This window comes from Mesorhizobium dulcispinae (assembly GCF_033977345.1).
GTDB lineage: Bacteria > Pseudomonadota > Alphaproteobacteria > Rhizobiales > Rhizobiaceae > Mesorhizobium > Mesorhizobium dulcispinae.
Window position 1 is genome coordinate 169,930 of the sequence record NZ_JAVIIY010000006.1, and the last position, 54,860, is coordinate 224,789.

Here is a 54,860-nt window from a genome sequence, read left to right on the forward strand (position 1 = left end):
GTGATCGCCCGCCATTCGACCTTCGCCTACAAGGGAAAGTCGATCGATATCCGGCTGATCGCCCGTGATCTTGGCGTCCGCTATTTGCTGGAAGGCAGCGCCCGCCGCGCCGCCGGTCGTGTGCGCATCAACGTTCAGTTGATCGATGCCATCACCGGAAATCATCTTTGGGCGGACCGTTTTGACCGCGATCTTGAAGATATTTTTGCTGTGCAGGACGAGGTGACCGCAAAGATCGTCGAGGCTCTGATCGGCCGCCTGGCGAAACAGCCGCCGCGTAATCGGCCAAACAGCTTGGAAGCCTATGATCTTTGCGTGCGTGGGCGGGCGCTGATCGGAATTTCGCCGGCGGCGTCGCGCGAATCGCGTCTTCTGTTGCAGCGGGCGATCACCCTCGACCCGGATTATGCGGAGGCGCATCGGCTCCTGGCATTTCATCTCTGGCAGGCTTGGGCGCAATGGGGCGAGCCAGAGGTGCCCAACCGGCTTGTGGCCGTTGCCACGGCAGAAAAAGCCGTGAAGCTCGACCCGAACGATGCCGGCTGCCGCTTCGTCCTTGGCCACTTGCTGGCATATGAACGGCGCTGGTCCGCGTCGGATGCCGAGTTCGCAGCCGCGCTCGAGATTGACCCGAATTACGCCGATGCCTGGGCGGACCTGTCGGACTTTTCGGTGTTGAGCGGTAAGCCGGCCACCGCGATTGAACAGGTCCAAAAGGCACTCCGCCTGAACCCGCACCCGCCAAAGTGGTACTATTGGGATTTGGGGTTCGCGCAATACGCCGCTTGCCAGTATGAGTTGGCAGTCGTCACGCTACGCGATGAGGCCACGTACCAAACAATTTCGCGGCGCTTGCTTGCAGCAAGCCTTGCACAACTGGGACGAACGGACGAGGCCCGCCAGGAAGGCGCGCTGTTCATGGCGAGCAATCCACATTTCACAATCAGCCATTGGGTCGCTTCACAGCCCTTTCGAGATCAGGCGACGTGTGACCATTTCGTCGACGGTTATCGCAAAGCAGGTCTGCCAGATTGAACGAGAAGTGACCTGCGCAGCAATGACATAGCGGTGCCTCGAGCAGGACGCGATCGACGCCGTGAACCCCTTTTGCGGCTACATCGTCGTTGAGGCTGAAACCATTGAGGCCGCCGCCCGCCTCTTCGAAAACCACCAGCATTTCTCCGTCTTTCCAGGAGACGGCGTGGACATCATGCCCTTCCTCACCGACCCCACGATCTAACCCTTCGTCCAAGTCGCGACGCGACGCGCGTTCCGACTCCTCTGTTTTGTTCGCTTTGCCTGGGCGAGGCGGCGACCCGCATGGCGGCTGCGCCCTCCCGAGCAGCCACCACTCCCTCCCTTGACTCCATCATCAGTCTTCACTAATCATAAGTCATGACTGTTGATAGTGCCCAGCTCGCAGCCCTTGGCGACACCACCCGCAGGCGGATTTTCGAGCTGATCGCGGAGCGGCCGCGGTCGGTGGTGGAAATCACGCGGCAGGTCGCCGTGTCGCAGTCGGCGGTGTCGCAGCATCTGAAGGTGCTCAAGGATTCGCGGCTGGTGCGCGCGGAGCCGAAGGGCGCCAGCAACGTCTACCACATCGACCCGCACGGGCTTGGCCAGATGCGCGCCTGGCTCGACCGGTTCTGGAGCCAGACGCTCGCGGCCTACAAGCTGGCCGTCGAGTCCCCACCAGAGGAGTCGTCATGAACACCCAAGTCCCAATCGCGTCCGTGAAAAAATCCGTCGTGGTCGAGGCGCCGATCGAGCGCGCCTTCAAGGTTTTCACCGAAGGCTTCGGCAGCTTCAAACCGGCCGAGCACAATCTGCTGCCGGTCAAGATCGCCGAGACGGTGTTCGAGCCTCGCGTCGGCGGCCATGTCTATGACCGCGGCGTCGACGGCAGCGAGTGCCGCTGGGCGCGGGTGCTGGCCTATGAGCCGCCCAACCGGGTGCTGCTCAGCTGGGACATCAGCCCGCAATGGCGGATCGAGACCGACCCGGCCAAGACCAGCGAATGGGAAGTGCGCTTCATCGCCGAAACCACGCAGCGCACCCGCGTCGAGCTCGAGCACCGCAATCTCGAGCGCCACGGCCAGGGCTGGGAAAGCGTGCGCGACGGCGTCGACGGGGAGCAGGGCTGGCCGCTGTATCTGCAGCGCTATGCGGAGGTGGTGCGGCGGCGGGCGTGAGGGCCGGAGGCGTGTAATCGCATAGGGTGCTCCCCCGCTCCGTCTCGGCTTCGCCGAGCCACCTCTCCCCCCACATTCGTGGGGGTGAGGAAGCCTGGGTTTGCACGGTCGAGTTCCTTCGCACCCCCCTCTGTCCTGCCGGACATCTCCCCCGCAAGGGGGGAGATCGGCAGCTTCGGCGCTTCGCCTATTCTTACACCGTCGGAGATTGGTATAGGCGGTCGAGCGCTCAATCTCCCCCCTTGCGGGGGAGATGTCCGGCAGGACAGGGGGGTGCTGTCCCGCCGACGATCGACGCTTGGGTCTCCCTCCAGCGGAGGTCGGATGAGGGAGGCAGCTCTCCCCTATGCGATTGGCCGCCAGGGCCGCCGTCATTCACCCAACGTCTCGCGTATCGCCGCCGCCAACCGCTCCACGCCATCCCGCATCTGCGCCGCGTCGCAGGCCGCGTAGCCGAGCACCAGGCCTTGGGTCGCCGCGGTGTTCTGGAAATATTTCGACAGCGGCGAGACGTTGATCGCCCTTCGCGCGGCGGCCTGGCTGACCTTGATGTCGTCGATGCCCTCCTTGAGATAGCCCACCACCTGGATGCCGGCTTCGGCGGGGGAGAGCGTGATCTCGTCGCGCAAGCGCTCGGCGACAATCTCGCGAAAAAGCTGGCGGCGCTGGGCGTAGATGCGGCGCATGCGTTTGAGGTGCCGGCTCATATGGCCTTCGGTGATGAAATCGGCCAAGGCGGCCTGCAGCAGCAGCGGCGCGAACTGGCCGGTGGTGGAGATCGCGTTGACGATGCGGCCGGCGAGCTCGATGGGCAGCACCATGAAGCCGATGCGCAGCGCCGGGAACAGGAGCTTGGCGAAGGTGCCGACATAGATGACGCGGCCGGAGCGGTCCATGCTCTGGATCGCCGGCACGGGCCGGCCCTGGAAGCGGTATTCGCCGTCGAAATCGTCCTCGATCACCCAGCTGTTGGCGGTCTCGGCGATGTCGAGCAGGCGCAGCCGCTCCTCCATGCGCATGGTGATGCCGAGCGGATGCTGGCAGGCCGGCGTCACATAGATGAGGCGGGGCGAAAAATCCGGCACGTCGAGCCACCAGCCGCGTTCCTGGTCGACCGGGATGGGCAGGATTTTGGCGCCGGCCACGGTGAAGGCGGCCTTGGCGCCGTAATAGCCGGGCTCCTCCATCCACACCGTGTCGCCGGGATCGAGCAAAAGGCGGGCGAGAAGATCGAAGGCGGCCTGCGCGCCGGTGGTGACGACGATCTGGCCGGGACGGCAGCGCACGCCGCGCGCGGAGAACAGATAGCCGGCGATCGCTTCTTTAAGCGCCGGATGGCCGGTGACGTCATAGGTGCCGAACAGGGTCTCGCCGCCATGGCTGGCGCGGCGCGCCACCAGCCGGCCCCAGACGCCGAAGGGAAAGCTCGTCGCGTCCGGCATGCCTGGGTGGAAGGCAACGTGCCCCGGCCTGCCGTGGTGGCAGGGCTGGCTGAGCAGCTCCTCGCCTCGCCGCGAGGGCGAACGCAGCGGCACGGGCGGCATTTCTGCCGGCGCCTCGCGCGGGCCGTCGGGCAGGTCGACGATCACCGGCCGCGCGCCCTGGCGGTTGGCGAGATAGCCTTCAGTGACGAGCTGGTCATAGGCCGAGACGATGGTGTTGCGGCCAAGGCCGAGCTCGGCGGCCAGAGCCCGCGTCGATGGCAGTTCCGTGCCCGGCGCCAGCGTGCGGTTGCGGATGATGGCGACCAGGCCGTGGTAGAGCTGGCGGGAGAGATGCTCGGGGCTGGCGCGGTTCACGGCGAGCATGTCGAGGGGGAAGGCTTGGGGTTTGGGGTGGGGGCGCATGTGGGTTAACCTCTGCGGCCTGCTGGCAACGGAAGCTTCCAAAGAGCTCGCTTTGCGGCGTCGAGTTCCCGCCCACCCCCCTCTGGCCTGCCGGCCATCTCCCCCGCAAGGGGGGAGATCAGCTGTCGCCGTCGCACTCGCCAATCACCGACGTCGCAGAAAAAGAGCCGGCGACGGAGCTGCCAATCTCCCCCCTTGCGGGGGAGATGTCCGGCAGGACAGAGGGGGGTGCCTCGCGCCAACGATGGACGCTTAGCTCCCCGATACTGCGTGGATGCTTTCAGATTTTCCATCTCGTCCCCATCCTGCCACAGCCGCCGGCGCGCTGAAACTGGTTCCTTCATTTTCCGCAAAACTGGACCTCGCGATGGAGACAGAGCGGCGTAGACTTCTCCCGCTGACGTTGGGGTAAGACGTCGAGGCAAGACAGGTTCGGGCAAGGCAACTGGGAGGGCGTCTGGCCAAACGAACAGGCAGGGCTTTGCATCCTGCCGCCAATACCTGCAACCATTTCCCTCCCGAAACGAACGCCCCGCGGCCCGCTACCGAGGGCAGAAAGCGCGCAATGACGACAGTTCGACTTGGCATCAATCCGATCACCTGGACCAATGACGACGTGCCGGAACTGGGCGGCGACACGCCGCTCGAGACTTGCCTGAGCGAAACCGCCGAGGCGGGCTATGCCGGCACCGAGCTCGGCGGCAAGTTCCCTCGTGAGGCCCGCACGCTTGGCCCCATCCTCGGCCGCTACCGGCTGGCGCTGGTCTCCGGCTGGTATGACGGCCGCATCTGCGAGAAGGAGGTGGAGGAAGAGTTCGAGGCGATCCTGCCGCATCTGACGCTGCTCAGGGACCTCGGCGCGAATCATGTCGTCTATGCCGACACCTCGCGCGGCCGCCATGGCGCGATCCACGATCCGATCTCGCAGCGGCCGAAGCTTTCCGCCGAGGAATGGAAGCCCTACGGCGAAAAGATCACGCGGCTGGCCGAACGTTTTGCTGATTTCGGCGTCGGCATGGCCTTTCATCATCACATGGGCACGATCGTCGAGACCGACGAAGAGATCGACAGGCTGATGCAGACCACCGGTCAGGCGGTCGGCCTGCTCTACGACACCGGCCATTGCGCCTTTTCCGGCGGCGACCCGGAACAGCTCTTGCGCCGCCATGTGAACCGTGTCGTCCATGTCCATTGCAAGGATGTGCGCCCGGCGGTGCTGAAGAAGGCACGTGACAACGACATGGGCTTCATGGGCGCTGTGATGGAAGGCATCTTCACCGTGCCCGGCGACGGCGCGATCGACTATTCGAGCCTGCTCAAGATCCTGGCCGACAAGGGCTATTCCGGCTGGCTGGTGGTGGAGGCCGAGCAGGATCCGGCCAAGGCGCATCCCTTGACCTATGCTAGCATGGGCTACCGCAACCTGAAGGCGCTGGCCGAAGAGGCCGGCTTCAGGGTCGACGAGCGGAAGGGCTGACGAACAGCGGGGCGCCGGGGAAGGCGATGAGTTCGGTCCTGTACAGAAACGTGGTCAAGAATTTCGGCGCGCTCAACGTGCTGCGATCGCTCGACCTCGCCGTGCCCGACCACAGATTCCTCGCGCTGCTTGGCCCGTCAGGCTGCGGCAAGACGACGGCGCTGCGCATCCTGGCGGGGCTCGACATGCCGACCGCCGGCAAGGTCTTCATCGGCGAGCGCGACGTCACTCGCCTGCAGCCGCGCGACCGCGACATCGCCATGGTCTTCCAGAGCTACGCGCTCTATCCGCAGATGACGGTCGCCGAAAACATCGGCTATCCGCTGTGGATCCGCGGCACGCCGGAGGCCGGGCGCAAGGCCAAGATCGGCGAGGTCGCCGCCATCCTCGAAATCGGCCATCTGCTCGACCGCAGGCCGCGCCAGCTCTCCGGCGGCCAGCGCCAGCGCGTTGCGCTGGCCCGCGCCATCGTGCGTGACCCGGCGGCCTTCCTCATGGACGAGCCGCTGTCCAATCTCGACGCGCGGCTGCGGCTCACCATGCGCGGCGAGATCAAGCGGCTCTGCCAGCGCCTGGGCGCCACCACCATCTACGTCACCCACGACCAGGTCGAGGCCCTGACGATGGCCGACCTCGTCGCCGTCATGCATGGCGGCGAGCTGCAGCAGATGGCACCGCCCATCGACATCTACGACCGTCCGGCAAACCGCTTCGTCGCCACCTTCGTCGGCAACCCGCCCATGAACATCCTGCCGGTCGCGCTCGCCGAGCAAGGCGTGATGGCGGGCGAAAAGATCGTTGCGCTGGAGCGGACGCGGCTGACCGCATGCCGCCTTGCCGAGATCGTCGAGATCGGGCTGCGCCCGGAAGACTGCAGCGTCGCCCAACCAGACGAAACCGGCGCGCTGCCCGGCGAGATCTATGTCGTCGAGCCGATGGGCAACGAAACGCTGGTCAATGTCCGCCTCGACGGCGGCAATGTCTCGGTCCGGGCCGGCCGCGATTTCAGGGGCGCGGTCGGCGAAAGCATCGGCGTCGCCTTCGACCCGGCGAACGCCTGTTTCTTCAATTCGGCCGGCCTCACCGCCGTCCACAGGGTCAACAACAATGGGAGAGTGAAATGATGCATTCCAGCAGACTTACTCGCCGCTCCGTCATCAAAGGCGGGCTTGGCCTCGCCCTCGCCACCACCGCCCTCACCACGCTCGGCCTGCCCATGCCCGCCCCTGCAGCCGGCAAGAAGGTCATCATCGGCGCCTTCGCCGATGGCGGGCTGACGCCGTTCAAGCAGAAGATCATCCCGCTGGCGAAGGAGCAGGGCTTCGACATCGAGTTCCTCGAGGATGAATATGGCGTGACGCTGGAGAAGTGGTTCGCCGACGCCCAGAGCGGCGCCGGCCAGTACGACCTCTATCTCCTCGACGATCCGTGGGTGCCGCAGTTCGGCGCCGCCAACGTGCTCGAGGATCTCGGCGCCGGCGGCATCGACGGCTCCGACAAGGACTGGATCGGCTCGATGATCGACATGGGCTATTGGCCGCCGCAGCAGGGGCCGCGCGTCAAGGGCTTCGAGAGCGCCAAGCCGATGCTGATCTGCGTGCCCTTCGTCGGCGACCTGCAGACGCTCACCTACCGCAACGACGTCTTCACCGGCGGCGCGCCCAAGACCTGGGACGAGGTGATCGCCAAGGGCAAGGAAGGCGTCGCGGCCGGCAAGATCAAATACCCGGTCGTCTTCCGCGGCGTCTCCGGCAATCCGATCGTCACCAGCTGGTATCCGGTCTTCCTGTCGTTCGGCGGCTCCTTCTTCGACGACAAGTGGAACCCGATCTTCAACTCGGCCGAAGGCAAGGCCTCCGCCGATTTCTTCGTCGGCACGATGAAGCAGAACGCGCCGAGCGGCGTGGTCGAGTTCGACTCCGATCAGGAAGGGGCGGCGATCCTCGGCGGCGAGGCCGGCGCCATCATCCAGTATTCGGGCAATGCGCTGAAGGCCGACGATCCCGCCCAGACCAAAGTGGCGGGCAAGCTCGATTTCGGCGTCGTTCCTAGCCAAGAAAAGGCGATCGCGCAGATGGGCATCTTCATCGCCGGCGTGCCGAAATCGGCACCCAACAAGGCGAACGCGGTCGCGTTCCTGAAGTGGTATGTCAGCGCCGAGACCCAGGCCAAGCTGTCGGAGGCCGGATCGATCCCGGTCAAGCGCAGCGCCTTCGGCATCGCCAAGCCCGGCAACCGGCTGATCCCGGTCGCCCTGCAGCAGCTCGACGCCGGCGCGCTGCCGAGGCCCCGCACGCCCGACTGGGCGAAGGTCGAGGAACTGCTCGGCATCGAGCTCAACAAGGCGCTGCAGGCCGGTTCCGGCGGCGGCGCGGCGTTGGACACGGCCGCCAAGCAGGTCAAGGATTATCTCACCACGGCCGGTTACTACTGATGCAAAGCGGCACGCAGGCACGCAAATATCGCCTGCAGGGGGCGGGGCTCGACCTCGCCCTCCCATATCTCATGCTGGCGCCGGGCCTGATGATCGTGCTCGGCGTGCTCGTCTATCCGCTCTGGGACGGCCTCAGGGCCAGCACCAGGGCCTATCGCTATGGCTCGCCGATCTCCGATGTCGGCCTGCAGAACTATGTGCGCCTGTGGAGCGACACGCAGTTCCTCAACGCCCTCTGGATCACCGTGAAGTTCGTCGCGCTGTCGGTATCCTTCGAGGCCGTGCTCGGCTTCGCGCTCGCGCTGTTCTGCCTGCGCGAATTTCGCGGCATCCGCCTGCTCAGGACAGTGCTCATTATCCCGATGGTAGTCACGCCGGTCGTCGTCGCCATCGTCTTCCGGCTGATCTACGCCAGCGACGCCGGCATGCTGACGGCACTGTCGGAGGCCATGGGCGGCGGCGCGGTGCAGATCCTCGGCAACCCGCTCAATGCCTTCATCGGCCTCGTCGTGCTCGACGTCTGGGAATGGACGCCGCTGATGTTCCTGATCCTGCTCGCCGGGCTGCAGTCGCTGCCGCACGAGCCGTTCGAGGCCGCGCGCGTCGACGGCGCCGGCGCCTGGCGCGTCTTTGCCGACCTCACCTTCCCGATGATGCGTCCGGTGCTGGCGGTGGCGATCGTGCTCAGGACCATCGATGCCTTCGGCACTTTCGACCAGGTCTTCGTGCTGACCCGTGGCGGGCCGGGCGAGGCGACGAGGCTGATCTCGATCTACGGCTACGACACCGCGTTCAAGTTCCAGCAGACCGGCTACGCGGCAGCGCTGTTCGTGACCATCGGCCTCGTCGTGCTCGCGCTCGCCTTCAGCGCCATCAGGCTTTTGCGCAGGATCGACGCGTCATGAGCACCCGTCTGGCACGCATCCTCACAACCATCTTCATCCTGGCCGTTGTCCTGCTGCCGATCTGCTGGCTCGTCTCCACCTCGCTCAAGTCCAACCGCGAGATCACACAGGAAGGCACGCTCTACCCGCACGTGCCGACGCTCGACAACTATGTCCGGCTGTTCACCGAAAAGCAGTTCGGTTCCTACCTGACGAACTCGCTGGTGGTGACCTTCTTCTCCGTCGCCATCGCGCTGGTGGTCGGCGCGATGGGCGCCTATGCGATCGTCAGGTTCCGCCTGCCTTTCGCCACGGAGCGCAAGGTCGGTCTGTTTCTTCTGACGCTGCGCATCATCCCGCCGGTCGTCATCCTGATCCCCGTCTATCTCTTGATGCTGAGCCTCGGCCTGCTCGACAGCTGGCTCGGCCTGATCGCCACCTACACCGCCTTCAACGTCACCTTCTGCGTCTGGATGATGGAAAGCTTCTTCCGCGAGATCCCCGTCGATCTCGAGGAAGCAGCGATGGTCGACGGGGATTCGCGCTTCGGCGCCTTCCGCCGCATCACGCTGCCGCTGGCGGCCCCCGGGCTCGCGGCGACCGCGATCTTTGCCGTGCTGGTCACCTTCAACGAATTCCTCTTCGCGCTGGCGCTGACGGCGACGCCGCGCGCCATGACCATGCCGCGCGGCACCGCGACGCTGATCGGGCGCATAGATACCGACTGGGCCTCGATGGCGGCGGCCGGCGTCATCGGCGCGCTGCCCATCGTCTTCTTCGCGCTCCTGGTGCAGCGGCACCTCGTTCGCGGCCTCACCATGGGTGCCGTCAAGTGAACGCCGGCGAAACGTGAACTTGGCCGTGCCGCGACAGGGCGGCCCTGACAGGAAAGTCGAAACGCATGATGGATGTTTGTCTGTTCGGGGTGGGGCTGATCGGCCGCGTGCACGCGGGCAATCTGGCGCGCCATCCAAGGGTGCGGCTGCGCTACATCGTCGATCCCAATCGCGAGGCGGCCGCCAGGGTCGCCGCCGCCACCGGCGCCGAGATCGCCGACACCGAGACGGTGATGAACGATCCGTCGGTGAAAATGGTGTTCATCGCTTCGGCGACGCGCACGCATGCCGACCTTGCCATGGCGGCGGCGGCGAAAGGCAAGGCGATCTTCTGCGAGAAGCCGATCGATCTCGATCTCAAGCGCACCGACGAGTGCCTGGCCGCGGTCGAGAAAGCCGGCGTGCCGTTCCAGATCGGCTTCAACCGCCGCTTCGATCCGAGCTTCCGGGCGCTGAAGGAGCGCCTTGCCGCCGGCGAGATCGGCGCCGTCGAGCAGGTCATCATCACCAGTCGCGACCCCGAACCCGAAACCGAGGAAGCGCTGGCCGGGGGCGGGGGCGTCTTTCGCGAAATGACGATCCACGACTTCGACATGGCGCGAAACCTGCTCGGCGAGGAGCCGGTCGAGCTTTTTGCGACCGGCTCCTCGCTGGTCGCGCCGCAATACAGGAAGCTCGGCGACTACGACACCGCGATGTTCATCCTGCGAACCGCGTCCGGCCGTCAGTGTCACATCAACAACAGCGTCAGGGCCGCCTATGGCTACGACCAGCGCATCGAGGTGCATGGCGCCGAGGGCATGCTGCAGGCCGGCAATCGGCTGCCGACCTCGGTCGAAATGTACAGCGGCAAAGGCATATCGCGCGACAAGCCCTACTACTTCTTCGTCGAACGCTACGCCGAGTCCTACGCCGCCGAGATCGATGATTTCATCACCTCCGTCGAAACCGGCAGGAAGCCCGCCGTCACCGCCGGCGACGGCCGCAAGGCCATGATCCTTTGCGAGGCGGCGCTTGCGTCCGCCAGATCCGGCAGGTTCGAACCTGTGAAGCTCTAAGCGGAAGGTCTCAAGTCAACCAGGAGTCCCGAAAATGAAGATTGGCATGATCACCGACAGCCTGGGCAATCTTTCCTTCGACGAGATGCTGCGCGCTTCGGCCGAACTCGGGCTGGAGACGCTGGAGTTCGCCTGCGGCAACTGGTCGTCCGCGCCGCACATCGATCTCGCAGCCATGCTGGACAATGCTGCGACCCGCAGCGAATTCATCGCCAAGGTCCGCGACCACGGGTTGACGATCGCGGCGCTCAACTGCTCGGGCAACCCGCTGCACCCCGGACCGCAGGGCAAGGAGCACCGGCAGGTGACGGAGGACACGATCAGGCTGGCGAGCCTGATGGAGATCGATCGCGTGGTGATGATGTCCGGCTTGCCCGGCGGTCCGGGCGATGCCAACCCCAACTGGATCATCACCGACTGGCCGCCCGAATGCGCCGACATCCAGCGCTACCAGTGGGACGAGTGCATCATTCCCTACTGGCGCGATCTCGTCAGCTTCGCGAACAATCTCGGCATAGAAAAATTGTGCCTGGAACTGCACGGCCATCAGGCTGTGTACAACGTCCAGACGCTGTTTAGGCTTCGCGATGTCGTTGGCGAAACGGTGGGCGCGAACTACGATCCGAGCCACCCGCTCTGGATGGGTGCCGACCCGATTGCCGCCGTGCGCAAGCTTGGCTCGGCGATCTACTATGTACACGCCAAGGATACGCGCATCGAACCGATAGCGGCGGCCATCGACGGCGTGCTCGATGCGCGTCCGCCAAACCACTATGCCGATCGGGCCTGGAACTACATCACGCTGGGCTACGGTCACGGCGAGACCTGGTGGCGGCAGTTCTGCGTCGCGCTGAAGCAGGTCGGCTATGACGACGTGCTCTCCATCGAGCACGAGGACATGATGCTGTCGCCGATGGAAGGGATGCGCAAATCGGTGGCGTTGCTGCGCAACGTCGCGATCAATCTGGCCTGATGCAGGCGGATCGACTCGGAAGGCCGATGCCGCCCCCGAGCCTTGTCGCGGCGCTGGCTTGCGAGCCCAAGCTCGTCTCCAAGCATCCGGCGATCGGCGATTTCCTGCGCTGGCGATGGCCAGAGGCCGCCTTCATGACGGCAGCCGGCATGGCCGCGGCGACCGGCCTTCCCGCCACGACGCTGATCAGGCTGCTTGCGCTGCTCGGCTATCCGAACTTCCGCAGTTTTCGCGATGCGGTGCGCGCGCAGCTCAGATCGCGGTGAAGGTCAGGCCACGGTCCCCCTGCAGGCCCAGGCGACATTGGCGAAGGATCTCGCCCCATCCGGCCGGCCGGCCTCATAGGCATCGCGGATGGCGGCTTCGACGCGCGTCCGCTCCGCTGCGTCGAGCGTCGTCATGTATTTGCCGAGTGGTCCTTCGCCGGCCGCGATCGGCGCCCAGTAGTCGTCGAAATTCTCATAATCCATGCGGATCATCAGCTCGGCCTCCGTGACGTCGGCCAGCCCCTGCTCGACAAAAGTCCGTTTCATCTCGCCGGGCTGCATCATCGGCTGGAAGCAGTAGCGGCTGCGCATCTGGCGCCCGCTTTCGCTGAGCGCCGCTACCGTGTCGATCATCATGCGCATGCCCGGCATGCCGCCGAGATGGTCCCACACCACGGCCGCGACCACTCCGCCCGGCCGCACCACACGGCGCATCTCGGCCACCGCCTTGCCGGTCTCCGGCACGAAGTGAAGCACCAGCAGCGCCAGCGCACGGTCGAACGCATTGTCCGCGAAAGGCAGGGCGGTGGCGTCCGCTTGGCTGAAGGCGATGCGCGGATCGGTGTTCCTCTCCTTAGCCGCCGCGACGAAGACCGGCGAGAAGTCGATGGCCTGGATCTCGGCGAGGTCGGCGGACTTCGCCAGCTCGAAGGTCAGGCTGCCGGTGCCGCAGCCGACGTCGAGAATCTTTTCGCCGCCGGCCAGACCGGCGAAGTCGATGAAGAGCGGAGCGAGCCTGCGGCTCCATCGCCCCATGAGCTGTTCATAGCCGGACGCCGCGTGAACGGTGAAAGTCGACGCCATCAGGACCTCCCCACTTATGAGCCCAAGCTAAACCTCGACGGAATTGCTGCCAAGGCGCAGAGCAATCTCCGGGTGCAAGAATAGCTCAGCGTACCGCGGTTTATATGGGCGACTTCACGGTCGCCACGCTCTCCTTCTCGCGGGCGCCGAATTCGCGATGGGTTCGTGGGAACGAGCGTTAACGTGCCGGCGACGCCGAGAGCATGCCGAATATCTCCTTCGCCTCGGCAACGAGCGTTCGCATCAGCTCTCCCGCCGGCAGCTCCCGGTTCAACGCGGCCGCCTGCCCGTAGAGATGAAAGGCAAAATCCGCCTTTGCATGATCGGCGTCGCCGAGCGGAGCGGTCAGCGCATACATTTGCGGGAAATCCGGAAGGGGCATCCGGCTCTCCTCCATCTCCAGGGCATAGCGCGTGCGTTTCGCCCGCGCGGCGCGGCCCGAGAAGGCATCGGTGACCATCGTGTCCATGTCTGTCGCGGCGCGGATCAGGGCGCGGCGCGGTGCGTCCGTGCCTGCTTCGTCGCAGGACAGAAAGCCGGTGCCGATCTGCACGCCACTGGCGCCAAGCGCGAAAGCGGCCGCTATTCCTCGGCCGTCGGCAATGCCGCCCGCGGCAATGACCGGGAGCTTGACGGCATCGACGATTTGGGGAACCAGCGCCATCGTTCCCACCCCGTCACCCGGACCGTTCGGGACGTGAGAGCCGCGGTGGCCTCCGGCCTCCCATCCCTGGGCAATGACGGCATCGGCGCCGCTGTCGGCAAGCTTCAACGCCTCGGTGACGTTCGTCGCAGTGCTGATGATCATGATCCCGGCCTGCTTCAGCCTGGCGACCTTGGCCGCGTCCGGTATGCCGAAATGGAAGCTCACGACCGGCGGGCGGATCTCGAGCACCAGGTCAAGCTTTTCGTCGTCGAAACCCGGTCCGATCGGCGGCAGCCTCTGCGATGGTTCGCCAAGCGACAGCTCCTGATAGTAGGGTCGCAACCTTTCGATCGTCCGCGCCAGTACGGCATCGCTGGTGCCGGGTTTGGGGAAGACAAAGAAGTTGAGGTTGAACGGATGGTCGGTCCAGGCGCGCAGCTGGCGCGCGACGTTGCGCACGCCGTCCGGCAGCATCGATGCGCAGCCAAGCGACCCCAACCCGCCGGCATTGCTCACCGCCGCGGCAAGTTCCAGCGTCGCCGAGCCGGCCATCGGCGCCTGGATGATGGGATGCTCGATCTTCAGCAGATCGCAGAGACGACGGTTCGGCCACATGAGCGTCTCTCCTGTGCCGGGGAAGGAACATGCGCCCACCCAGCATAGGCCTGTGCCGGGGTCCGGTCACCGCAATTATGCCTTCACGCTCCCCGGGGATGACCCTACCAGTAGGAATCAGCGCTTCCAGACGGGCTTACGTGTCATGCGCGCTCGAAGTTCTTCGGACGGCTTATTGGGGGCATCAAGCAGATCAAGAAATTGTTCATGCGCGTCGGCATCGAGAAAGAAGATGCGCTGATCGAGAATAGTTTCTTCGGCCTGCCTGCGGGCGCTGTCCAGCACGAACGCCGACAGTTTCTGCCCACGCAAGTTCGCGGCACGGGTAAGCATGGCCTTCGTTCCCGCCGGTGCCCGAATCTGAATCACATTATCTCTTCGTGTTGCATCCCTACGGTCTCTCATGGTGCCGCTCCCTTCACGCTCGCCACGCTTTCCCGCTCCACCAGCGGGCATTCCAGCTTGGTGATGGGGTAGCGGCCGTGGCCAGGTGTCGGCGGCGTCTCCAGCTGCTCGATCGCCCATTGGCCCATCGCCAGATGCGGCAGGATCGACGTGGTCAGCGGCGGGAACAGGTGACGGGCGATCTCCTCGTCGTCATAGCCGACGACGGAAATGTCCTGCGGGATATGCAGGCCGGCTTCCTTCAGCGCCTCGTAGCAGCCGATCGCCGTGCGGTCGTTCTGGCAGAAGATGGCGGTCGGACGGTCCTTCAGCGCAAGCAGCTTGACCGTAGCGGCATAGCCGGCGCTGGCCGACCAGTCGCCCTCGACCACCAGCTCCGGATCGAAGGGGATATCGGCTGTTGCGAGCGCGCGGCGATAGCCTTTCAGCCTATCCTGTGCCGCCTGCATCCAGGGCTCGCCGGTGATGGTGGCGATGCGTCGGTGGCCGTGGCTGATGAGATGCCGGGTGGAGCTTTGGCCGCCGGCGATCTCCGAGGGCACAACGGCCGGGAAGGCATAGTCGGCGGTGTAGCAGTTGAGCAGGATGACCGGGATGTCGAGACTATAGAGGAACTCGGGCGCCGTGATCTCGCGGGTGAAGATGGTCATGTAGATCAGCGCCGAGATGCCGCGCCGCGTCAGCGCCTGTATGGCACGCGGCTCCATGACGGCATCGCCCATGGTCTGCGCCACCAGCAGCACGTTGCCGGCGTTCCACGAGGCCTGGCGCGCGCCCTCGATGGCGACCACCGCCTCGGGGCTGGTGGCGAGCTGGTCGACGGCAAAGCCGATGACGCCATCCAACCCCTCGAAGGGCGCGACGGGCGGGCGGAGCGCCGAAAAGACCGGCGGCGAGTAGCCGAGCGCCCTGGCTGCCTCGATCACCCGGTCGCGCGTCTGCTGCGACAGCCTGATGCCCGGCGAATTGTTGAGCACGAAGGAGACCGTCGCCTGCGAGCAGCCGGCGGCCCGGGCGATATCGGTCATGGTGACACGGCCCTTGGGCTTGACGGACGGCTTGCGGCGCCTGGAGGCTTCCGGGGGATCGCGCAGTTCCGTCGGTTCACTCATGGTCGTTTCCCAAAGCCTGCCGGCTGTAAGCAGGCCGGCGGCACGGCAAGATGGTCAGGTCCGGCGCATTTATCGGAAACGCACCTTATTTATAACTATAATCAGACACGACATTTTCCTCACCAGCCACTCCGCCTGTCAACGAAAAACAGCTGGGTCGATACCGGATATCCGGCTATTCCCTTGGGATTCTGCATTTGCGGCGGAGCTTATCGCCGCCGCTCTCTTCTTTTCGCCTTGGCACCTCGGCCGATGGCCTCCTCCGCCGCCGAGGCGCTGCTTCGGCGTCATTACTAATAGTCTTTACTAATAGCCGTAAGCGTTTTACTGTCAACTCGTCGCGATCGGACCGGAAGGCTCCCGGCCGGCAGCGGCAAGTGGGAGGAGCGCGCGTCAGATGGCCGGCCGGGCGCCGGAACAGGGCTGCCTCATTCTCACGAAAATGTCAGACAAATCGGACTATTTACGAACGCCAAATCTGTGTCTAGTGTCTTGGTCGCGGCTGGATTGGCGCCGTTCTTAAGTAGCCAGATCTTGGGCAAGCCCCTTGAGGAGGAGGGCGTCCGGGCCGCAGCCGAGACATCAGCGATGAGTTTCAAAAGGGAGGTTGAACATGAAATCCATGATCCGTAACGCATCCGTCGCCGCGGCCGCCTTGGCTCTCGGCCTGTCTGCGAGCGCAACCGTGCGCGCCGACGACAAGCCGACGCTGGCCTTCGTCGTCAACGGCGCGTCAGACTTCTGGAAGGCGGCGGAAGCCGGCGTGAAGAAGGCGCAGGGCGAACTGCCCGACTACAATCTCGAGCTGAAATACCCTGAGCAGTCGTCTGTCGCCATCCAGCAGCGCCTGATGGACGATCTGGTGACGGCCGGCGTGAAGGGCATCATGGTGTCGGCCGTCGACCCCAAGACCTCGACCGACGGGCTGAACAAGATCGCCTCCGAGACGGCGCTGTTCACCACCGATAGCGACGCCCCGCAGACCAAGCGCGTCGCCTATATCGGCTCGTCCAACGTCGATGCCGGCAAGCAGGCGGCCGAGATCGCCAAGAAGGCGATGCCCGACGGCGGCAAGTGCCTGGGCTTCGTCGGCCTGCTCGGCGCCGACAACGCCAAGGAGCGCATCCAGGGCATGAAGGACGGGCTCGCCGGCAGCAAGATCGAACTGGTCGACGTGCGCGGCGACGACATCGACCAGGCACGCGCCAAGAAGAATGTCGAGGACGCGCTGGTCGCCAGCCCGGACATCACCTGCATGGTCGGCTTCTATTCCTACAACACGCCGCGCATCTATGAGGCGCTGCGCGACGCCGGCAAGCTCGGCCAGATCACCGTCGTCGGCTTCGACGACGATCCGATCACGCTGGGCGGCGTCAAGGAAGGCACGGTTGCCGCGACCGTGGTGCAGCAGCCCTTCGAATGGGCCTATCAGGGCATGAAGCTGATGGCTTCCTACCTCAAGGGCGACAAGTCGGGCATTCCGGAGAACGGCCTCATCATTGTGCCGACCAAGATCATCGGCAAGGACGATGTCGATGCCTATGCCGCCAATCTAAAGGCGATGGCGGGCAAGTAATCGATACGCAGTTGCGCCGGCTCAAGGTTCGCCTTGAGCGGGCGTCCGTATTGACGGGCCTGCCAAGGCCCGTCAGTCTGTGGTCCACCGGCTGCTGAGCAGCGCTATGAATTGTGGCGCGATGAATCATGGCGTGATGAACTATTCCGACCCATCGATCGTGCAGTCCGCTCCTTTCCTGAGCCTCGAGGCCGTGCGCAAGACCTATCCCGGCGTCGTGGCGCTGGATGGGTTCTCCATGGAGGTCAGGCCGGGCGAAGTGATCGGCCTGGTCGGCGAAAACGGCGCCGGCAAATCCACGTTGATGAAGATCCTCGGCGGTGTGACGCGTCCGGACAGCGGCACCGTCATCGTCGATGGCGTCGCGCATGAGGGACTGACCGTCGAGGGCAGTATCGGCTCTGGCATCGCCTTCGTGCATCAGGAGCTCAATCTCTTCGAAAACCTCGATGTCGCCGCCAACGTCTTCTTCGGCCGCGAGCCTCTGAAGGCCGGGCCGCTGAGGCTGGTCGACCGCGCGAAACTGCGCGAGATGGTGGCCCCGCTCCTGAAGCGCGTCGGCGCCAATTTCTCGGCCGACGCGCCGGTCGCCTCGCTGTCGCTCGCCCAGCAGCAGATGGTCGAGATCGCCAAGGCGCTGTCGATCAAGGCGCGGCTGGTGATCCTCGATGAACCGACCTCCAGCCTGCCGATCGCCGAGACCGAAAAGCTGCTCGACGTGATCAAAGGGCTGCGGGCGGAAGGCATCAGCGTCATCTTCATCTCGCACCGCCTGCACGAAGTCGAGCGCGTCGCCGACCGGGTCGTGGTGCTGCGCGACGGCATGCTTGCCGGCACGCTGCCCAAGAGCGAGATCAACCACGACCAGATGGTCAAGCTGATGATCGGGCGCATGCTGAAGGAGCGCGAGAAGGCCGCGGAAGCGGGGCGCGCTCCGGGCGGCGTCGCGCTCTCGGTAAATGCCGTGCGCACCAGCGCCTATCCTGACCACCCGGTTAGCCTGGAGTTGAGGCGCGGCGAAATCCTCGGCCTTGCCGGCCTGGTCGGCTCGGGCCGCACCGAGCTCGCGCGGGTTCTGTTCGGCATCGACGAGCGGCTCGGCGGCAACGTCACGCTGGACGGCAAGGCGCTCGATGTCGGTTCGGCCGCCGATGCGGTGGCGAGCGGCATCTTCCTCGTGCCCGAAGACCGCAAGCTCACCGGCATCCTGCTCGACCTCTCAATTGCCGAGAACATTTCGCTGCCCAATCTGCCGGCGCATGCGAAGCGCTCGCTGGTGTCAACCAGCGCCGAGCTCGCCACCGCGGAGAAGCAGAAGAAGGACCTCGGCATCAAGGCGCCGTCGGTGCTCACCCGCACCGGCACGCTTTCGGGCGGCAACCAGCAGAAGGTGGTTTTGGCCAAATGGCTGGCGATGAACCCGAAGGTGATGATCCTCGACGAGCCGACCCGCGGCATCGATATCGGCGCCAAGGCCGAGATTTACGGGCTGATGCGCGCCCTCGCTGATGCCGGCGTCGCGGTGCTGATGATCTCCAGCGACATGGAAGAAGTGATCGGCGTCTCGGACCGCATCGCGGTCATGCATGAGGGGCAGATTTCCGGCATTCTCGACCGGGACGATTTCAGCCAGGAGAACGTGCTTTTGCTGGCAGTGGGCAAGAAGCCGAAGCTGGCGCATGCCGCTGGAGGAGCGCAATGAGCAAGAAAGACTTCGGCCTGCTGATCCTGATCCTGGTGGTCGGCGCGGTGGTGACGGCCATCAACCCGCGCTTCCTTTTGCCAATCAACCTCGCCAACACCTCGAACCTGATCGGCCTGTTCGGCATCCTCTCCATCGGCCAGGCTTTCGTCATCATCACCGGCGGCATCGAGCTTTCGGTCGGCTCGCTGGTGGCGCTGCTCGGCACACTGTTCATCGACTTCATCGCCGTGCGCGAGATGGACTGGCCGCTCGCCTTCGTGCTGATCATCGCGCTCGGCGCCGTCATCGGCTTCGTGCATGGCTGGCTGATCACGCGGCTCAAGATGCAGCCTTTCGTGGTGACGCTCTGCGGCCTCTTGATCTATCGCGGCGTGGCGCGCTTCTACACCGCCGACGGCACGGCGGGCTTCGCCTTCGGCCAGAATTTCCCGGACCTCGAATTCCTGACCGCCGGCCGCAGCTGGGGCGTGCCGAACAGCTTCATCGCGCTCATCGTCATCGCCATCGTCATGTGGGTGGTGCTGCATCGCTCGGTGTTCGGCCGTTATCTCTACGCCATCGGCAAGAACGAGGAAGCGGCGAAATATTCGGGCATCCGCACCGGACGCGTGGTGATCGCGGCCTATGTCATCTGCGGCGTGCTGACGGCGCTGTCGGCGATCTATTTCGCCATGTACACGCGCTCGATCTCGCCGGCGAGCCACGGCCAGTTCTACGAGCTCTATGCGATCGCAGCGGCGGTGCTCGGCGGCTTCTCGCTGCGCGGCGGCGAGGGCTCGCTGGTGGGCGTCATCCTCGGCACCGTGCTTCTGCAGGAACTGCAGAACCTGGTCAACCTGCTCGGCATCCCCTCCTCGCTCAACTTCGCGGTGATGGGCGGGGTGATCCTGATCGGCGTTCTGGTCGACCAGCAATGGGGCGTGTTCCGTGCGCGGCGCCGGATGATGGAAGCGACGCGCAGGAATGTCGCAGGCGCGCCGGCGGAGTAGCTGTTCCGGCTCCCCCTTCTCCCCCTTGTGGGAGAAGGAGGGCGCTAAATCATGTCCGAAAGATCCGAGACCGCCATCGCCTTGCGCAGCACCTCGGCGAAGCGCTCGCCGGCGATCTCTCTGGCGCCGCTGTTGTCGATCGAGGTGACGTCCGGGCCGGACAGCGTCACGCTCGTGCTGCGCGCCAGGCGCGCCAGCACTTCGCCGCGCGATTCACGGCCGCGCGCCGCCAGCCGCTCGGCGAGGATTTCCGGCGCCGCGGTGATCTCGACCACCGCCAGATTGGCATAGCGCTCACGCAACGCCGGGATGACGGCGCGGGAGACATTCGCCACCGCCACGTGGCCGTTGGCGACCGCCCAGTCGACATCGGCCGGCAGGCCATAGCGCAGGCCATGCGCATCCCAGCAGATGGCGAAGGCGCCGTCGGCCTCCGCCTCGGCGAAGGCGGCATCGGCCAGCGTATCGTGATCTTCGCTGGCGGAGTCGCTCGGCCGGGTGATGACGCGGCGCACGAATTCCAGCCGAGTCTCTTCGGCAAAGCGTGCCTTGGCGTAGCCGATCACCATGTCCTTGCCGGCGCCGCTCGGGCCGACGACCGCGACGAAGACGCCGTTGCGGATCGGAAGCGTTTCGGTGAGTTCGCGTTCGATCAGCGCCGAAACCATCATGCGACACGCCTGCCCTGGCGCCACACGGTGCGCACGACCGGCACATGATCGTCGACGCGCACGCGCACCAGATCGGCACGGCGGCCCGGCTCGATGACGCCGCGATCGGTGAGGCCGACCGCGTCGGCCGGGTTCTTCGACACCATGGCGACCGCCTGCGGCAGCGAGATGCCCTCGACCACATCGCCGAGGAAGAAGGCCGACTGGATCAGGCTGAAGGGGATGTAGTCGGACGACAGGATGTCGAGCAGGCCGTCGCCGGCAAGCGCCCTGGCCGAGACGTTGCCCGAATGCGAGGAGCCGCGCATGACGTTCGGCGCGCCCATCAGCACGCCGAGGCCGGCCGCCTTCGAGGCCCTTGCCGCCTCCTCCGTGGTCGGGAACTCGGCGACGCGCACGCCCTGCTCGACCGCCTCGTCGACATGGCCGGCGGTCGCGTCGTCATGGCTGGCGAGCACGATGCCCCGCTCATGGCAGGCGGCGGAGATGAAGACGCGGTTCGGGCCGGAATTCTTGGCCGATTCCGCCATCCGCTTCTCGCAGAATTTCTGGAAGTCGCTGTCGGTCAGCTTCAGCTTGCGCTGGTAGTAATAGGCATAGGTCTCGAGGTTGACGAACTGGCGTTGGCCCGGCGCATGGTCCATCAGCGAGGCGAGCTTCACCCTGTCGTCGGTCTCGAAATTGGCGAAGGCCTTGAGGCAATCCGGCGCCGAGACTTCGCAGCGCAGATGGATGAAATGGTCGGCCCTTAGCCGATCCTGGCTGACGCTGTCCTCGATCGCGTCGGCGAGCTTGCGGATGTCGCCGGAGGTGAGGTCGGCATCCTCGTCCATGCCGACGCGCAAGGCATCGAGCACCGTCGTGATGCCGGCGGTCGCCACCTGTGCGTCATGGGCAAGCACGGCGGCGATCGGGTTCCAGCGCACTTTCGGACGCGGCGCGTAGTGGCCTTCGAGATGATCGGTGTGCAGCTCGACGAGGCCCGGGATGATGTAATCGCCGCCCATATCCTCGCCGGTGCCGGCTGCACCCGGCTCGATCGCTGCGATCAGGCCATCGCGCAGCAGCAGCGAGCCCTCGACGATCTCGTCGGGCAACACGATGCGGGCATTGGTGAGGACGGTTTCGGCGGTCATTTCAGGCAGTCCTATCTCAAGCGATCATACTGGGCGGTCAAATCAGGCGGTTTTTCTGGCCGGGCGGCGTCCAAGCGCATGGTGCGAGAGCGCCATGAAGGGGGCGCCCGGCTCGGTTTCGACAAACAAGGTCAGCGCATCCACCGGCACCGGACGCTGCAGCACTTCCGCGAAAAGGCTGTCGATTGCTGCACGAAGACGGGGGCTTTCCTGTGGCCCGACGCGTCCGGAAAGCGTCATGTGGAAACGGAACGTTTCGAAGACGTAAGGATAGCCCCACTGGCACAGGTTGCGGAATTCCTGCGGCTTCAGCGAATCGGGGCTGCGCCGTTCGATCTCGGCTTCGGTCAGCGGCGCGCGGAAGCGGTCGAAGGCACGCACGACCTCGCCGGCGAAATTGTTGAGCGGCGCGAAAGGGGCTTCCGGCACCAGCGCGAAGAAACCGTCGATCTGGCCGACGACGAGGCGCGGAATGACGACCTGCGACGTGACTTCGGCGAAGTCGTCGAGCGCAGCGCGTAGCGAGGCTTCCGTCTCGTTCGGCGCCAGCCGGAACGGCGCCTTCAGTGTCGCGTGGAAGCCGTAGCGCCTGGCCGAGGCCGTGTGGAAGGCAACTTCCGCCGCCGACAGATCACCCACGGCCTCGACCGGCCGCGTCGCCGCGCCGAACGGGTCGCGGCCAAGCCAATTGGCGGCGATGCGCGCCAGCGGCTCGTCCTGCCGCGGGGTGAAATAGATGGCGTAGCGCATGAGAAAACCTCGTCAGCCCGCTGCCATAGGTGATTTCCATGACGGATTGACGAAGCTTTCGTGGGTTTTCGAAGGCAACCAGGCCCACGTGGTCCTTAGCCGACGATTTTTCCGAACTGGACCAACAGGTTGAGCTCGATGAAAAATCTCAAGCTTTCATCAGCCATTCATGCTCGGCCGCGTTGTGGAATTTCCACGTCCGCTTCGGGCCGGCCATGACGTTGAGATAATAGAGATCATAGCCGTGGCAGGCCGCGCATGGGTGGTAGCCCTTGGGCACCAGCACGACGTCGCCGTCTTCGATCGCCATCGCCTCGTCGAGGTCGCGCACACCGTTCCTGTCGGCGTCCGTGTAGACGCGCTGGAAGGCAAAGCCCTGCGGCGGGTTGAGGCGGTGGTAGTAGGTCTCTTCGAGATAGGATTCCGCGGGGAGATTGTCCCGGTCGTGCTTGTGCGGCGGATAGCTGGAGGTGTGGCCGCCTGGCGTGATGACCTCGACCACCAGCAGCGAATCCGCCGGCTTGCCCTCGGGCAGGATGTTGGTGACATAGCGGGTGTTGGTGCCCTTGCCGCGCACTTCCTGGCCGAGATCGTCAGGTGAAATGACTCGCGCCGGCAGGCCGCCGCCGAGGCCCGGCGCCGAGCAGACGGCGAGCTCCAGCTCGGTATCGGCGGTCACCGACCAGTCGGAGCCTTGCGGCACATAGACCGACCAGGGCTTGCCCTCGAACGGCGACATGCGCTTGCCGAGCAGGCCGAGATCCTTGCCGTCGGCAGCCGCCCTGCCCTTGCCGGTGACGAAAACCAGGCAGACCTCGCGGTCGCCGGTCTTGCCGGACGCCGTCTCGCCCGGCCGCAAGCGGTGGAGATCGAAACCGACATAAGTCCAGCCGGCGCTTTGCGGGGTGACGTGAGCGACGTGGCCGTGGCCCTTGTCGGCCTTGACGAGCAGTTTCGACATTGGGAGCTCCTTAGATCATTCCTTCGGCTCGGCTGGAGGCCTGGCCTCCTCGACCGGCTTGTAGAGGTAGAAGAACTGCCACACCGCATAACCGGCGAAGCCGAGCGCAATGACGCCCCAGAACGGCGTGCCGGTGGCGAACTCGATCACCGACCAGACAAGGCAGACGGCGACCACGGCGATGCGTCGCCACAGCGGCCGGAAGAAGGGGTGCTCATAATCTTTCATCGCGCCAATCCAGGATTTGCCCAACACGCATCAGATAGACTGCGCGCCATGGCGAATCCACCGTTTAGGCCGGGAAGCCTTGCGTCTCCACCGTGTAGCCGGCGGCCGTCATGACCCGCATCAGCTCCTTGTGGCCGACCTGAGCCATCCTGAGCGGCGGGTTCTTCTTCGGGTCCTGCTCGGCCTCGACCACGAACCAGCCTTCATAGCCATAGTCGGCGAAGCGCTGCACGATGGCGCCGAAGTCGAGCGAGCCGTCGCCCGGCACGGTGAAGGCGCCAAGCGCCACCGCGTCGAGGAAGGACTGTTTCGTGCGGTCGAGCCCGTCGATCACGCCCATGCGCACGTCCTTCACATGCACGTGGTTGATGCGCTTGTGATGGTTGTCGATGGCGCGCAGCACGTCGCCGCCGGCAAAGGCGAGATGGCCGGCATCGAGCAGCAGCGGAATGCCTTCGCCGGAGTTGCGCATGAAAGCGTCGAGCTCCGGCTCGGTCTCGACCACCGCCGCCATGTGATGGTGGTAGGAGAGCGGCATGCCCTGGTCGGCGCACCATTCGCCGAATTCGGTGACGCGGCGGCCATAGGCCTTCATCTCGTCGTCGGAAAGTTTCGGCTTGGTGGCCAAAGGCTTGGAGCGGTCGCCCTGGATGGAACGGCCGACCTCGCCATAGACGATGCAGGGCGCGTTGACCGCCTTGAACAGGTCGATCATCGGCTGGATGCGATCCTTGTTCTTGGCCAGATCCTCATTGACCAGCGTGCCGGAGAACCAGCCGCCGCAAAGCGTGACGTCGGCCTCCTTCAGGATCGGCAGCATCACCTTCGGATCGTTGGGGAAGCGACGGCCCATCTCCATGCCGGTGAAGCCCGCCGAGCGCGACTGCGCCAAGCATTCCTCCAGCGACACGTCATCGCTCAATTCCACGAGATCGTCGTTCCACCACGCGATGGGGGACATGCCCAGTTTGGCTTTCAAGTCGTCACTCCAGCTTTTGTTCGTTGCGAGGCGGATGCCGTCTCAGCCCTGACGGCTACCCACGGCTTCCTCATATTTCTTGCGCGCGGCATTGACCTGCGGGCGCGACGAGACTTCCGGTACGGCAACGTCCCACCAATGGCCGCCGGCCTCGGTCGACACCAGCGGATCGGTGTCGATGACAAGCACGGTGGTCTTATCGTTGCCCTTCGCCTTGGTAAGCGCTGTCTCCAGCTCGGCGATCGAGGCCACTTTCTCGGCGACGGCGCCGAGGCTCGCGGCATGGGCGGCGAAGTCGACGTCGGGCATCACCTCGTGGCGCGCGTCCTTCAAGAGATTGTTGAAGTTGGCGCCGCCGGTCGCCATCTGCAGCCGGTTGATGCAGCCATAGCCGCGATTGTCGAGGAGCACTATGGTGAGCTTCAAGCCCAGCATCACAGAAGTGGCGATCTCGGAGTTGAGCATCAGATAGGAGCCGTCGCCGACCATGACGACGACCTCCTGGTCGGGCTTCGCCATCTTGACGCCGAGACCGCCGGCGATCTCGTAGCCCATGGTCGAGAAACCGTATTCGGCGTGATAGGAGCCGGGCGCGCCGGCTTGCCAAAGCTTGTGCAGTTCGCCCGGCAGGCCGCCGGCGGCATGCAGCAAGGTGACACCCGAGCCCATCGCGCGCTGCACGGCGCCGATCACCTGCGCATCGGATGGATAGGCGGCATTGGTCGAGGCCGTCACCTTGGCAGCGGCGGCCTGCCAGTCCGTCTTGCCCTTCAGCGCGTTGTCGGTCCAGGCGGCCGGCGCCTTCCAGCCCATCAGCGCCGCGGACAGCTCGGCAAGCCCTTCGGCCGCGTCGGTGACCAGCGGCAGTGCCCAATGCTTGCCGGCGTCGAAGACCTGGGTATTGAGGCCGATAATGGTGCGGCCGGCATTCTTGAACAGCGCCCAGGAGCCGGTGGTGAAATCCTGCAGCCTGGTGCCGACGGCGAGCACGACGTCCGCCTCTTCCGCCAGCCGGTTGGCGGCCGAGGTGCCGGTGACGCCGACGGCGGCCATGTTGAGGGGATGATCATCGGGGAGCGAAGACTTGCCGCCTTGCGTCTCGCAGACCGGAATGCCGGCGCCCTGCACCAGCTTGGCCAGTTCGCCCGAGGCCTGCGAATAGAGCACGCCGCCGCCGGCAATCACCAGCGGCTTCCTGGCGCCCTTCAACGCCGCGACGGCGGCCGCCAGCTCGTGGCGGTCGGGGCGAACCCTGCGCGGCGTCCAGACGCGTTCGGCAAACAGGCTTTCGGGATAATCATAGGCCTCGGCCTGTACGTCCTGGCAGAGCGAGAGCGTGACCGGGCCGCATTCGGCCGGGTCGGTCAGCACCTGCATGGCGCGGTTGAGCGCCGGGATGATCTGCTCCGGCCGTGTGATGCGGTCGAAATAGCGCGAGACGGCGCGGAAGCAGTCGTTGACGCTCGCCGTGCCGTCGGAGAAATCCTCGGCCTGCTGCAGCACCGGGTCGGGCAAGCGGTTGGCAAAGACATCGCCCGGCAAAAACAGGACAGGCAACCGGTTTACATGCGCGAGCGCGGCGGCCGTCACCATGTTGAGCGCGCCCGGGCCGATCGAGGTGGTCGCGGCCATGAAGCGGCGGCGGAAATTCGCCTTGCCATAGGCGATCGCCGCATGCGCCATCGCCTGCTCGTTATGGGCGCGGAAGGTCGGCAGCTCGTCGCGCACCTGGTAGAGCGCTTCGCCGATGCCGGCGACATTGCCGTGGCCGAAGATCGCCCAGACGCCGCCGAAGATCGGCACTCGTCTGCCGTCGATTTCGGTCATCTGGCGGCTGAGAAAGCGGGTCAGCGCCTGCGCCATCGTCAGGCGAACGGTCTTCGTCATTGTCGTCTCCTCCGGCTTTCCTTACGCCGTCTTGTTATGCGGCCCGTCTTCTTATGCTGCTTTACGGCCGCGCGCGGCAAGCCATGCCTCGGTCAGCTGCTCGAAGCGCGAGGCCATGTCGGCGATAGCCTCGTCATCCGACATTTTGCCAGCCAGCCATTGTTCGGCGGCGTTGATGAAGATGGTGCGACCGACGGCAAACCCCTTGACGATGGGTGCGTTGCTCGTTGCGGCAAAGGCCGCGACCAGCTCGTCCTGCGGCGCTTCCAGCCCGAGCAGCACGACGCCGCGGCACCACGGATCGTTCTTGACGATCACCTGTTCGATCTTCGCCCAGGCGCCTGCCGAAGCCTGCGGCTCGAGCTTCCACCAGTCGGGTTTTATGCCCAGCGCATAGAGTTCCTCCAGCGCGCGCGGAATGGTGGTGTCGTCGAGCTTGCCGTGCTTGCCGGCAATGATCTCGACCAGCAATTCGCGCCCCACCTTCCGCGCCGCCTCGAACAAAGCCCGCAGCTTCTGCTGCTGCTCGGTCTTCAGCGCTTCCGGATCATCCGGGTGATAGAAGCACAGGCATTTGATGCAGTGGTCGACCGGCCAGTCGATGAGCTGCGAGCCGATGTCCTGGGAGAATTCGAAGCGCAGCGGCCGTGATCCAGGCAGTTCGACCGGGCGGCCGAGCCAGGCGAAAGGATGGCGGGCGAATTCGAACATGGCGTCGCGGCCATATTTCTCATCGATCAGCATGCCGTAGCCGTCGCGGCCGGCGGCGACCTTGGCTGCCGCCTTGACGGTGAGCACCTTGAAGTCGGGGATGCGCGAGACGTCGGCGCCGACCCTGGCGGCGACGTCCTCGAGCTGGACGCGGTGGTCGCAGGCCAAAGCCATCAGCGAAGGAATGTCGCGCCGGCGCGTGGTTGCCCAATGGATGTGGTTGATCGCCTCGTCCTTGCGCAGCGCCAGGTGCTTGCTGCTGTGCTTCAGGAAGAATTGCAGCTCCTCGAAGGTCGGATATTCCGGCGCGCAGAGCAGGCGCGACACGGCGAAGGCGCCGCAGGCATTGGCCCAGGTCGCCGCGGTGGCAAAACTTTCGCCGCCGAGCCAGCCGCGCAGGAAGCCCGACATGAAGGCGTCGCCGGCGCCGAGCACATTGTAGATCTCAATCGGAAAGCCCTTGCCGACGATGCCGTCCTCGAGGTCGTCGCTGATCGGGCCGTCATAGACGATGCAGCCCTTGGCGCCGCGCTTCAGCACGATGGTGGCCGGGGACAAAGAGCGGATCGTCTTCAGCGCGCTCAGGCAGTCGTCTGCGCCGGAGGCGATCATGATCTCCTCCTCGGTGCCGACGATAAGGTCGCAATCCGGCAGCACCGTCTTCAATTGCGCCGAGACGCGATCCGACTTGACGTAACGCTCGAAGCCTTCGGCATGGCCCGCCAGACCCCAGAGATTCGGGCGGTAGTCGATGTCGAACACAACCTTGCCACCCTTGGCCTTCATCAGGCGGATCGCCTCGCGCTGCGCGGCATCCGAATTGGGCCGCGAGAAATGCGTGCCGGTGACGACGACCGCGCGAGCCGAGGCCATGAAAGCTTCGTCGATATCCTCTTCCGCCAGCGCCATATCAGCGCAATCGGAACGGTAGAAGATCATCGGCGAGACGCCTTCGTCCTCGACGGAAAGCAGGACCAGCGCGGTCAGCCGCTCCTTGTCGGTTTTCAAGCCGTCGACCGAAACGCCCTCGCGCTTGAGCTGCTCGCGGATGAAGCGGCCCATCTGCTCGTCGCCGACGCGGGTGAGCAGCGCCGAGCGCAGGCCGAGCCTCGCCGTGCCGACGGAAATATTGGCCGGGCAGCCGCCGACCGACTTGGCGAAGGAGGTGATGTCCTCCAGCCGCGAGCCGATCTGCTGGCCGTAGAGATCGACCGAGGCGCGGCCGATCGTGATGACATCGAGCGGCGGATATTTCGCTTCCACGGCTTCGCCCATTCGAACCTCCCATCAGCCTTGTTGTGCAGAGCAGCGTCGTTTTGGGCAGCACGCGCGAACGGCATCGTGGCGCCGTCAATATGAAATAATAATTCCAATCCATAGTCAATATGGAATGAGCATTCCCCGGACGGAAAAACACCTGTGGCGAGGCTGTTCAGGTCTTGCGCTTGCGGCCAGCGTCCCGACGCTTCTCGCCGACGGCGACGGTCAAAGCCATGGCAAGCGCCATGGTCGCCGAGATCGAGCGGAAGCCGCCGAAATCGGCTTCCGCGACCTCGAACCAGATCTTGGCGAACTGGGCGAGCGGCGAAAACGAGCTGTCGGTGATGGCTACGATCGGCACGCCCTGCTCGGCGATCGAGCGCGTCTCCTCGATGGTCGCGGGCGCGTAAGGCGAGAAGCTGATGGCGATGACGGCGTCGCGCGGCGTGGCGAAGCCGATCATCTCGGCGTTCAGGCCAGCGGCCGATTCCACCAGCTGGTTGCGGATCTTGAGCTTGCCCAGCGCGTAGGCGATGTAGGAGGCGACCGGATAGGAGCGGCGCTTGGCCAGCACATAGATGGTCTCGGCTTTCGCGAGCAGGGTGACGGCTTCCTCGAAATGCGCATCGTTCAAGGCGCGCGAAATGTCGCTGAGCGAAGTGCTGGCGGCGGCGACGAAACCGTCGAAGATCGCCCGGTGCCCAGCGCCTTCCTCGGCCTTGGCACGCAGTGCCGCCAGCCGCTCGTCATAGGAGGAATTGCGCTCGCGCAGGCGTTCGCGAAAGACCTGCTGCAGGCTGGTGAAGCCGTCGAAGCCCAGCTGCTGGGCAAAGCGGATGAGCGTCGACGGCTGGACGCCGGCCGATGCGGCGATGCTCGCCGCCGTTCCGAAAGCGATGTCGTCGGGATTGTCGAGCGCGTAGGCGGCGATCTGGGCGATCCGCTTGGGCAGGCTCGCGCGCCGCTCCAGGATCGTCGCGCGCAACGTCTCGAAATCGCGAGGCACCCGTTCGTCCATCGTCGCTCCGCCCAAGGCCATGCTGATAGTTCTCTCTCCTGCCTCATCATAGCGAGTTCGCGCAAGAACACCACAAAAAATGATTTGGACGTTCCATTCTCAGGTGAAATGGACTAATTCATCCATACGAACTTCTTCCCAATCGCGGAGACAATCATGGTCGGAGTGGGCCTCATCGGCACGGGCTTCATGGGCAAGTGCCACACCATCGCCTGGAACGCGGTCGGCACCGTCTTTCCCGATGTTGACAAGCCGAAGCTTGTGCATCTCGGCGAGGTCAATGACGAGCTCGCAAAACGCAAGGCTGGCGAGTTCGGCTTCGCCAAAGGGTCCGGCGACTGGCGCGCCGTCGTCAACGACCCGGAGGTCGACGTCGTCTCGCTGACCACGCCCAACCAGTTCCATCCGGAAATGGCGATCGCCATCCTCGAAGCCGGCAAGCATCTGTGGTGCGAGAAGCCGATGGCGCCGAGTTTTGCCGAGGCGGAGGCCATGGCGAAGGCGGCCACGAAATCCGGCAGGGCCGCCGTGCTCGGCTACAACTACATCCAGAACCCGGCCATCCGCCATATCGGCGCGCTGCTCGAGGAAAAGATCATCGGCGACGTCAATCTTGTCCGCATCGAGATGGACGAGGATTTCATGGCCGACCCCGAAGCGCTGTTCTTTTGGAAGCACGAGGCGGCTTCCGGCTACGGCGCGCTCGACGATTTCGCCGTGCATCCGCTGTCGCTGATCAAGGTGCTGTTCGGCCGAGTCGCCCGTGTGATGTGCGACATGGCGAAACCCTATGCCGACCGCCGCGTCGCTTCCGGCGGCCGCCGCGCCGTCGAGACCTACGACATCGCCAGCGTGCTGATGCATCTCGAAAACGGCGTCGCCGGCACGCTCTTGGTCAACCGCTCGGCCTGGGGCCGCAAGGGCCGCATCGCCATCCAGATTTTTGGCTCGAAAGGGTCGCTCCTCTACGACCAGGAGCGGATGAACGAGTTCCAGCTCTACCTCACCGCCGACCGCCCGACCGAGCAGGGCTACCGCACCATCCTGGTGGCGCCGCACCACAAGCCCTACGATTCCTTCCTGCCGGCGCCCGGCCACGGCCTCGGCTTCAATGATCTGAAGATGATCGAATGCCGCGAACTGTTGATGCGCATCGCCGGCAAGCCGGCGCGGGTCATCGACTTCGACGAAGGGCTGGAGATCGAGCGCACCGTGCACGCCATGGCGCGTTCGTTCCAGGAACAGCGCTGGGTGGAGGTGCGGTAGGCCGGCGCCGCGTCAGGTGCCGGCGGCTGTGGCATTGATCTCCCAACCGTCCACCCAGATCTGCCGCAGCCGGTCGCCTTCGCCCTTGAACCACAGTCCCGCCGGCCGGCAATCCTCGATGCGGTCGCTGCGGAAATTGCGGATGGCCTGGCGCAGCTCGCACCAGGCGACGATGTTGGCGGTCTCGGCATAGTAGATCAACGCGATCGGGCGGATGATGCGCTGCGTATTGCGGCCGGCTTCGTCGCGATAGGCAAGGTCGAGCTTTTCCTCGTCGCGGATGGCGCGACGCACCAGCGCCAGATCGACCGCGGAGGCCGAGGGCGTGGCAAAACCCCAGGCATGCAGCGCATTGGCGTCGAGCGTCTGCCGCAAGGGCGGCGGCACCGCGCCGGCGATCTTGGCGCCGACGCGTTTTGCCGCCTGCTTGAGCTCGTCGTCGCCGGTGCGCTCGAGCAGCGCCAGCGACAGCACGATCGCCTCCATCTCCTCGATCGAGAACATCAGCGGCGGCAGGTCGAAGCCGGGCCGCAGGATATAGCCGATGCCGCGTCCGCCCTCGATCGGCACCCGCATCGCCTGAAGCGCGGCAATGTCGCGATAGACCGAGCGCACCGTCACTTCCAATTGCTCGGCGATCGTCGCCGCGGTCACCGGCTTCTTGGCCAGCCGCAGGATCTGGATGATCTCGAACAGGCGCGAGGCCTTGCGCATTTCCTCACCCGGCTGAACGCAACTGACACACCCTCGTCAGTTGGGGTGACCTATAGGGCCGCCTACCGGCTTGAAAATCAACAGATTCCTTTGCGTCCTCGCCGACGGAGCTACAGGCAACTGACATGAGCTACACCGAAAATCTCTGGCTCTTCTTCGTGCTGCTGTTCGGCATCATCGCCGTTCCGGGCATGGACATGCTGTTCGTGCTGGCCAATGCGCTGACCGGCGGGCGCGACAGGGGGCTGGCGGCGACCGGCGGCATCATGCTGGGCGGCGCGGTGCACACGCTGAACGGCGCCATCGGCGTCGGCCTGCTGATGCATTTCGTGCCGGTCCTGTTCAAGCCGCTGCTGATCGCCGGCGCCGCCTACATGGCCTATATCGGCATTTCGCTGATGCGCAGTTCGATCACCGTCGGCCATGACGGGCCCACGGGCAGCCGCTCCGCCTGGAAGGCTTTTCGGCAAGGGCTGGTCACCTGCCTGATCAATCCGAAGGCCTATCTGTTCATCATTGCCGTCTATCCGCAGTTCCTGAAGCCGGCTTACGGTCCGATCTGGATGCAGGCGACCGTGATGGGATTGCTGACGGTCGCCACGCAGGCGGGAATCTACGGCGGGCTCGCCATCACCGCCGGGCGCAGCCGGGCGTTGCTGGTCGGCAATCCGGAGGCGACGGTTATAGCCGGCCGCGCGGCCGGGCTGCTGCTTTTCGCGGTTTCTGTGTTCACCGCGTGGGAGGGGTTGAGGGCGGCGTAGCCGCCGCCCTCGTTGCGATCACGCCGCACCCTGACGGGCGGCGAGCATTTCGCGCTTCACCGACCGGCGCCATTCGACGGCGCCGGCAAGGCCGTGCAGCACCGTTTCGGTCGTTGCCCAATCGATGCAGCCATCGGTGATGCTCTGGCCGTAGGTGAGCGGCTTGCCAGGCACGACATCCTGCCGACCGGCGACGAGATTGCTCTCGATCATGACGCCGATGATACGCTCGTCACCCGCGGCGACCTGCCCCGCCACGTCATGCGCGACTTTCGGCTGGTTCTCCGGCTTCTTGCCGCTGTTGGCGTGGCTGACGTCGATCATCAGCCGCGGCGCGATGCCGATGCGAGCGAGCTCCGTCGCGGCGGCATCAACACTCGCCGCGTCGTAGTTGGGCACAACGCCGCCACGCAGGATGACATGGCAGTCCTCGTTGCCGGTCGTCGCCGCAATCGCGCTGCGCCCGCCCTTGGTCACCGCCATGAAATGATGCGGCTGGGCGGCCGACTTCACCGCTTCGCCGGCGATCCTGAGATTGCCGTCGGTGCCGTTCTTGAAGCCGACCGGACAGGAGAGCCCCGAGGCCAGCTCGCGGTGGATCTGGCTTTCGGTCGTGCGCGCGCCGATAGCGCCCCAGGCGACGAGGTCAGCGATGTATTGCGGCGTCGTCATGTCGAGGAACTCGGTTGCCGCCGGCAGGCCGAGATTGTTGACGGCGGAGAGCACGTTGCGGGCCATGCGCAGCCCCTTGTCGATGTTGAAGCTGCCGTCGAGGTCGGGATCGTTGATCAGGCCCTTCCAGCCGACCGTGGTGCGCGGCTTCTCAAAATAGACGCGCATGACGATCTCGAGCCGGTCGGCCAGGGCCTCGCGCAGCGCCGCCAGACGGCTGGCATAGTCCACGGCGGCGACCGGATCGTGGATGGAACAAGGGCCGACGATGACAACAAGTCGATCGTCGGCCCCCGTCAGGATGGAATGGATGGCGTTGCGCGAAGCGGCAACGGTGCGCGTGGCCGTCAGTGAGCGCGGTATCTCGCGCATCACCTCGTCCGGCGTGCTCAGGACTTTGAGTTCCTTGACCCGAAGGTCGTCTGTGGTGGTCAACACGGCTTTCTGCTCCTGGTTTAGGAGACCTGCCGGCTGAAACGAAAAAGCCGCCAGGTCTGGCGGCTTTTCGGATTTAGGTGCTGCAATCTTCAGATCGAGCGCAATCCTCCCGCCGCCAGCGAGCTGTCGTAGTAAAAGTACCAAAACGAGGCGGTCAGGTGGATCATGCGGGCTCATATAGTCGATGCCGGGGCGCTTGTCACTACTCCCCGATCACGCCGGCTATGTTCTGATCGTAGTCGACCAGCGAGCCGGTCATGACGCCGGCCTGGGAACTCAGCATATAGGTGATCAGCCGGGCAAGCTGGGCCGGCTTGACCAACTGGCCCATCGGCTGCGCGGCCTCGGCCTTTTCCAGCCAGTCGTCCGGCGCGTCGTGCCACTTCTTCTGCACGATCGCCTCGCCTTCGGTGTCCATCCAGCCGGGAAGCACCGCGTTGCAGCGGATGCGGTTGCGCCTATAGGAGCTCGCAACATTCTTGGTCAGCGTCATCAGTGCGCCCTTGCTGGTCGAATAGGGCGTCAGGAAGGACTGGCCGGCATGGGCCGACATCGACAGCACGTTGACGATCGAGCCCGGCGCCTTGCGCTCGAGCAGATGCGCGACGAGACCCTGCATCAGGAAGAAGGGGCCGCGCACATTGGTGTCGAAAATCTGGTCGAAAAGCTCTTCCGATGTCTCGACCAGCGAGCCGCGCGCCGAGGTGGCGGCGGCATTGACCAGCGCGTTCAGCGTGCCGAAATGGGCGAGCGCGGTTGCGACGGCGCGCTTGCAGTCGGCGACCTTGGCGACGTCGGCGCTGATGAAGATGGCGTCGACGCCGCTCTTCTTCAGCGCCGCGACCGCCTTGTCGCCCTTCTCCTGCGAGCGGCCGATGAGCGCCAGCGCCTGGCAGCCCTCGTCGGTCAAGGCTTCGGCAACCGCGAAGCCGATGCCCTGCGCGCCGCCGGTGACGATGGCGCGCGTTTCTGAATTGCGACCGGCCAAACCGTTCATCGTTCCGCTCCTATAATCGAATTCAAACGTTCAATCGACGCGGACGGTCTTGCCAGTCTTGGCCGACTGCAAGGCTGCGTCCGCGAGCTTCAGCGCAACGAGACCATCCTTGCCGCTCGGCGCCGCCTTCTTGCCGGCGGTTGCAGCGGCGATGAAAGCCGCGATCTCGTTGGCGTAGGCGTCGATGTAGCGGGTCATGAAGAAGTCGTGCAGCGGCGGGCGCGTGTAGCCCTTGTCGTTGGCGAGCTCGATCGACACCGGCCGCTGGTTCTCGGCCGCGACCATGCCCTTCGAGCCATGCACCTCGATGCGCTGGTCGTAGCCATAGGTGGCGCGGCGCGAGTTGGAGATGACGGCCTGCTTGCCGGACGCGGTTTCGAGGATGACGCTGACGGAGTCGAAATCGCCGGCTTCGCCGATCTTCTTGTCCACAAGCACTGAAGCGTGCGCGCTGACGGCGACCGGCTCCTCGCCGAGCAGGAAGCGGGCCATGTCGAAATCATGGATGGTCATATCGCGAAAAATGCCACCCGAGCGGGCGATGTAGTCGAGCGGCGGCGCGCCCGGATCGCGCGACGTGATGGTCACCATCTCGACCGTGCCGATGGCGCCGTCGTCGATCGCCTTACGGACCGCGGCGAAGTGCGGATCGAAGCGGCGGTTGAAGCCTACCATCAGCGTGGCGCCGGCCTTCTCGACCACGGCCAGGCATTTTTCGACGCGCTTGACGTCGAGATCGATCGGCTTCTCGCAGAAGATCGCCTTGCCGGCCTTGGCGAAGCGCTCGATGAGATCCGCATGGGTGTCAGTCGGGGTGCAGATGATGACGGCGTCGATGTCCTTGGCCTGCTCGATGGCATCGATGGTGCGCACCTCGGCGCCATAGGCGGAAGCGAGCTCCGTCGCCGCTTTCTCGAAGGCATCGGCCACGGCCACCAGCTTGGCCTGCGGGTTGGAACCAACGGCGCGGGCATGCACCTTGCCGATGCGGCCGGCGCCGAGAAGAGCGAAACGGAGAGTCATGGAATGTCCTTTGAGGGTGGTTCAGAAAGCTGTCCGCGCCTTCCGGCGCGGACGATTGGTTATCCCGTCGTGACGCCCGTCAGGCGGCCTGCAACTCGGCCTGTCCGGTCTTGGCGCCGGTGATATAGGCGACGATGTCGTTGCCGTCGGTGTCCTGCTTGCGCAGATTGGCGACGATACGGCCACGCCTGAAGACGACGATGCGATCGACCAGGTCGAACACCTGGCGCATGTTGTGGCTGATCAGGATCAGCGGCTCGCCGTTCTCCTTGAGCGTGCGGATGATGTTTTCGACCTGCGCCGTCTCCTGCACGCCAAGCGCTGCCGTCGGCTCGTCCATGATGATCAGCTTGGAGGCGAAGGTCGCGGTCCTGGCGATCGCCACGCATTGGCGCTGGCCGCCCGACATGTGGCGGATGGTGCTGGAGAGGTTGGGGATCTTCACCGCCGTGCGGACCAGTGCCGCCTCGGTCGCCTTGCGCATGGCCTTGCGGTCGAGGATCGAGAACGGCCCAAGATTGAACAGCACCTTCTCGCGGCCGAGGAAGAGGTTCGACGGCACGTCGAGATCGTCGGCCAAAGCGAGGTTCTGGAACACGGTTTCGATGCCTGCCTCGCGCGCCTCGATCGGCCCGGCAAAGGTCACTTCCTGGCCGTCGAACCAGATCTTGCCGTCGGTGCGTTGCTCGACGCCGGTGATCTGGCGCACGAAGGTCGACTTGCCGGCGCCGTTGTCGCCCATGATGGCGACATGCTCGCCCTTGCGCAGCTCGAAATTCGCCTCCTGCAGCGCGTGCACGCCGCCATAGTGCTTGGTGAGGTTTTCGGTCTTCAGAACGATGTCGGACATGGTCAAGCTCCTATCGCCCGGCGGCGCTGGCGCCATTGATCGAGAACGACTGCGCCGACGATGATCACACCCTTGACCATCTCCTGGTAGTAGGCGTCGAGGCGCAGGAAGGTGAAGCCGGAGATGATGACGCCGAAGATCAGCGAGCCGATCACCGTGCCGATGATAGACCCGCGGCCGCCCGAGAGCGAGACGCCGCCGATGACCGCCATGGCGATCGCGTCGAGCTCGTACATCACGCCCATGCCGGCCTGGGCGGTGAGGTTCTTGGAGGAGAGCACCACCGCGGCGATCGAGGCGAGGATGCCGGCGATCACATAGACCAGCACCTTGTGGTTGGCGATCTTGATGCCGGACATGCGCGCGGCGTCCTCGTTGGAGCCGATGGCGTAGCAGTGCTTGCCGTAGCGGGTGTAGCTCAGGATGAGCTGGAACAGGATCGCCAGCGATATGAAGATGATGACCGGCATCAGCCCCTTGCCGATTGCGGCGAAGCTGTCGGTCGGAAACGAGATCGGCTGGCCCTTCGACCACCATTTGGCGATGCCGCGCGCGGTGACCATCATGCCGAGCGTGGCGATGAAGGGCGGGATGCGCGTATAGGCGATCAGCGCGCCGTTGATCAGGCCGGCGATGAGGCCGCAAGAGATGGCGACGAGCAGCGGCACGATCACCGGCAGGTCGGTCCAGCCCTGCGCCAGGAACATCGCCTTGGGGTTGGGGTTGCCGTTGACCGTCGCCACCTGGGCAAAGCTCATGGCGATCATCGCCGTCGCGCCGACGATCGAGCCCGAGGACAGGTCGATGCCGCCGCTGATGATCACCTGCGTCACGCCGATGGCGATGATGCCGACGATCGACACCTGCAGGATGATGATCTGCAGGCGCGCCTCGTTGAAGATCGCGTCGACGTTTTCACGGGTGTTGAACAGGAAGCTGTCACCGAGGAAGACACGGCCGATCAGCTCGAACGCGCCGACCAGAATGACCAGCGCCAGGAACACGTTGAACTCGGCAGGCCATGGGCGCTTCTTGGCGTCATAGCTCAGCCCGCCAATACCATGCGATGTCTGTGACACGTCTTCTTCCTCCGAATGACCGCGCCCGCTCTCCCGCCCGGTGGGCGGGAGAAGGAGGGAGCGGCGCCGCTCTGTCAGCGGCCGATTTCAGCCAGTCCGATGCGTCGGAGCGCCGCTCCTTGCTTTTACGCAATTCCATCCGGAAAACCGCTGCGCAGTTTTCCTGGAATTGCTTCGGCGCAGCCTCAGTTCTTCTTCAGGAACTTGTCGATGTTCGCCGGCGTGACGAGTTGGAAGGGGATGTAGACCTTGTGCTCCACCTTCTCGCCCTTGGCGAGCTTCAGCGCCGCGTCGAGCGCACCGGCGCCCTGGCCGGCCGCGTCCTGGAAGACACTTACGTCGAGATCGCCCGCCTGCATCGCGGCCAGCGCATCCTGGGTGGCGTCGACGCCGCCGACCACGACCGACTTCATGTCGATGTTGGCGGCCTTCATCGCCTGGATGGCGCCGATGGCGCTTTCGTCGTTGTTGGCGATGACGCCGTCAAACGCCTTGCCGGACGAAAGCCAGTTGGTCATCAGGTTCTGCGCCTCGTCACGCTTCCAATTCGAGGTCTGCTTGTCGATGATCTTGATGAAGTTGCAGTCCGGCGTGCTGATGACCTCTTCAATGTCCTTGGTGCGCTGCACCGCGGCCTGGTTGGAAAGCTCGCCCATGATCACATAGACATTGGCTTCCTTCTTGCCGGCTTCCTTGAACAGGCGGCAGGCCTCCTTGGTCTCGAGCGTGCCGGACTCGGCCTCGTTCGAGGCGACGAAAGCCTGGTTGTCGGGCAGCTTGTCGACATTGACCGGCTCGCGGTTGACATAGACCAGCGGGATCTTGGCAGCGGCTGCCGCATCCGACATCGCCTGGGTGGCCGAGGTGTCGACCGGGTTGACGATGATGGCGTCGACGCCCGAGGCGGCGAAGTTCTTGATCTGGTCGAGCTGCTTGGCCACGTCGTTCTGCGCGTCCTCGACCTGCAGCTCGACGCCGTCCATGCCCTTGGCCTGCGCGATCATGCCGTTGCGCAACACGGTCAGGAAGTTGTCGTCGAAAAGGGCCATCGAAACGCCGATCTTGGCGGCGAAGGCGGATGAACACATCAGCGCCGAAAGCGCGACGCCCAAAAGCAGTTTCTTCATTTTATTCTCCTCCACATGGTGTCCGGCTGCACCGATTGAACCGGAATCCCCGATCTCTCCGGGGAATCTCTCCCTATGGCCTTTCCGGCGGCGTTTTCCTCACACAATGGAACGCCCGGTTCCCCGTTTGAAACAGATGTTCCGGAACGAAAGAACCAAAATACCCAGTTGGTGAAATATTTATTCCATTTCGCTTGCGGCCGTCAAGGGAGATTCGGAATGGACATGCCGGAATTTCACTTCCGACCGGCAAAGGGTTGAGGCGTGGCGGGAGGATTGCAGCTCTTTGGGCAGCATTTGGCCGTCGGCTGCGTCGTGACAAAATCTTATCAGCCTGATGGATCACATCATTTCGGCGGAAAGCCGCCTAGATGTTCTCGGGCAGATAGATGTCGAAGGGCAGGAAGGTCTGGCCGGGCACATTGGCGGCGCCGCTCTCGATGGCATGCGCCATCAGCCCGACAAGCTCGCGGCAGAGCGCTGCCAGCGGTGTCGAGATCACCATGGTGAGGATGTTGTCGGCAAGTGCTGCGCGCGACTCGGCGTTGATCTCGTTGCAGATGACCACCGGCATGTTTGCAGGCTTCGCCGCCCGCAGCGCCGCGACCGCGCCTTCCATGCCGCCGCCGGCGACATAGCAGCCGGCAAGGTCCGGATGCCGGTCCAAAAGATCGAGCATGGCATCATGCGTGACCTGGTTGGCCTCCAGATTGACCAGCGTCTCCATCACGGTGAAGTCCGGCGCGTGCTCGCGGAAATAGGAGCGGAAGCCGATCTCGCGCAGCTCGTGGCCATGGAAGCGGTGGCTGCCGACGAACAGCGCGACCTTGCCGGGCTTCTTCGCCGCCTTGGCGATCATCCAGGCCGCGGTGCGCCCGACCTTGCGGTTGTCGAGACCGACATAGCCCTCGCGGATGCCGGCGGCGAAGTCGGACAGCAGCGAAAAGACCGGCTGCCCCCTCGCCTTCAGCGCCTCGACCACCGCCGTCAGCGTCGGATGATCCGGGCCGACGACGGCGATGGCCCTCGATTTCGCCGCCAGCTTGCGCATCTGCGCGGCGATCTCGTCGGGCGCCAGCGAAGCGGCGAAGTCGACCGTCGCGGTGCCGCGAAAGAGTTGCGACTGCGACACCGCAAGCTCCAGCTCGCGCGCGAAATCGCCGTAGAAGACATCATTGCCCCGCAGCAGCAGGAAGCCGAGGCGATATTCGGGAAGCTCCTGGCGCATGCGCTGCTTGATGAGGCCGGCGGCGTGATAGCCGATATCGGTCGCCGCCTCGTAGACCCGGCGTGCCGTTTCCTCGCGCACCGGCAGGCGATTGTTCAGCACCCTGTCGACGGTGGCGACGCTAAAACCGGAAACGCGCGCGAGATCTGTGATTGTCGGCCGCCTTGCCATGAATGCTCCATCGCTTACCCGAATCAGATTAGCTCACTCTGATAGGAAATGATAGAAACTATCTTTCTGACGTTGAGACTATCATGGCTTGGCGCTATGGTGAAGTCGAAGCCAGCCATGTGCGAACCGGGCACCGCAGAGGGCCAATCGCCGGGTGCTGATGGAGGAACCCGCAATGACGGCAATCACGTCTCCGGCGCCGTCCGGGCGCGACTACAGCCTGACCGGCCGTGACGCCAGGCTGGCGGTCGAGAACGGGCTTTCGGCGGCCGAGTGGTACCACACCGAGATCCCGCGCAAGCAGATGAAGGAGCTGATGCAGCGCTCCGACCAGCCGGCGATCCGCGATACCATCATCTGGCTCGGCGCGCTGATCCTCAGCGGTGCGGGCGGCGCCTGGTTCTGGGGCACTTGGTGGTGCGTGCCGTTCTTCTTCGTCTATGGCACGCTCTACGGCTCCTCGACCGATTCCCGCTGGCATGAATGCGGCCACGGCACGGCCTTCCGCACCCAGTGGATGAACGATGCCGTCTACCAGATCGCCTCGTTCATGATCATGCGCAATCCGGTGACATGGCGCTGGAGCCATACGCGCCACCACACCGACACCATCATAGTCGGCCGCGATCCCGAAATCGCCGTCATGCGGCCGCCGGACCTTGTGCGCCTGGTCCTGAACTTTTTCGGCATCCTCGACGTCTGGCACGCGATGGCCGACATGGTGCGCAACGCCGCCGGCGTCATCAGCGCCGCGGAGAAGACCTTCATTCCGGAACAGGAGCAGCCGAAGGCCATCCGCGCCGCCCGCATCTGGCTTGCCATCTACATCGCGACTATCGCGCTGGCGCTTTACATGCATTCCTGGCTGCCGCTGATGCTCGTCGGCCTGCCGCGCCTCTATGGCGCCTGGCATCACGTCATGACCGGGCTGCTGCAGCATGGCGGCCTCGCCGATAATGTCATCGACCATCGCCTGAACAGCCGCACCGTCTACATGAACCCGGTCAGCCGGTTCATCTACTGGAACATGAACTACCATGTGGAGCACCACATGTTCCCGATGGTGCCCTATCATGCGCTGCCCAAGTTGCATGAGCTGATCAAGCACGACCTGCCGGCGCCGACGCCGTCGATCCTGGCCGGCTACCGCGAGATGATCCCGGCCTTCCTGCGCCAGCTGCGCAACGAGGACTATTTCCTCAAGCGCGAACTGCCGCCGACGGCAAAGCCCTATCGGGAAGAGCTGCACAACGACAATCCGGTGGTGGCCGCGGCCGAGTGACCGGACACAACTGACCATCTATTTTCGCCGGAGGACGATATGAGCGACTGGGTCGAAGCCTGCGCGGCCGGAGACATCGACGAGGAGGACGTGATGCGGTTCGATCACGCCGGCCGCACCTATGCCATCTATCGGAGCCCCGAAGACGAGTATTTCGCGACCGACGGCCTGTGCTCGCACGAGAAGGTGCATCTGGCCGACGGGCTGGTGATGGACGACATCATCGAATGCCCGAAACACAACGGCCGCTTCAACTACAAGACCGGCGACGCGCGCGGCGCGCCGGTCTGCGTCAACCTCAAGACCTATCCGGTCAAGGTCGACGCCGGCAAAGTCCTCATTCAGGTCGGGTGACGGCGATGACGGGAGGAATGGTCATCATCGGCGCCGGCGAGTGCGGCGGGCGCGCCGCGCTTACGCTGCGCGATCTCGGCTATGAAGGACCGGTGACGCTGGTCGGCGACGAGCCGCATCTGCCCTATGAGCGGCCGCCGCTGTCGAAGGAAGCCATGACCAGCGAGGCGCCGCTCATCAAGGCGATCGCCAGCGACGAGCTTCTGGCCGAACGCTCGATCCGCCACATCCATTCCGTCCGGGCCGTCGCGATCGACCGCGCCGCGCATAAGGTGAGCCTGTCCGACGGCTCTTCCCTTTCCTACGACAAGCTGCTGCTCGCCACCGGATCCGTGCCGCGCAAGCTGCCGATGCCGGGCTTGGGCGGACGCTGCGTTTATCTCAGGACCTTCAACGACGCGCTTGCCATCCGTGCCCATCTCAAGCCTGAGAATCGCGTCGCCATCATCGGCGGCGGCTTCATCGGCCTCGAGCTTGCCGCCTCGGCGCGCAAGCTCGGCGCCACGGTCACTGTGATCGAGGCGCAGCCGCGCATCCTGATGCGCGGCGTGCCGGCCGAGATCGCCGAGATCATCCACAGAGCACATGAAGCCGAAGGTGTGAAAGTGCTCACCAGCCAGGGCATCTCGGCGATCGCCGATAACGGCGCCGAAGTCCGCATCACGCTTGCCGACGGACAGGAGGTCGCCGCCGATCTCGCTGTCATCGGCATCGGCGCCGTGCCGGTAACGGTACTCGCCGCCGAAGCGGGAATGGCGATCGACAACGGCATTGCCGTCGACGGAACGCTGCGCACCGAAGACCCTGACATCTTCGCCGCCGGCGACTGCTGCTCGTTCCCGCTGGCCGTCTATGGCGGCCGGCGCGTGCGGCTGGAAGCCTGGCGCAACGCGCAGGAGCAGGGCGCGCTCGCCGCGAGGAACATGCTGGGAGCCAACGAGGCGCATGCCGCCGTGCCGTGGTTCTGGTCGGATCAGTACGGGCTGACGCTGCAGATCGCCGGACTTTCGGATGAAGGCCGCGCGACCGTGCGGCGCGACCTCGACGACGGCGCCTTCATCCTGTTCCACCTGGCCGAGGACGGAAGGCTGGTTGCTGCCAGCGGCATCGGCCCCGGCAATGCCGTGGCGCGCGACATCCGCCTGGCGGAGATGCTGATCGCGAAGCGGGCGACGCCGGCGCCGGAGGCGCTCGGCTCGCAAGCGGTCAAGCTGAAGTCGCTGCTGGCGGCATAGACCCGATAAGTCGCCGGAACCGAGGGGATTCACGGATATGGCACGCAACAAACCGACCGTCGCCGACTTGCAATCGCTGAAAGGCAAGCGCCAGCTTTCCAAACTGCGCGTCTTCTCGCTGGAGGAGGCCGAGGCCGCCGAGCGCGCCGGCATCGACATCATCTCCGTCCCCTATGATCTCATGTTCGATCCGCGTTTTCGCGACGCCGCACCCACCTGCTTTGCCATTCCGGGCGACGAACGCATCAAGCTGGGCGCCACCACAAACGAGATCCTGCGCATGGCGGTGAAGCTGCGCGCGGCAAGCGCCGACGCCATGTATTGCTCGGCTAGCCTCCAAACTATCCGCCGCCTGCGCAACGAGCACATTCCGGTTTGCGGTCATGTCGGGCTGATCCCGGCGCATGCGACCTGGACGGGTGGCTTCAAGGCGGTCGGCAAGACTGCCGAAAGCGCTGCCTTCGTGTGGAAGCAGGTCAAGGATCTCGAGGCCGCCGGGGCCTTCGCGGCCGAGATCGAGGTGGTGCCGGCGAGAGTCGCGAACGCGATCTCACGGCGCACGCCGCTGATCATGATTTCCATGGGCGCCGGCGCCGGCTGCGATGCGCAATATCTGTTCTCGGAGGACGTGCTCGGCAGCAATCGCGGCCACTACCCGCGCCATGCCAAGCGCTACCGCGACTTCGCGGCGGAATCCGACCGCCTGCAGAGCGAGCGCATCGCCGCCTTCCGCGAATATGCCGACGACATCCAGTCGGGCGCCTATCCGGAGCCGCGCCACATGGTCGAAGCGGACACCGAGGAATTGCGCAGGTTCGAGGCGTATCTGTCCTCGGAAGGCTACTAAGCAGTCGAATTCAAGCCGCTAGAACAGCGCCCTCAGCTCGTCCAGCTTGTCGTTGACCAGCCAGCCGTAATAGTTCTCCTCGGGCAGCTTTTCCGGCTCGCCGGCGGCGCGGCGCTTCTCGTTCTCGGCCTTGAGCGCATAGGCGCGCTGCTCGGGATTGCCGACATTGTAGAGCGTAGCGGTCAGGCCCGGATTGTGCGAGATGTCGAAGCCGGCGATGCTTTTATAGGCGTCGATCGATTTCTTGATGGTCGCGGCGACATAGGGCAGCGTGAGATCCGGATCCATGATGGTCTTGTAGACCGCATTGGGATCCTCGACGTCGAGCTCTGGCAGGCCGGAGACCTTGTGCACGAGGTCGCTCATCTGCAGCGCGGTCAGCGGGTTGAGCTGGCCGAGACCGAAGGTCTGGCCGGCATAGTAAGGCTGGAAGAAGGTGGCGCCGAAGCGGTCGTTGGGGAAGCTCGTGCCGCTGACGGTCTTGCCACGGAAAGAATGATTCCACACCTGCTCGCGGCATTCCCACAGATCGTAGCTGTCGTTCATGCCGGCGCATTTTTTGAATTCCGGCCGCTGAACGAAATCGCTGACATCCTCGCCTTCATAGGCAAAGGTAAGCTTGCTCGACAGGTAGGACATCGCCTTGACGTAATAGGTCTGCAGCCGGTCGTAGGCGTCGACATTGTAGGTGTGTTCGCCGACGATGGCGCCGACTATATGCATCGGATCGATGCCGTAGGCGGCCGCCACTTTCCTGATCTTGGCGCGAAGCTCGGCGTCGTTCTGCAGCAGCGCGTAGACCTTGCGGTACTTGGCCTGGAAGGTGGTGTTGGTCGCCTGGGTGCGCCGGCTGGAGGCGCCGGGGATATCCGGCTGCACGCCGTTGCGATTGCCCGGAGGCACCATAGTCGCCGCGTCGGCGCTTGCCACCGCTGCGGCCAATGCCAGGCCAACAAAAAGAAGTATGCGTTTCTTCATTCACCGCCGCCTTCAAGTCGGCGGCAAACTAGGTAAAGCGCGCGGGAGAGTCGAGACAAGCAAGCCTCGCCCGGACAAAAGGTGGCCAGATGGTACCATCTGGCCACACATAGCCTGGGTTCGTGGTTAAAACGCGTCGCGCTGAAAGGGGTTCAGGCGACACGCTTTTAAGTCTTTTTTGATGCATGTCGTTTTCCCAAAACCGCTGCGCACTTTTGGGCGACATGCGTCAGAGGATGAACCGCGACAGATCGGTGTTGCGCGACAGGTCGCCGACATGCTTCTGCACATAGTCGGCATCGATGGTGACCGCCGTGCCGTTGCGGTCCGGCGCGTCATAGGAAATCTCGTCCAGCACCCGCTCCATCACCGTCTGCAGGCGGCGGGCGCCGATGTTCTCGACGCTGGCGTTGAGGTCGACGGCGATGCCGGCCAGCGAATCGATGGCGTCGTCGGTGAACGTCAGTTCGACGCCTTCGGTCTTCATCAGCGCGATATACTGCTTGATCAGGCTGGCTTCGGTCTCGGTGAGGATGCGGACGAAATCCTGCTTCTCCAGCGCGCGCAATTCGACGCGGATCGGCAGGCGGCCCTGCAGCTCCGGCAGCAGGTCCGACGGCTTGGAGACATGGAACGCGCCCGAGGCGATGAACAGGATGTGGTCGGTCTTGATCGGCCCGTATTTGGTCGCAACGGTGGTGCCTTCAACCAGCGGCAGCAGATCGCGCTGAACGCCTTCGCGCGAGGGACCGCCCGAAATGTCGCTCCTGGCCGCGATCTTGTCGATCTCGTCCAGGAACACGATGCCGTCATTCTCGGCCGATTCCAGCGCCTGGCGCACCACCTCGTCCTGGTCGAGCAGCTTGTCGGACTCGTCATTGATCAGAAGCTCGTAGGATTCCTTCACCGTCGTCTTGCGGGTCTTGGTCCTGCGGCCGCCCATCGCCTTCGACAGCATGTCGTTGATGTTGAGCACGCCGATGTTGGCGCCGGGCATGCCGGGAATCTCGAAGCCCGGCATGCCGCCGGTGCCGGTGTCCGCCACCTCGACCTCGATCTCCTTGTCGTCGAGCTCGCCGTCGCGCAGCCGCTTGCGGAAGCTGTCGCGCGTGGCCGGGCTCGCGGTCTTGCCGACCAGCGCTTCGAGCACCCGCTCTTCGGCGTTGATGTGGGCGCGCGCCTTGACGTCCTCGCGCATCTTCTCGCGCGTCAGCACGATGGCGACCTCGACGAGATCGCGCACGATCTGCTCGACGTCGCGGCCGACATAGCCGACCTCGGTGAACTTGGTGGCCTCGACCTTGACGAAGGGCGCGCCGGCCAGGCGCGCCAGGCGGCGCGAGATCTCGGTCTTGCCGACGCCGGTCGGGCCGATCATCAGGATGTTCTTCGGCATCACCTCTTCGCGCATCTGGCCTTCCAGCTGCTGGCGGCGCCAGCGGTTGCGCAAGGCAATGGCCACAGCGCGCTTGGCGTCCTTCTGGCCGATGATGAAGCGGTCGAGTTCCGAAACGATTTCGCGGGGGGAGAAGGTGCTCATAATACTCAAATTCCACTTTGCCACTGCTTGATGGACTCGAACGGATGCAGCAGCATGATCACGTTGAGCGTCAGATTGTCCCGGATGATGTAGCCCGTGCCGAACTCGAAAATGAGCGCCAGGGCCACGATCACCCATATAGGGAGCTTTCGCGCCATCACAAATCCCAGCGCCATGAACAGCGTGTCGGACACCGAGTTGATGACGCTGTCGCCGTAATAGTTGAGAGAGATAGTGCCGGCGCGGTAGCGGTCGATAATGAACGGGCTGTTTTCCAACAGCTCCCAGCCGCCTTCGATGAGAACGGCGAAGGCCAGCCGCAGCCCGACCGGCGAGCGCGGGAACAGCGCCCAGGCCAGCGCATAGAACAGGAAGCCGTGGATGATGTGCGAGAAGGTGTACCAGTCGGCGATGTGCTGGGAGTTCTCCGAACTGTTCACCACGCCGTGCCAGAGTTTGACGTAGCCGCAGGTGCAGATCGGCGGATGGCCCATGCCATAGAGGGCGCCGGTCTGGAAGATGACCAAGGCGAGCACGAGCAGCAGCCCCATGCGCCAGCTGTCTTCATAGGCAGAAAGCGTCTTGTCTTCCCCGGATGCGGTCATTGCGGTCAATTCCCCTCTGCTTCGTCGCTTTCGGCCGCATCGACGGCCATCAGCACGACGTCCCCATATTCCGATTGGGCCGATCGGCCTGAAGCCGGCCTTTTCAAAGGCGCGGATGGCGCGGCCACTGTCGGGATGCGGATCGATGATGACGCGCGGCGCGCCTTCCTCGAACAGCGCCTCGACGAACTGGCGAACGATGGCCGAGCCATGGCCGATGCCGACCAGGTCCGGCGGGCCGATCGACAGATCGATGCCCAGCGTGCCGAACGGCTGGTCGGCGTAAGGATGGTCGTCCTCGAGATGCGGATCGTAGCTTTGCAGGTAGGCGATCGGCCTGCCGTCCAGCTCGACGATCAGCGGCTCCACCGAAACCGAATCGATGTGCTCGCGGATCTCGGCGATCTCCTTTTGCGGATCGTCCCACCATTCGGCAATATGCGGCTGGGCAAGCCAGCGGGCGATCATCGGCAGGTCCTTTTCGGTGACCGGCCGAAAATCGTAGCTATCGTCCCGTTCGACCATGATCTTTTCCAAAAACCGGTTCCCACTTTTTGGGATCATGGCCGGCTGCCTCAGGCGGCATCGAGCGTTTCGACGACGAAGCTGCTGTTGGTGTAGACGCAGATATCGGCCGCGATCTGCATCGCCCTGCGGGCGATCTCCTCGGCGTCCTTGTCGGTGTCCATCAGCGCGCGGGCGGCGGCCAGCGCGTAGTTGCCGCCGGAGCCGATGGCCATGACGCCGTGTTCGGGCTCGAGCACGTCGCCGGTACCGGTCAGCGCCAGCGAGACGGACCTGTCGGCGACCAGCATCATCGCCTCCAGGCGGCGCAGATAGCGGTCGGTGCGCCAGTCCTTGGCGAGCTCGACGCAGGCGCGCGTCAACTGGTCGGGATATTGTTCGAGCTTGGCCTCGAGGCGCTCAAGCAGGGTGAAGGCGTCGGCGGTGGCGCCGGCAAAACCGGCAATGACGCTGCCGCCCTTGCCGATGCGGCGCACCTTGCGGGCGTTGCCCTTCATGATGGTCTGGCCAAGGCTGACCTGGCCGTCGCCGGCGATCACAACCTTGTTGCCCTTGCGCACGCTGACGATGGTCGTGGCGTGCATGGTCAGTTCATTCGACATTTCGAGCTCCGATTCGCGCTATCCCTTTTAAAAGGCGATTGGCGCGGGACGAGTGACTTTTGATTGCCATATGTATGCATAGAGCGAGTGATTGCAAACCGCCGATACCGCCCGGAATGGCAACTGGCAATCACCGGATCATGCTGATAGAAGGCTCTCGTTTTCAAGCCCGCGCCCCTGAACAGGACAGACTGATGCCGCCCCGTTCCGCAGAAATCAGCCGCAAGACCAAGGAAACCGAGATTTCCGTGTCGGTCCATGTCGACGGCACGGGCAAATCCGACATTTCGACGGGCGTCGGCTTCTTCGACCATATGCTCGACCAGCTGTCGCGCCATTCGCTGATCGACATGACGATCAAGGCCAAGGGCGATCTGCACATCGACGACCACCACACGGTCGAGGATACCGGCATCGCGATCGGCCAGGCGCTGGGCAAGGCTTTGGGCGAGCGGCGCGGCATCATGCGCTATGCCTCGATCGACCTTGCCATGGACGAGACCCTGACCCGGGCCGCGATCGATGTTTCCGGCCGGCCGTTCCTGGTCTGGAACGTCGCCTTCTCGTCGCCCAAGATCGGCACGTTCGACACCGAGCTGGTGCGCGAATTCTTCCAGGCGCTGGCGCAGAATGCAGGCATAACGCTGCATGTGACCAACCATTACGGCGCCAACAACCACCATATCGCCGAGACCTGCTTCAAGGCCGTGGCCAGGGCCCTGCGCGCGGCGCTGGAGCCCGACCCGCGCCAGCCCGATGCGGTGCCGTCCACCAAGGGATCCCTGAAAGGATAGCCCTATGGCCATCTATGTCGTGATGGAGCCGCCGACAGGCGGCAACAAGGCCGAGGATGCGACCCTGGTGCGCGACGGCTTCACCTGGCTCGGCTTCCTGTTCTCGCCGGTCTGGCTCGCCTGGCACCGGCTGTGGATCGAGGCCGCAGTCACTTTCGCGGTCATGGTGGTCCTGTCGGTGCTCGGCGAAACGCTCGGCCTCGAATGGGCCGGTTCGGGCCTGTCGCTGTTGGTGTCGCTCTATATCGGGCTCGAGGGTCAAGGCCTGCGGATATCGGCGCTGCGCCGTCGCGGCTGGCGGGAATGGGGCGTCGTCGAGGCCGGCAGGCTCGATGATGCCGAGCTCCGCCACGCGCTGGAAGCCGACGAGCGCACCGAAGAGCAGGCACCCATGCCGCGCATCGTTCCCGACACGAGCCAGGCGCGCCCGGCGCAGACGGGCATGGCGCTGGGGCTGACCCATACGCCTGGAAGGCCCTGACATGCGGGTAGCGATCATCGACTACGGCTTGGGCAATCTGCGCTCGGCCACCAAGGCCTTCGAGCGCGCCGCGCATGAGGCGGGGATTGCCGCGACCATCGATCTCACCGCCGACGCCGAGCGGGTGCGCAGCGCCGACCGCATCGTGCTGCCCGGCGTCGGCGCCTATGCCGATTGCGCCGCCGGCCTGCGTGCCGTGGCCGGCATGTGGGACGCGGTGGAAGAGGCGGCGCTTCGCAAAGGACGGCCTTTCCTCGGCATCTGCGTCGGCATGCAATTGATGTCGGAACGCGGGCTGGAAAAGACCATCACCAAGGGTTTTGGCTGGATTGCCGGCGACGTCAAGGAAATCACGCCGAAGGACCCGGCGCTGAAGATCCCGCAGATCGGCTGGAACACGATCGAGCTTCAACGCAAGCATCCGCTGTTTTCGGGCATCGAGACCGGCCCGAAGGGACTGCACGCCTATTTCGTTCATTCCTACCACCTGGAAGCGAGGAACCCCGCCGAGGTGCTGGCGACGGCCGACTATGGCGGCCCGGTGACGGCGGCGGTGGCCCGCGACAACCTCGCCGGCACGCAGTTCCATCCGGAAAAGAGTCAGGCGCTCGGCCTGGCGCTGATCACCAATTTCCTGAGGTGGAAGCCATGAGCAAGAAGGGCTATTGGATCGCGATGATCGACGTCCGCGACCCGGGCGCGTACAACAACTACATCGAGGCCAACGCAAAGGCCTTCGCCAAATATGGCGCCAAGTTTCCGGTCCGCGCCGGACGCTACACAAATCCGGAGGGGCCGACGGGGAACCGCCATGTGGTGGTGGAGTTTTCATCCTACGAAACGGCGCTCGCCTGCTACGAGTCGCCGGAGTACCAGGAAGCCTTGAAGTTCCGGCTGGCGGCGTCGACCGGCCATTTCGTCATCGTCGAGGGCGCCTGACCGTGATCCTGTTTCCGGCAATAGACCTCAAGGACGGCAAATGCGTGCGCCTGAAGCACGGCGACATGGCAACCGCCACCATCTACAACGATGACCCGGCGGCCCAGGCAAGAGCCTTCGAGGAGCAGGGCTTCGAGTGGCTGCATGTCGTCGACCTCAACGGCGCCTTCAAGGGCCAGAGCGTCAATTCCGCGGCGGTCGGCGCCATCCTCAAGGCGACGAAGAACCCGGTGCAGCTCGGCGGCGGCATCCGCACGCTGGCGCAGATCGAGGACTGGCTGGACCGCGGCCTGGCGCGGGTCATCCTGGGCACCGTGGCTGTGCGCCAGCCCGAACTGGTGAAGCAAGCCTGCAAGGCCTTTCCCGGCAAGATCGCCGTCGGCATCGACGCCAAGGGCGGTAAGGTCGCCGTCGAGGGCTGGGCCGAAGCCTCGGAGCTCGGCGTTATCGAATTGGCGAAGAAGTTCGAAGGCGCCGGTGTCGCCGCCATCATCTACACCGATATCGACCGCGACGGCGTGCTTTCCGGCATCAACTGGGACGCCACCATCGATCTCGCCGAGGCGGTGTCGGTCCCGGTGATCGCTTCCGGCGGGCTGGCCTCGATCGCCGATATCGTGCGCATGACCATGCCCGATGCGAAGAGGCTCGAAGGCGCGATCTCCGGCCGCGCGCTCTATGACGGGCGCATCGACCCGGCGGAAGCGCTGGCGATCCTGCGCGGCGAGGAGATGGAGGCAGAATAGTGAATATCTCGATCATCCTGGCGTCCTACGACAGCGGCCATTTTCACGGCGGCTGCGGCCAGGGTCCTGACGCGCTGATCTCCGGCGGGCTGGCCGAGGCGCTGAAGCTCGCCGGCCACGATGTCGAGTTGCGCGACATCGGCAAGGTGGTCGAGGACGAACAGGAGCGCGAGATCGGCACCGGATTTGCCGTCTGCAATGCCGTGTCGGGCGAAGTCCGCATCGCGCTGGACAACGGGCGGCTTCCCATCGTTCTGGCCGGCAATTGCCTGACCAGCGCCGGCGCGGTGGCCGGCGAGGGCGCGGACGCCATCATCTGGGCCGACCAGCATGGCGACCTCAACACACCCGACACCTCCACCTCAGGCTTTCTCGACGGCATGGCGCTGGCGACGGTGCTTGGCCTGTGCTGGCGACGGATGGCGGCGCAGGTTCCAGGGTTCAAGCCAATCGACCCAGCCCGTTGCGTGCTGGTCAACGCGCGCGATCTCGATCCGGCCGAGAAAGAGCTTTTGGAGAAGCTGCCGATCATCCGCACCGAGTGTCCTGACTGGGCCGGCGCCGCAGCGAAACTGAAAGCCACGGGCGCCGAGCGCATCCATATGCATGTCGACCTCGACGTGCATGACCCGGAAAAGCTGCAGGCCAACGGCTATACAACGCCCGGCGGCCCGGCGCCGGAGCAGGTGCGCACCGCGATGTGCGGCCTGGCCGGTCCGCTGACGATCGCCGGCCTCACCATTTCCGCCTACGATCCGGCCTTCGACCCGAAGGGCGACGTGCCGCCGCTGGTCGGCGAGCTGGTGGTCGACCTGCTGTCGACCATGGAGGGCCGCTGATGCTGAAAGCCCGCGTCATTCCCTGCCTCGACGTCAAGAACGGCCGCGTGGTCAAGGGCGTCAATTTCGTCGACCTGATCGACGCCGGCGATCCGGTCGAGGCCGCCAAGGCCTACGACGCGGCGGGTGCCGACGAACTCTGCTTCCTCGACATCACCGCATCGTCCGACAATCGCGAGACGATCTTCGACGTCGTCGCCCGCACGGCCGAGCAATGCTTCATGCCGCTGACCGTCGGCGGCGGCGTGCGCCAGGTGGCCGACATCAGAAAGCTGCTTTTGGCCGGCGCCGACAAGGTGTCGATCAACACGGCGGCGGTGAAGAACCCCGATTTCGTCGCGGAAGCCGCCGACAAATTCGGCAACCAGTGCATCGTCGTGGCGATCGACGCCAAGAAGGTGTCGGCGACCGGCGAGGCCGACCGATGGGAGATCTTCACCCATGGCGGGCGCGAGAAGACCGGCATCGACGCGGTCGACTTCGCCAGGAAGATGGTCGAGCGCGGCGCCGGCGAGATCCTGCTTACCTCGATGGACCGCGACGGCACCAAGGCCGGCTACGACATCGCGCTGACCCGCGCCATCGCCGACACGGTGCGCGTGCCGGTGATCGCTTCAGGCGGCGTCGGCACGCTTGACCACATGGTCGAAGGCATCCGCGACGGGCATGCCGGCGCGGTGCTTGCCGCCTCGATCTTCCATTTCGGCACCTACACCATCGCCGAAGCTAAGGCGCATATGGCCAAGGCCGGCCTGCCGATGCGGCTGGACTCGGCCGCCCATCGGGCTTAAAGCATGATCCCGAAAAGTGGGAACCGGTTTTCGGAAAAGATCATGCTTAAACAAGCAGATAGATGACTGCCATGGCTCAATTTTCCCTCGCCGAGCTGGAAACGATCATCCATCAGCGCGCCCATTCCGGCGACCCGGAGTCGTGGACGGCGAAGCTGTTCGCCAAGGGCATCGACAAGGCAGCGCAGAAGCTCGGCGAGGAAGCGGTCGAGGCCGTGATCGCCGCCATTCGCGGCGACAGGCAGGCCCTCGTATCGGAAAGCGCCGATCTTCTATATCATTGGCTGGTCGTCCTCGGCATCGCCGGCATTCCTTTGGACGACGTGCTGAAGGAGCTCGAAGGCCGCACCGGCCGCTCGGGCGTCGCCGAAAAGGCGTCCCGGCCCCGGGGCTGATCGAAAGAGACGGATAGAGCATGATGTCGCCCGAAAACCGCTTCGCACTTTTCGGCATCATGCTCTAGGAGGGCAGGAGACCCGATGGACCAGCTTGCTCCGACCGAGAAATACTCCCCCTTTCGTTTCTTCTCCGCCGAGCAATGGTCGCAATTCCGCGCCGACACGCCGCTCACGCTGACCGAAGACGAGATCGACCGGCTGCGGTCGCTCAACGACCCGGTCGACCTCGAAGAGGTCAAGCGCATTTACCTGTCACTGTCCCGCCTGCTTTCGGCGCATGTCGAGGCGAGCCAGCTGCTGTTCAGGCAGCGGCAGGCCTTCTTCAATGCGCAGGACGTGGTCAAGACGCCTTTCATCATCGGCATCGCCGGTTCGGTCGCGGTCGGCAAATCGACCACGGCCCGCGTGCTCAAGGAATTGCTGGCGCGCTGGCCGTCGAGTCCGAAGGTCGATCTCATCACCACCGACGGCTTCCTCTTGCCCAACGAGATCCTGCGCCGCAACAATCTGATGGAGCGCAAGGGCTTTCCTGAAAGCTACGATGTCGGCGCGCTGCTGAGGTTCCTGTCCGGCATCAAGTCGGCGCAACGCGACGTCCGGGCGCCGGTCTACTCGCACCTGACCTATGACGTCATTCCCGGCGAATTCGTCACCATCGACAGGCCGGACATATTGATCTTCGAAGGCATCAACGTCCTGCAGCCGGGCAAGCTGCCGAAGGACGGCAAGATCGTGCCGTTCCTGTCCGACTTCTTCGATTTCGCCATCTATATCGATGCCGACGAGAAGCTGATCCACCAGTGGTACACCCAGCGCTTCATGCGCCTGCGCGAAACCGCCTTCCGCAATCCGGACTCCTTCTTCCACCGCTATTCGCAGCTGTCGGAAGATGCCGCGCGCGCCATCGCCGAGGGCCTGTGGAGCAACATCAACCTGAAGAACCTGCGCGAGAATATCCTGCCGACCAGGGCGCGGGCCGACCTCATCCTGCGCAAGGGCACCAACCACCTGATCGAAGAGGTGGCGCTGCGGAAACTCTGATCGAGTCCGGCGGCGCCGGCTTCGACAGGGGGCGGGCCTCAGAAAACGGTGGCGGCCGCCACGGGACAATCGACGGTTCGGGCCGGCATGCTCGGCACGAGCCGACGGTCCGCAGGGATCAGTTTGCGGGCCACGACGTAAATCACGGACACGACGATGACGGCGACATAGCCGTCTATCGCATAGTGCCACGCCAGATAGACCGAACTGACCGCAACAAAGGCCACGTAGAGCAGAGCGACGGCGCCGAGAAGGCGGCTGTATTCGCGCACGAACAATGCGTTGAGCATCGCAAGACCGACGTGAACGCTGGGAAACGCCGAGATACCCGTGGCAAAAGCGGTCCGCTTGGCCTCGTACAGCGACCATAGATATTCCTGATAGGCAGCAGCGGAGTTGCTTGACGCGGCCCCGCGGGCGAGGAAGGCAAGCTGTTCGCCGAACCGCGCCGTGTCTCCGGTGACCGCGCCGTAAAATGCCGGACCTGCCGACAAAAACAGCGCCGCCAGGATGTTCCCGACGAGGATCCAGACTGCCATGAAACAGGCGAGATAGCGCGTTCGGACCGATGCCACCATTGGCGATGTCGCGACGAAGAACAAGGCGCCGAAATTCAGCAGAAACCAGAAGACGTTGTAGTTCCACTCCACTATGTCGCGCACCCGATCGTTTTCGGCCACGGAGTAGAGCCAGCGCCATGGATCGGTGCCGAAATGGAGGAACGCGTCGATGTTGGCCTGCATAACGTCGTATCGAAAACCGCCCTGCCAGACCGCCATGCCGTTTTTCACGGACGTGAAGTTGCCCTGAAAGATCATGAGCGCCATGAGAAGGCACAATCCCGATAGCGAGTATGCCAACCGCTCGGTGGAAAACACCCGTTTCACGACCAGACGTCGCCGGGAATTGAAGCGATGTATGATGAAAATCGCGTCGGCAAGAACGGTTATTGTGGGCAATACGAAGCCGTTGAAAGAAATCCAGGACCCGAAATATATCGAGAAGGCGAGGCGATCGGCGGCGCCTATCGCGTTCAGAAAGATCAGCCCGGCCAAAACATAGATGACGATGGCCAGATAGAGAGCCGCATCCCTGCGAACGAGTTGGGCTGCCT

The 54,860-nt window shown here is 64.6% G+C and carries 57 protein-coding genes and 1 pseudogene (2 of these 58 only partly in view); 30 read left to right on the plus strand and 28 right to left on the minus strand.

The features are described 5' to 3' along the window. From RFN30_RS15540 to RFN30_RS15555, 4 genes are all read left to right on the plus strand, one after another. Positions 1-1,035: the 3' portion of an adenylate/guanylate cyclase domain-containing protein gene (locus tag RFN30_RS15540; protein WP_320262967.1), read on the plus strand. It extends 696 nt beyond the left edge of the window; only the last 1,035 of its 1,731 coding nucleotides appear in the window; its start codon lies beyond the left edge, outside the window; the stop codon is at positions 1,033-1,035. Between the two features lie 61 nt (positions 1,036-1,096). After that, positions 1,097-1,240 carry a hypothetical protein gene (locus RFN30_RS15545; protein WP_320262968.1) on the plus strand — a complete coding sequence of 48 codons (144 nt, stop codon included), beginning with the start codon at positions 1,097-1,099 and terminating at the stop codon, positions 1,238-1,240. A 155-nt stretch (positions 1,241-1,395) separates the two neighbouring features. Beyond that, positions 1,396-1,713, plus strand: coding sequence for an ArsR/SmtB family transcription factor (locus RFN30_RS15550; RefSeq protein WP_320262969.1), 318 nt, complete (start codon positions 1,396-1,398; stop codon positions 1,711-1,713). Next, positions 1,710-2,195 carry an SRPBCC family protein gene (locus RFN30_RS15555; RefSeq protein WP_320262970.1) on the plus strand — a complete coding sequence of 162 codons (486 nt, stop codon included), beginning with the start codon at positions 1,710-1,712 and terminating at the stop codon, positions 2,193-2,195. Before RFN30_RS15550 ends, RFN30_RS15555 begins: the two co-directional genes overlap by 4 nt. A gap of 371 nt (positions 2,196-2,566) precedes the next feature. On the opposite strand, the gene mocR is transcribed toward RFN30_RS15555, so the two are convergent. After that, positions 2,567-4,042, minus strand: a complete 1,476-nt coding sequence (mocR, locus tag RFN30_RS15560) for a rhizopine catabolism transcriptional regulator MocR (RefSeq protein ID WP_320262971.1) — start codon at positions 4,040-4,042, stop codon at positions 2,567-2,569. Positions 4,043-4,607: 565 nt separating this feature from the next. Between mocR and iolE (RFN30_RS15565) the strand changes: the two genes are divergently transcribed. From iolE (RFN30_RS15565) to RFN30_RS15600, 8 genes are all read left to right on the plus strand, one after another. Then, positions 4,608-5,519, plus strand: coding sequence for a myo-inosose-2 dehydratase (gene iolE / locus RFN30_RS15565; protein ID WP_320262972.1), 912 nt, complete (start codon positions 4,608-4,610; stop codon positions 5,517-5,519). 26 nt (positions 5,520-5,545) lie between these two features. Beyond that, complete coding sequence (locus tag RFN30_RS15570; protein WP_320262974.1) at positions 5,546-6,643, plus strand: ABC transporter ATP-binding protein; 1,098 nt, start codon at positions 5,546-5,548, stop codon at positions 6,641-6,643. After that, on the plus strand, positions 6,640-7,953 hold the full coding sequence (locus RFN30_RS15575) for an extracellular solute-binding protein (RefSeq protein WP_320262975.1): 1,314 nt from the start codon (positions 6,640-6,642) through the stop codon (positions 7,951-7,953). Before RFN30_RS15570 ends, RFN30_RS15575 begins: the two co-directional genes overlap by 4 nt. After that, positions 7,953-8,858 carry a carbohydrate ABC transporter permease gene (locus tag RFN30_RS15580; protein ID WP_320262976.1) on the plus strand — a complete coding sequence of 302 codons (906 nt, stop codon included), beginning with the start codon at positions 7,953-7,955 and terminating at the stop codon, positions 8,856-8,858. Before RFN30_RS15575 ends, RFN30_RS15580 begins: the two co-directional genes overlap by 1 nt. Next, positions 8,855-9,673: a carbohydrate ABC transporter permease gene (locus tag RFN30_RS15585; RefSeq protein ID WP_320262977.1), complete on the plus strand. Its 819-nt coding sequence runs from the start codon at positions 8,855-8,857 to the stop codon at positions 9,671-9,673. The genes RFN30_RS15580 and RFN30_RS15585 overlap by 4 nt, the downstream gene beginning before the upstream one ends. A 65-nt stretch (positions 9,674-9,738) precedes the next feature. Beyond that, on the plus strand, positions 9,739-10,731 hold the full coding sequence (gene iolG / locus RFN30_RS15590) for an inositol 2-dehydrogenase (RefSeq protein ID WP_320262978.1): 993 nt from the start codon (positions 9,739-9,741) through the stop codon (positions 10,729-10,731). A gap of 34 nt (positions 10,732-10,765) precedes the next feature. Beyond that, a complete protein-coding gene (locus tag RFN30_RS15595; protein ID WP_320262979.1) occupies positions 10,766-11,704 on the plus strand; it encodes a sugar phosphate isomerase/epimerase family protein in 939 nt (312 codons plus the stop codon). A 26-nt stretch (positions 11,705-11,730) separates the two neighbouring features. Beyond that, a complete protein-coding gene (locus RFN30_RS15600) occupies positions 11,731-11,970 on the plus strand; it encodes a hypothetical protein (protein WP_320262980.1) in 240 nt (79 codons plus the stop codon). 3 nt (positions 11,971-11,973) lie between these two features. Here RFN30_RS15600 and RFN30_RS15605 read toward each other — a convergent pair whose 3' ends face one another. The 4 genes from RFN30_RS15605 to RFN30_RS15620 all read right to left on the minus strand — a co-directional run bounded on the left by RFN30_RS15605 (position 11,974) and on the right by RFN30_RS15620 (position 15,468). Further along, the gene (locus tag RFN30_RS15605; protein WP_320262981.1) at positions 11,974-12,774 is read right to left on the minus strand and encodes a class I SAM-dependent methyltransferase; all 801 of its coding nucleotides are present in this window, start codon (positions 12,772-12,774) and stop codon (positions 11,974-11,976) included. 178 nt (positions 12,775-12,952) lie between these two features. Then, positions 12,953-14,035 carry an NAD(P)H-dependent flavin oxidoreductase gene (locus tag RFN30_RS15610; protein ID WP_320262982.1) on the minus strand — a complete coding sequence of 361 codons (1,083 nt, stop codon included), beginning with the start codon at positions 14,033-14,035 and terminating at the stop codon, positions 12,953-12,955. Between the two features lie 117 nt (positions 14,036-14,152). Then, positions 14,153-14,491, minus strand: coding sequence for a type II toxin-antitoxin system TacA family antitoxin (locus RFN30_RS15615; RefSeq protein WP_320262983.1), 339 nt, complete (start codon positions 14,489-14,491; stop codon positions 14,153-14,155). Then, a complete protein-coding gene (locus RFN30_RS15620; RefSeq protein WP_320263141.1) occupies positions 14,437-15,468 on the minus strand; it encodes a LacI family DNA-binding transcriptional regulator in 1,032 nt (343 codons plus the stop codon). The genes RFN30_RS15615 and RFN30_RS15620 overlap by 55 nt, the downstream gene beginning before the upstream one ends. A 697-nt stretch (positions 15,469-16,165) precedes the next feature. Between RFN30_RS15620 and RFN30_RS15625 the strand changes: the two genes are divergently transcribed. The 3 genes from RFN30_RS15625 (at position 16,166) to RFN30_RS15635 (ending at position 19,822) form a co-directional block, all read left to right on the plus strand. Further along, a complete protein-coding gene (locus RFN30_RS15625; RefSeq protein ID WP_320262984.1) occupies positions 16,166-17,128 on the plus strand; it encodes a sugar-binding protein in 963 nt (320 codons plus the stop codon). A gap of 136 nt (positions 17,129-17,264) precedes the next feature. Next, positions 17,265-18,830, plus strand: coding sequence for a sugar ABC transporter ATP-binding protein (locus RFN30_RS15630; protein WP_320262985.1), 1,566 nt, complete (start codon positions 17,265-17,267; stop codon positions 18,828-18,830). Further along, positions 18,827-19,822 carry an ABC transporter permease gene (locus tag RFN30_RS15635; protein ID WP_320262986.1) on the plus strand — a complete coding sequence of 332 codons (996 nt, stop codon included), beginning with the start codon at positions 18,827-18,829 and terminating at the stop codon, positions 19,820-19,822. The genes RFN30_RS15630 and RFN30_RS15635 overlap by 4 nt, the downstream gene beginning before the upstream one ends. Before the next feature lie 44 nt (positions 19,823-19,866). Here the strand turns inward: RFN30_RS15635 and phnN are convergent, their stop codons facing one another. From phnN to RFN30_RS15680, 9 genes are all read right to left on the minus strand, one after another. Next, positions 19,867-20,493 (minus strand): phosphonate metabolism protein/1,5-bisphosphokinase (PRPP-forming) PhnN, encoded by a 627-nt coding sequence (phnN, locus tag RFN30_RS15640; RefSeq protein ID WP_320262987.1) that lies wholly within the window; start codon positions 20,491-20,493, stop codon positions 19,867-19,869. Then, positions 20,490-21,629: an alpha-D-ribose 1-methylphosphonate 5-triphosphate diphosphatase gene (locus RFN30_RS15645; protein ID WP_320262988.1), complete on the minus strand. Its 1,140-nt coding sequence runs from the start codon at positions 21,627-21,629 to the stop codon at positions 20,490-20,492. The genes phnN and RFN30_RS15645 overlap by 4 nt, the downstream gene beginning before the upstream one ends. 42 nt (positions 21,630-21,671) lie before the next feature. Beyond that, a complete protein-coding gene (locus RFN30_RS15650) occupies positions 21,672-22,379 on the minus strand; it encodes a DUF1045 domain-containing protein (RefSeq protein WP_320262989.1) in 708 nt (235 codons plus the stop codon). 148 nt (positions 22,380-22,527) lie between these two features. Beyond that, positions 22,528-23,340, minus strand: a complete 813-nt coding sequence (gene iolB, locus RFN30_RS15655; RefSeq protein WP_320262990.1) for a 5-deoxy-glucuronate isomerase — start codon at positions 23,338-23,340, stop codon at positions 22,528-22,530. A gap of 15 nt (positions 23,341-23,355) precedes the next feature. Further along, on the minus strand, positions 23,356-23,568 hold the full coding sequence (locus RFN30_RS15660) for a DUF3329 domain-containing protein (protein ID WP_320262991.1): 213 nt from the start codon (positions 23,566-23,568) through the stop codon (positions 23,356-23,358). A gap of 64 nt (positions 23,569-23,632) precedes the next feature. Next, complete coding sequence (gene iolE, locus RFN30_RS15665) at positions 23,633-24,547, minus strand: myo-inosose-2 dehydratase (RefSeq protein WP_320262992.1); 915 nt, start codon at positions 24,545-24,547, stop codon at positions 23,633-23,635. Between the two features lie 42 nt (positions 24,548-24,589). Then, positions 24,590-26,434 (minus strand): 3D-(3,5/4)-trihydroxycyclohexane-1,2-dione acylhydrolase (decyclizing), encoded by a 1,845-nt coding sequence (gene iolD, locus RFN30_RS15670; RefSeq protein ID WP_320262993.1) that lies wholly within the window; start codon positions 26,432-26,434, stop codon positions 24,590-24,592. 51 nt (positions 26,435-26,485) lie between these two features. Further along, on the minus strand, positions 26,486-28,420 hold the full coding sequence (locus tag RFN30_RS15675; RefSeq protein WP_320262994.1) for a bifunctional 5-dehydro-2-deoxygluconokinase/5-dehydro-2-deoxyphosphogluconate aldolase: 1,935 nt from the start codon (positions 28,418-28,420) through the stop codon (positions 26,486-26,488). A 157-nt stretch (positions 28,421-28,577) separates the two neighbouring features. Further along, positions 28,578-29,423 (minus strand): MurR/RpiR family transcriptional regulator, encoded by an 846-nt coding sequence (locus RFN30_RS15680; RefSeq protein ID WP_320262995.1) that lies wholly within the window; start codon positions 29,421-29,423, stop codon positions 28,578-28,580. Between the two features lie 156 nt (positions 29,424-29,579). Here RFN30_RS15680 and RFN30_RS15685 point away from each other — a divergent pair, with 156 nt between their 5' ends. Beyond that, positions 29,580-30,689 (plus strand): Gfo/Idh/MocA family protein, encoded by a 1,110-nt coding sequence (locus RFN30_RS15685; protein WP_320262996.1) that lies wholly within the window; start codon positions 29,580-29,582, stop codon positions 30,687-30,689. 12 nt (positions 30,690-30,701) lie between these two features. On the opposite strand, the gene RFN30_RS15690 is transcribed toward RFN30_RS15685, so the two are convergent. Further along, entirely contained in the window at positions 30,702-31,403 is a 702-nt protein-coding gene (locus RFN30_RS15690) for a helix-turn-helix transcriptional regulator (protein ID WP_320262997.1), read from the minus strand. A 125-nt stretch (positions 31,404-31,528) separates the two neighbouring features. Here RFN30_RS15690 and RFN30_RS15695 point away from each other — a divergent pair, with 125 nt between their 5' ends. Next, positions 31,529-32,164, plus strand: coding sequence for a LysE family translocator (locus RFN30_RS15695; RefSeq protein ID WP_320262998.1), 636 nt, complete (start codon positions 31,529-31,531; stop codon positions 32,162-32,164). Between the two features lie 18 nt (positions 32,165-32,182). Here RFN30_RS15695 and RFN30_RS15700 read toward each other — a convergent pair whose 3' ends face one another. The 7 genes from RFN30_RS15700 to RFN30_RS15730 form a co-directional block, all read right to left on the minus strand. Next, complete coding sequence (locus tag RFN30_RS15700; protein WP_320262999.1) at positions 32,183-33,274, minus strand: 3-deoxy-7-phosphoheptulonate synthase; 1,092 nt, start codon at positions 33,272-33,274, stop codon at positions 32,183-32,185. Positions 33,275-33,476: 202 nt separating this feature from the next. Beyond that, positions 33,477-34,271 (minus strand): SDR family oxidoreductase, encoded by a 795-nt coding sequence (locus tag RFN30_RS15705; protein WP_320263000.1) that lies wholly within the window; start codon positions 34,269-34,271, stop codon positions 33,477-33,479. A 30-nt stretch (positions 34,272-34,301) separates the two neighbouring features. Continuing rightward, positions 34,302-35,294: an inositol 2-dehydrogenase gene (gene iolG / locus RFN30_RS15710; protein WP_320263001.1), complete on the minus strand. Its 993-nt coding sequence runs from the start codon at positions 35,292-35,294 to the stop codon at positions 34,302-34,304. A gap of 79 nt (positions 35,295-35,373) precedes the next feature. After that, a complete protein-coding gene (locus tag RFN30_RS15715; protein WP_320263002.1) occupies positions 35,374-36,144 on the minus strand; it encodes an ATP-binding cassette domain-containing protein in 771 nt (256 codons plus the stop codon). A 2-nt stretch (positions 36,145-36,146) separates the two neighbouring features. Continuing rightward, a complete protein-coding gene (locus RFN30_RS15720) occupies positions 36,147-37,223 on the minus strand; it encodes an ABC transporter permease (protein ID WP_320263003.1) in 1,077 nt (358 codons plus the stop codon). 185 nt (positions 37,224-37,408) lie between these two features. After that, positions 37,409-38,350, minus strand: a complete 942-nt coding sequence (locus RFN30_RS15725) for a sugar ABC transporter substrate-binding protein (protein WP_320263004.1) — start codon at positions 38,348-38,350, stop codon at positions 37,409-37,411. Positions 38,351-38,717: 367 nt separating this feature from the next. Next, complete coding sequence (locus tag RFN30_RS15730) at positions 38,718-39,749, minus strand: LacI family DNA-binding transcriptional regulator (RefSeq protein ID WP_320263005.1); 1,032 nt, start codon at positions 39,747-39,749, stop codon at positions 38,718-38,720. A gap of 175 nt (positions 39,750-39,924) precedes the next feature. Between RFN30_RS15730 and RFN30_RS15735 the strand changes: the two genes are divergently transcribed. The 4 genes from RFN30_RS15735 to RFN30_RS15750 are packed head-to-tail and all read left to right on the plus strand — an operon-like array spanning position 39,925 to position 43,467. Further along, the gene (locus tag RFN30_RS15735) at positions 39,925-41,031 is read left to right on the plus strand and encodes a fatty acid desaturase family protein (protein WP_320263006.1); all 1,107 of its coding nucleotides are present in this window, start codon (positions 39,925-39,927) and stop codon (positions 41,029-41,031) included. Between the two features lie 39 nt (positions 41,032-41,070). Then, positions 41,071-41,385, plus strand: coding sequence for a MocE family 2Fe-2S type ferredoxin (locus RFN30_RS15740; RefSeq protein WP_071100904.1), 315 nt, complete (start codon positions 41,071-41,073; stop codon positions 41,383-41,385). Between the two features lie 5 nt (positions 41,386-41,390). Continuing rightward, a complete protein-coding gene (locus RFN30_RS15745) occupies positions 41,391-42,620 on the plus strand; it encodes an NAD(P)/FAD-dependent oxidoreductase (RefSeq protein ID WP_320263007.1) in 1,230 nt (409 codons plus the stop codon). Between the two features lie 37 nt (positions 42,621-42,657). Beyond that, positions 42,658-43,467: a 3-methyl-2-oxobutanoate hydroxymethyltransferase gene (locus tag RFN30_RS15750; RefSeq protein ID WP_320263008.1), complete on the plus strand. Its 810-nt coding sequence runs from the start codon at positions 42,658-42,660 to the stop codon at positions 43,465-43,467. An 18-nt stretch (positions 43,468-43,485) separates the two neighbouring features. Here RFN30_RS15750 and RFN30_RS15755 read toward each other — a convergent pair whose 3' ends face one another. The 5 genes and pseudogenes from RFN30_RS15755 to hslV form a co-directional block, all read right to left on the minus strand. Beyond that, a complete protein-coding gene (locus tag RFN30_RS15755) occupies positions 43,486-44,445 on the minus strand; it encodes a DUF1402 family protein (RefSeq protein ID WP_320263009.1) in 960 nt (319 codons plus the stop codon). A gap of 229 nt (positions 44,446-44,674) precedes the next feature. Next, positions 44,675-45,985: an ATP-dependent protease ATPase subunit HslU gene (gene hslU, locus RFN30_RS15760; protein WP_320263010.1), complete on the minus strand. Its 1,311-nt coding sequence runs from the start codon at positions 45,983-45,985 to the stop codon at positions 44,675-44,677. Between the two features lie 5 nt (positions 45,986-45,990). Then, positions 45,991-46,590 (minus strand): DUF2585 domain-containing protein, encoded by a 600-nt coding sequence (locus tag RFN30_RS15765; RefSeq protein ID WP_320263142.1) that lies wholly within the window; start codon positions 46,588-46,590, stop codon positions 45,991-45,993. A 5-nt stretch (positions 46,591-46,595) separates the two neighbouring features. Then, positions 46,596-47,115: pseudogene (locus RFN30_RS15770) on the minus strand (GNAT family N-acetyltransferase). A gap of 50 nt (positions 47,116-47,165) precedes the next feature. After that, complete coding sequence (gene hslV / locus RFN30_RS15775; protein ID WP_320263011.1) at positions 47,166-47,717, minus strand: ATP-dependent protease subunit HslV; 552 nt, start codon at positions 47,715-47,717, stop codon at positions 47,166-47,168. A gap of 194 nt (positions 47,718-47,911) precedes the next feature. On the opposite strand from hslV, the gene hisB reads away from it, so the two are divergent. The 9 genes from hisB (at position 47,912) to coaA (ending at position 53,746) form a co-directional block, all read left to right on the plus strand. Then, positions 47,912-48,511 carry an imidazoleglycerol-phosphate dehydratase HisB gene (gene hisB, locus RFN30_RS15780; RefSeq protein ID WP_320263012.1) on the plus strand — a complete coding sequence of 200 codons (600 nt, stop codon included), beginning with the start codon at positions 47,912-47,914 and terminating at the stop codon, positions 48,509-48,511. 4 nt (positions 48,512-48,515) lie between these two features. Next, entirely contained in the window at positions 48,516-48,992 is a 477-nt protein-coding gene (locus RFN30_RS15785) for a DUF2628 domain-containing protein (protein ID WP_320263013.1), read from the plus strand. A gap of 1 nt (position 48,993) precedes the next feature. After that, complete coding sequence (gene hisH / locus RFN30_RS15790) at positions 48,994-49,644, plus strand: imidazole glycerol phosphate synthase subunit HisH (RefSeq protein ID WP_320263014.1); 651 nt, start codon at positions 48,994-48,996, stop codon at positions 49,642-49,644. Beyond that, on the plus strand, positions 49,641-49,931 hold the full coding sequence (locus RFN30_RS15795) for a DUF1330 domain-containing protein (protein ID WP_320263015.1): 291 nt from the start codon (positions 49,641-49,643) through the stop codon (positions 49,929-49,931). The genes hisH and RFN30_RS15795 overlap by 4 nt, the downstream gene beginning before the upstream one ends. A 2-nt stretch (positions 49,932-49,933) precedes the next feature. Next, positions 49,934-50,677 (plus strand): 1-(5-phosphoribosyl)-5-[(5-phosphoribosylamino)methylideneamino]imidazole-4-carboxamide isomerase, encoded by a 744-nt coding sequence (gene hisA, locus RFN30_RS15800; RefSeq protein WP_320263016.1) that lies wholly within the window; start codon positions 49,934-49,936, stop codon positions 50,675-50,677. After that, the gene (locus RFN30_RS15805) at positions 50,677-51,516 is read left to right on the plus strand and encodes an arginase family protein (protein ID WP_320263017.1); all 840 of its coding nucleotides are present in this window, start codon (positions 50,677-50,679) and stop codon (positions 51,514-51,516) included. The genes hisA and RFN30_RS15805 overlap by 1 nt, the downstream gene beginning before the upstream one ends. Then, on the plus strand, positions 51,513-52,307 hold the full coding sequence (gene hisF, locus RFN30_RS15810) for an imidazole glycerol phosphate synthase subunit HisF (protein WP_320263143.1): 795 nt from the start codon (positions 51,513-51,515) through the stop codon (positions 52,305-52,307). The genes RFN30_RS15805 and hisF overlap by 4 nt, the downstream gene beginning before the upstream one ends. Positions 52,308-52,378: 71 nt before the next feature. Then, positions 52,379-52,702, plus strand: coding sequence for a phosphoribosyl-ATP diphosphatase (locus RFN30_RS15815; RefSeq protein WP_320263018.1), 324 nt, complete (start codon positions 52,379-52,381; stop codon positions 52,700-52,702). An 84-nt stretch (positions 52,703-52,786) separates the two neighbouring features. After that, positions 52,787-53,746: a type I pantothenate kinase gene (gene coaA, locus RFN30_RS15820; protein WP_320263019.1), complete on the plus strand. Its 960-nt coding sequence runs from the start codon at positions 52,787-52,789 to the stop codon at positions 53,744-53,746. A gap of 38 nt (positions 53,747-53,784) precedes the next feature. Here coaA and RFN30_RS15825 read toward each other — a convergent pair whose 3' ends face one another. Further along, positions 53,785-54,860: the 3' portion of a phosphatase PAP2 family protein gene (locus RFN30_RS15825; protein WP_320263020.1), read on the minus strand. It continues 49 nt past the right edge of the window; 1,076 of the gene's 1,125 nt are visible here — the last part of the coding sequence; its start codon lies beyond the right edge, outside the window — the gene reads right to left on this strand; its stop codon occupies positions 53,785-53,787.

Coding starts and splice junctions, on each gene's coding strand:
- RFN30_RS15685 (WP_320262996.1), top strand. CDS start 29,580: ATGGTCGGAGTGGGCCTCATCGGCACGGGCTTCATGGGCAAGTGCCAC.
- RFN30_RS15650 (WP_320262989.1), bottom strand. CDS start 22,379: ATGCGCTACGCCATCTATTTCACCCCGCGGCAGGACGAGCCGCTGGCG.
- RFN30_RS15705 (WP_320263000.1), bottom strand. CDS start 34,271: ATGAACGGTTTGGCCGGTCGCAATTCAGAAACGCGCGCCATCGTCACC.
- phnN (WP_320262987.1), bottom strand. CDS start 20,493: ATGATGGTTTCGGCGCTGATCGAACGCGAACTCACCGAAACGCTTCCG.
- mocR (WP_320262971.1), bottom strand. CDS start 4,042: ATGCGCCCCCACCCCAAACCCCAAGCCTTCCCCCTCGACATGCTCGCC.
- RFN30_RS15575 (WP_320262975.1), top strand. CDS start 6,640: ATGATGCATTCCAGCAGACTTACTCGCCGCTCCGTCATCAAAGGCGGG.
- RFN30_RS15765 (WP_320263142.1), bottom strand. CDS start 46,590: ATGACCGCATCCGGGGAAGACAAGACGCTTTCTGCCTATGAAGACAGC.
- hisB (WP_320263012.1), top strand. CDS start 47,912: ATGCCGCCCCGTTCCGCAGAAATCAGCCGCAAGACCAAGGAAACCGAG.
- RFN30_RS15785 (WP_320263013.1), top strand. CDS start 48,516: ATGGCCATCTATGTCGTGATGGAGCCGCCGACAGGCGGCAACAAGGCC.
- RFN30_RS15715 (WP_320263002.1), bottom strand. CDS start 36,144: ATGTCCGACATCGTTCTGAAGACCGAAAACCTCACCAAGCACTATGGC.
- iolG (WP_320263001.1), bottom strand. CDS start 35,294: ATGACTCTCCGTTTCGCTCTTCTCGGCGCCGGCCGCATCGGCAAGGTG.
- RFN30_RS15585 (WP_320262977.1), top strand. CDS start 8,855: ATGAGCACCCGTCTGGCACGCATCCTCACAACCATCTTCATCCTGGCC.
- iolD (WP_320262993.1), bottom strand. CDS start 26,434: ATGACGAAGACCGTTCGCCTGACGATGGCGCAGGCGCTGACCCGCTTT.
- RFN30_RS15555 (WP_320262970.1), top strand. CDS start 1,710: ATGAACACCCAAGTCCCAATCGCGTCCGTGAAAAAATCCGTCGTGGTC.
- RFN30_RS15660 (WP_320262991.1), bottom strand. CDS start 23,568: ATGAAAGATTATGAGCACCCCTTCTTCCGGCCGCTGTGGCGACGCATC.
- hslV (WP_320263011.1), bottom strand. CDS start 47,717: ATGTCGAATGAACTGACCATGCACGCCACGACCATCGTCAGCGTGCGC.
- RFN30_RS15690 (WP_320262997.1), bottom strand. CDS start 31,403: ATGCGCAAGGCCTCGCGCCTGTTCGAGATCATCCAGATCCTGCGGCTG.
- iolB (WP_320262990.1), bottom strand. CDS start 23,340: ATGTCGAAACTGCTCGTCAAGGCCGACAAGGGCCACGGCCACGTCGCT.
- RFN30_RS15680 (WP_320262995.1), bottom strand. CDS start 29,423: ATGGACGAACGGGTGCCTCGCGATTTCGAGACGTTGCGCGCGACGATC.
- RFN30_RS15630 (WP_320262985.1), top strand. CDS start 17,265: ATGAACTATTCCGACCCATCGATCGTGCAGTCCGCTCCTTTCCTGAGC.
- RFN30_RS15815 (WP_320263018.1), top strand. CDS start 52,379: ATGGCTCAATTTTCCCTCGCCGAGCTGGAAACGATCATCCATCAGCGC.
- RFN30_RS15725 (WP_320263004.1), bottom strand. CDS start 38,350: ATGAAGAAACTGCTTTTGGGCGTCGCGCTTTCGGCGCTGATGTGTTCA.
- RFN30_RS15695 (WP_320262998.1), top strand. CDS start 31,529: ATGAGCTACACCGAAAATCTCTGGCTCTTCTTCGTGCTGCTGTTCGGC.
- RFN30_RS15610 (WP_320262982.1), bottom strand. CDS start 14,035: ATGTGGCCGAACCGTCGTCTCTGCGATCTGCTGAAGATCGAGCATCCC.
- RFN30_RS15750 (WP_320263008.1), top strand. CDS start 42,658: ATGGCACGCAACAAACCGACCGTCGCCGACTTGCAATCGCTGAAAGGC.
- RFN30_RS15735 (WP_320263006.1), top strand. CDS start 39,925: ATGACGGCAATCACGTCTCCGGCGCCGTCCGGGCGCGACTACAGCCTG.
- iolG (WP_320262978.1), top strand. CDS start 9,739: ATGATGGATGTTTGTCTGTTCGGGGTGGGGCTGATCGGCCGCGTGCAC.
- RFN30_RS15730 (WP_320263005.1), bottom strand. CDS start 39,749: ATGGCAAGGCGGCCGACAATCACAGATCTCGCGCGCGTTTCCGGTTTT.
- RFN30_RS15675 (WP_320262994.1), bottom strand. CDS start 28,420: ATGGGCGAAGCCGTGGAAGCGAAATATCCGCCGCTCGATGTCATCACG.
- RFN30_RS15740 (WP_071100904.1), top strand. CDS start 41,071: ATGAGCGACTGGGTCGAAGCCTGCGCGGCCGGAGACATCGACGAGGAG.
- RFN30_RS15625 (WP_320262984.1), top strand. CDS start 16,166: ATGAAATCCATGATCCGTAACGCATCCGTCGCCGCGGCCGCCTTGGCT.
- RFN30_RS15795 (WP_320263015.1), top strand. CDS start 49,641: ATGAGCAAGAAGGGCTATTGGATCGCGATGATCGACGTCCGCGACCCG.
- RFN30_RS15605 (WP_320262981.1), bottom strand. CDS start 12,774: ATGGCGTCGACTTTCACCGTTCACGCGGCGTCCGGCTATGAACAGCTC.
- coaA (WP_320263019.1), top strand. CDS start 52,787: ATGGACCAGCTTGCTCCGACCGAGAAATACTCCCCCTTTCGTTTCTTC.
- RFN30_RS15635 (WP_320262986.1), top strand. CDS start 18,827: ATGAGCAAGAAAGACTTCGGCCTGCTGATCCTGATCCTGGTGGTCGGC.
- RFN30_RS15620 (WP_320263141.1), bottom strand. CDS start 15,468: ATGACCGATATCGCCCGGGCCGCCGGCTGCTCGCAGGCGACGGTCTCC.
- RFN30_RS15580 (WP_320262976.1), top strand. CDS start 7,953: ATGCAAAGCGGCACGCAGGCACGCAAATATCGCCTGCAGGGGGCGGGG.
- RFN30_RS15645 (WP_320262988.1), bottom strand. CDS start 21,629: ATGACCGCCGAAACCGTCCTCACCAATGCCCGCATCGTGTTGCCCGAC.
- RFN30_RS15550 (WP_320262969.1), top strand. CDS start 1,396: ATGACTGTTGATAGTGCCCAGCTCGCAGCCCTTGGCGACACCACCCGC.
- hslU (WP_320263010.1), bottom strand. CDS start 45,985: ATGAGCACCTTCTCCCCCCGCGAAATCGTTTCGGAACTCGACCGCTTC.
- RFN30_RS15595 (WP_320262979.1), top strand. CDS start 10,766: ATGAAGATTGGCATGATCACCGACAGCCTGGGCAATCTTTCCTTCGAC.
- iolE (WP_320262972.1), top strand. CDS start 4,608: ATGACGACAGTTCGACTTGGCATCAATCCGATCACCTGGACCAATGAC.
- RFN30_RS15755 (WP_320263009.1), bottom strand. CDS start 44,445: ATGAAGAAACGCATACTTCTTTTTGTTGGCCTGGCATTGGCCGCAGCG.
- RFN30_RS15745 (WP_320263007.1), top strand. CDS start 41,391: ATGACGGGAGGAATGGTCATCATCGGCGCCGGCGAGTGCGGCGGGCGC.
- RFN30_RS15570 (WP_320262974.1), top strand. CDS start 5,546: ATGAGTTCGGTCCTGTACAGAAACGTGGTCAAGAATTTCGGCGCGCTC.
- RFN30_RS15615 (WP_320262983.1), bottom strand. CDS start 14,491: ATGCCCGCTGGTGGAGCGGGAAAGCGTGGCGAGCGTGAAGGGAGCGGC.
- RFN30_RS15600 (WP_320262980.1), top strand. CDS start 11,731: ATGCCGCCCCCGAGCCTTGTCGCGGCGCTGGCTTGCGAGCCCAAGCTC.
- hisH (WP_320263014.1), top strand. CDS start 48,994: ATGCGGGTAGCGATCATCGACTACGGCTTGGGCAATCTGCGCTCGGCC.